This is a genomic window from Teichococcus globiformis, assembly GCF_042646265.1.
Classification (GTDB): domain Bacteria; phylum Pseudomonadota; class Alphaproteobacteria; order Acetobacterales; family Acetobacteraceae; genus Pseudoroseomonas; species Pseudoroseomonas globiformis.
In genome coordinates this window covers 106535-162603 of sequence record NZ_JBHRTN010000026.1, presented here as the reverse complement: position 1 = coordinate 162603, position 56069 = coordinate 106535, and the positions used below count along the sequence as shown (strand labels likewise).

53 protein-coding genes (1 of these 53 cut by a window edge) are annotated in these 56069 nt (G+C 67.5%); 33 read left to right on the top strand and 20 right to left on the bottom strand.

What is annotated here, in order from left to right:
- The 6 genes from ACFOD4_RS20335 to ACFOD4_RS20310 all read left to right on the top strand — a co-directional run.
- A protein-coding gene (locus ACFOD4_RS20335) for an ABC transporter permease (protein WP_379599444.1) crosses the window boundary here: on the top strand, window positions 1-386 show its 3' portion. It extends 619 nt beyond the left edge of the window; 386 of the gene's 1005 nt are visible here — the last part of the coding sequence; its start codon lies off the left edge, out of view; the stop codon is at window positions 384-386.
- Window positions 387-388: 2 nt separating this feature from the next.
- A complete protein-coding gene (locus tag ACFOD4_RS20330) occupies window positions 389-1252 on the top strand; it encodes an ABC transporter permease (RefSeq protein WP_379599442.1) in 864 nt (287 codons plus the stop codon).
- Window positions 1252-2292: an ABC transporter ATP-binding protein gene (locus tag ACFOD4_RS20325; RefSeq protein WP_379599440.1), complete on the top strand. Its 1041-nt coding sequence runs from the start codon at window positions 1252-1254 to the stop codon at window positions 2290-2292. Before ACFOD4_RS20330 ends, ACFOD4_RS20325 begins: the two co-directional genes overlap by 1 nt.
- Window positions 2289-3119 carry an ABC transporter ATP-binding protein gene (locus ACFOD4_RS20320; protein WP_379599439.1) on the top strand — a complete coding sequence of 277 codons (831 nt, stop codon included), beginning with the start codon at window positions 2289-2291 and terminating at the stop codon, window positions 3117-3119. Before ACFOD4_RS20325 ends, ACFOD4_RS20320 begins: the two co-directional genes overlap by 4 nt.
- A gap of 25 nt (window positions 3120-3144) precedes the next feature.
- Window positions 3145-4689 (top strand): arabinosylfuranosidase ArfA, encoded by a 1545-nt coding sequence (arfA, locus tag ACFOD4_RS20315; RefSeq protein ID WP_379599438.1) that lies wholly within the window; start codon window positions 3145-3147, stop codon window positions 4687-4689.
- Between the two features lie 379 nt (window positions 4690-5068).
- Window positions 5069-6202, top strand: coding sequence for a mandelate racemase/muconate lactonizing enzyme family protein (locus ACFOD4_RS20310; protein WP_379599436.1), 1134 nt, complete (start codon window positions 5069-5071; stop codon window positions 6200-6202).
- 5 nt (window positions 6203-6207) lie between these two features.
- Here ACFOD4_RS20310 and ACFOD4_RS20305 read toward each other — a convergent pair whose 3' ends face one another.
- The 4 genes from ACFOD4_RS20305 to araD all read right to left on the bottom strand — a co-directional run bounded on the left by ACFOD4_RS20305 (window position 6208) and on the right by araD (window position 11466).
- The gene (locus tag ACFOD4_RS20305; protein ID WP_379599434.1) at window positions 6208-7845 is read right to left on the bottom strand and encodes an acetolactate synthase large subunit; all 1638 of its coding nucleotides are present in this window, start codon (window positions 7843-7845) and stop codon (window positions 6208-6210) included.
- A gap of 77 nt (window positions 7846-7922) precedes the next feature.
- Complete coding sequence (locus ACFOD4_RS20300; RefSeq protein ID WP_379599432.1) at window positions 7923-8888, bottom strand: Bug family tripartite tricarboxylate transporter substrate binding protein; 966 nt, start codon at window positions 8886-8888, stop codon at window positions 7923-7925.
- A 76-nt stretch (window positions 8889-8964) separates the two neighbouring features.
- Window positions 8965-9687, bottom strand: coding sequence for a ribonuclease activity regulator RraA (locus ACFOD4_RS20295; protein WP_379599430.1), 723 nt, complete (start codon window positions 9685-9687; stop codon window positions 8965-8967).
- 15 nt (window positions 9688-9702) lie between these two features.
- The gene (gene araD / locus ACFOD4_RS20290; RefSeq protein ID WP_379599428.1) at window positions 9703-11466 is read right to left on the bottom strand and encodes an L-arabinonate dehydratase; all 1764 of its coding nucleotides are present in this window, start codon (window positions 11464-11466) and stop codon (window positions 9703-9705) included.
- A gap of 219 nt (window positions 11467-11685) precedes the next feature.
- On the opposite strand from araD, the gene ACFOD4_RS20285 reads away from it, so the two are divergent.
- Window positions 11686-12420, top strand: coding sequence for a GntR family transcriptional regulator (locus ACFOD4_RS20285; protein WP_379599427.1), 735 nt, complete (start codon window positions 11686-11688; stop codon window positions 12418-12420).
- A gap of 1 nt (window position 12421) precedes the next feature.
- Here ACFOD4_RS20285 and ACFOD4_RS20280 read toward each other — a convergent pair whose 3' ends face one another.
- From ACFOD4_RS20280 to ACFOD4_RS20270, 3 genes are read right to left on the bottom strand one after another with little or no spacing between them, the layout of a single operon-like run.
- Entirely contained in the window at window positions 12422-13183 is a 762-nt protein-coding gene (locus ACFOD4_RS20280) for a DeoR/GlpR family DNA-binding transcription regulator (RefSeq protein WP_379599425.1), read from the bottom strand.
- 46 nt (window positions 13184-13229) lie between these two features.
- Window positions 13230-14252 (bottom strand): 4-hydroxythreonine-4-phosphate dehydrogenase PdxA, encoded by a 1023-nt coding sequence (gene pdxA, locus ACFOD4_RS20275; RefSeq protein ID WP_379599424.1) that lies wholly within the window; start codon window positions 14250-14252, stop codon window positions 13230-13232.
- Window positions 14239-15585 carry a four-carbon acid sugar kinase family protein gene (locus ACFOD4_RS20270; protein WP_379599423.1) on the bottom strand — a complete coding sequence of 449 codons (1347 nt, stop codon included), beginning with the start codon at window positions 15583-15585 and terminating at the stop codon, window positions 14239-14241. Before ACFOD4_RS20270 ends, pdxA begins: the two co-directional genes overlap by 14 nt.
- A gap of 234 nt (window positions 15586-15819) precedes the next feature.
- Between ACFOD4_RS20270 and ACFOD4_RS20265 the strand changes: the two genes are divergently transcribed.
- From ACFOD4_RS20265 to ACFOD4_RS20250, 4 genes are all read left to right on the top strand, one after another.
- On the top strand, window positions 15820-16806 hold the full coding sequence (locus tag ACFOD4_RS20265; protein ID WP_379599422.1) for a Bug family tripartite tricarboxylate transporter substrate binding protein: 987 nt from the start codon (window positions 15820-15822) through the stop codon (window positions 16804-16806).
- A 91-nt stretch (window positions 16807-16897) separates the two neighbouring features.
- Window positions 16898-18028 carry an iron-containing alcohol dehydrogenase gene (locus ACFOD4_RS20260; protein WP_379599421.1) on the top strand — a complete coding sequence of 377 codons (1131 nt, stop codon included), beginning with the start codon at window positions 16898-16900 and terminating at the stop codon, window positions 18026-18028.
- A 15-nt stretch (window positions 18029-18043) separates the two neighbouring features.
- Window positions 18044-18934 (top strand): dihydrodipicolinate synthase family protein, encoded by an 891-nt coding sequence (locus ACFOD4_RS20255; protein WP_379599420.1) that lies wholly within the window; start codon window positions 18044-18046, stop codon window positions 18932-18934.
- Between the two features lie 2 nt (window positions 18935-18936).
- Entirely contained in the window at window positions 18937-19902 is a 966-nt protein-coding gene (locus ACFOD4_RS20250) for a hydroxyacid dehydrogenase (RefSeq protein ID WP_379599419.1), read from the top strand.
- Window positions 19903-20044: 142 nt separating this feature from the next.
- Here ACFOD4_RS20250 and ACFOD4_RS20245 read toward each other — a convergent pair whose 3' ends face one another.
- From ACFOD4_RS20245 to ACFOD4_RS20235, 3 genes are all read right to left on the bottom strand, one after another.
- Window positions 20045-20347: a CcdB family protein gene (locus tag ACFOD4_RS20245; RefSeq protein WP_379599418.1), complete on the bottom strand. Its 303-nt coding sequence runs from the start codon at window positions 20345-20347 to the stop codon at window positions 20045-20047.
- Entirely contained in the window at window positions 20347-20598 is a 252-nt protein-coding gene (locus ACFOD4_RS20240) for a type II toxin-antitoxin system CcdA family antitoxin (RefSeq protein ID WP_379599416.1), read from the bottom strand. Before ACFOD4_RS20240 ends, ACFOD4_RS20245 begins: the two co-directional genes overlap by 1 nt.
- A 77-nt stretch (window positions 20599-20675) precedes the next feature.
- A complete protein-coding gene (locus tag ACFOD4_RS20235; RefSeq protein WP_379599415.1) occupies window positions 20676-21512 on the bottom strand; it encodes a creatininase family protein in 837 nt (278 codons plus the stop codon).
- 191 nt (window positions 21513-21703) lie between these two features.
- Here ACFOD4_RS20235 and ACFOD4_RS20230 point away from each other — a divergent pair, with 191 nt between their 5' ends.
- Both ACFOD4_RS20230 and ACFOD4_RS20225 read left to right on the top strand, forming a co-directional pair.
- Window positions 21704-22681, top strand: coding sequence for an MDR/zinc-dependent alcohol dehydrogenase-like family protein (locus tag ACFOD4_RS20230; protein WP_379599414.1), 978 nt, complete (start codon window positions 21704-21706; stop codon window positions 22679-22681).
- On the top strand, window positions 22678-23664 hold the full coding sequence (locus tag ACFOD4_RS20225; protein ID WP_379599413.1) for a Gfo/Idh/MocA family protein: 987 nt from the start codon (window positions 22678-22680) through the stop codon (window positions 23662-23664). Before ACFOD4_RS20230 ends, ACFOD4_RS20225 begins: the two co-directional genes overlap by 4 nt.
- 100 nt (window positions 23665-23764) lie before the next feature.
- Here the strand turns inward: ACFOD4_RS20225 and ACFOD4_RS20220 are convergent, their stop codons facing one another.
- From ACFOD4_RS20220 to ACFOD4_RS20205, 4 genes are read right to left on the bottom strand one after another with little or no spacing between them, the layout of a single operon-like run.
- Window positions 23765-24652 carry a beta-xylosidase gene (locus tag ACFOD4_RS20220; RefSeq protein WP_379599412.1) on the bottom strand — a complete coding sequence of 296 codons (888 nt, stop codon included), beginning with the start codon at window positions 24650-24652 and terminating at the stop codon, window positions 23765-23767.
- On the bottom strand, window positions 24652-25401 hold the full coding sequence (locus tag ACFOD4_RS20215) for a TIGR04290 family methyltransferase (protein WP_379599410.1): 750 nt from the start codon (window positions 25399-25401) through the stop codon (window positions 24652-24654). The genes ACFOD4_RS20220 and ACFOD4_RS20215 overlap by 1 nt, the downstream gene beginning before the upstream one ends.
- Window positions 25398-26012, bottom strand: coding sequence for a histidine phosphatase family protein (locus ACFOD4_RS20210; RefSeq protein ID WP_379599409.1), 615 nt, complete (start codon window positions 26010-26012; stop codon window positions 25398-25400). The genes ACFOD4_RS20215 and ACFOD4_RS20210 overlap by 4 nt, the downstream gene beginning before the upstream one ends.
- 9 nt (window positions 26013-26021) lie before the next feature.
- Complete coding sequence (locus ACFOD4_RS20205; RefSeq protein ID WP_379599407.1) at window positions 26022-27104, bottom strand: inositol-3-phosphate synthase; 1083 nt, start codon at window positions 27102-27104, stop codon at window positions 26022-26024.
- A gap of 282 nt (window positions 27105-27386) precedes the next feature.
- Here ACFOD4_RS20205 and ACFOD4_RS20200 point away from each other — a divergent pair, with 282 nt between their 5' ends.
- The 7 genes from ACFOD4_RS20200 to ACFOD4_RS20170 are packed head-to-tail and all read left to right on the top strand — an operon-like array spanning window position 27387 to window position 34994.
- Window positions 27387-28502 carry an NAD-dependent epimerase/dehydratase family protein gene (locus ACFOD4_RS20200; protein ID WP_379599405.1) on the top strand — a complete coding sequence of 372 codons (1116 nt, stop codon included), beginning with the start codon at window positions 27387-27389 and terminating at the stop codon, window positions 28500-28502.
- 2 nt (window positions 28503-28504) lie between these two features.
- Window positions 28505-29596 carry an SDR family NAD(P)-dependent oxidoreductase gene (locus ACFOD4_RS20195; protein WP_379599403.1) on the top strand — a complete coding sequence of 364 codons (1092 nt, stop codon included), beginning with the start codon at window positions 28505-28507 and terminating at the stop codon, window positions 29594-29596.
- Entirely contained in the window at window positions 29527-30711 is a 1185-nt protein-coding gene (locus ACFOD4_RS20190; protein ID WP_379599402.1) for a glycosyltransferase family 4 protein, read from the top strand. Before ACFOD4_RS20195 ends, ACFOD4_RS20190 begins: the two co-directional genes overlap by 70 nt.
- Entirely contained in the window at window positions 30708-31823 is a 1116-nt protein-coding gene (locus ACFOD4_RS20185; protein ID WP_379599401.1) for a CgeB family protein, read from the top strand. Before ACFOD4_RS20190 ends, ACFOD4_RS20185 begins: the two co-directional genes overlap by 4 nt.
- A complete protein-coding gene (locus ACFOD4_RS20180; RefSeq protein ID WP_379599400.1) occupies window positions 31820-32905 on the top strand; it encodes a CgeB family protein in 1086 nt (361 codons plus the stop codon). Before ACFOD4_RS20185 ends, ACFOD4_RS20180 begins: the two co-directional genes overlap by 4 nt.
- Entirely contained in the window at window positions 32902-33999 is a 1098-nt protein-coding gene (locus ACFOD4_RS20175; RefSeq protein WP_379599398.1) for a CgeB family protein, read from the top strand. Before ACFOD4_RS20180 ends, ACFOD4_RS20175 begins: the two co-directional genes overlap by 4 nt.
- Window positions 33996-34994, top strand: a complete 999-nt coding sequence (locus ACFOD4_RS20170; protein WP_379599396.1) for a UDP-glucuronic acid decarboxylase family protein — start codon at window positions 33996-33998, stop codon at window positions 34992-34994. Before ACFOD4_RS20175 ends, ACFOD4_RS20170 begins: the two co-directional genes overlap by 4 nt.
- On the opposite strand, the gene ACFOD4_RS20165 is transcribed toward ACFOD4_RS20170, so the two are convergent.
- Complete coding sequence (locus ACFOD4_RS20165) at window positions 34991-36022, bottom strand: SDR family oxidoreductase (RefSeq protein WP_379599394.1); 1032 nt, start codon at window positions 36020-36022, stop codon at window positions 34991-34993. The two genes, ACFOD4_RS20170 and ACFOD4_RS20165, sit on opposite strands and share 4 nt — an antisense overlap.
- A gap of 134 nt (window positions 36023-36156) precedes the next feature.
- On the opposite strand from ACFOD4_RS20165, the gene ACFOD4_RS20160 reads away from it, so the two are divergent.
- Genes ACFOD4_RS20160 through ACFOD4_RS20150 form a run of 3 tightly spaced genes read left to right on the top strand, consistent with a single transcriptional unit; the run spans window position 36157 to window position 38263 of the window.
- The gene (locus ACFOD4_RS20160; protein WP_379599393.1) at window positions 36157-36522 is read left to right on the top strand and encodes an SWIB/MDM2 domain-containing protein; all 366 of its coding nucleotides are present in this window, start codon (window positions 36157-36159) and stop codon (window positions 36520-36522) included.
- Between the two features lie 60 nt (window positions 36523-36582).
- Window positions 36583-37455, top strand: coding sequence for a diacylglycerol/lipid kinase family protein (locus tag ACFOD4_RS20155; RefSeq protein WP_379599392.1), 873 nt, complete (start codon window positions 36583-36585; stop codon window positions 37453-37455).
- Complete coding sequence (locus ACFOD4_RS20150; RefSeq protein ID WP_379599391.1) at window positions 37445-38263, top strand: inositol monophosphatase family protein; 819 nt, start codon at window positions 37445-37447, stop codon at window positions 38261-38263. Before ACFOD4_RS20155 ends, ACFOD4_RS20150 begins: the two co-directional genes overlap by 11 nt.
- 62 nt (window positions 38264-38325) lie before the next feature.
- Here ACFOD4_RS20150 and ACFOD4_RS20145 read toward each other — a convergent pair whose 3' ends face one another.
- A complete protein-coding gene (locus ACFOD4_RS20145) occupies window positions 38326-39138 on the bottom strand; it encodes an IclR family transcriptional regulator (RefSeq protein ID WP_379599389.1) in 813 nt (270 codons plus the stop codon).
- Between the two features lie 128 nt (window positions 39139-39266).
- Between ACFOD4_RS20145 and ACFOD4_RS20140 the strand changes: the two genes are divergently transcribed.
- From ACFOD4_RS20140 to ACFOD4_RS20105, 8 genes are all read left to right on the top strand, one after another.
- Entirely contained in the window at window positions 39267-40655 is a 1389-nt protein-coding gene (locus tag ACFOD4_RS20140; protein WP_379599388.1) for an amidohydrolase family protein, read from the top strand.
- Between the two features lie 138 nt (window positions 40656-40793).
- Complete coding sequence (locus ACFOD4_RS20135; protein ID WP_379599387.1) at window positions 40794-42377, top strand: ABC transporter substrate-binding protein; 1584 nt, start codon at window positions 40794-40796, stop codon at window positions 42375-42377.
- 16 nt (window positions 42378-42393) lie between these two features.
- Complete coding sequence (locus ACFOD4_RS20130; RefSeq protein WP_379599385.1) at window positions 42394-43992, top strand: M20/M25/M40 family metallo-hydrolase; 1599 nt, start codon at window positions 42394-42396, stop codon at window positions 43990-43992.
- 154 nt (window positions 43993-44146) lie between these two features.
- On the top strand, window positions 44147-45100 hold the full coding sequence (gene coxB / locus ACFOD4_RS20125; RefSeq protein ID WP_379599384.1) for a cytochrome c oxidase subunit II: 954 nt from the start codon (window positions 44147-44149) through the stop codon (window positions 45098-45100).
- Complete coding sequence (ctaD, locus tag ACFOD4_RS20120; protein ID WP_379599383.1) at window positions 45097-47634, top strand: cytochrome c oxidase subunit I; 2538 nt, start codon at window positions 45097-45099, stop codon at window positions 47632-47634. The genes coxB and ctaD overlap by 4 nt, the downstream gene beginning before the upstream one ends.
- Window positions 47635-47645: 11 nt before the next feature.
- Window positions 47646-48053 carry a hypothetical protein gene (locus ACFOD4_RS20115; protein WP_379599381.1) on the top strand — a complete coding sequence of 136 codons (408 nt, stop codon included), beginning with the start codon at window positions 47646-47648 and terminating at the stop codon, window positions 48051-48053.
- The gene (locus tag ACFOD4_RS20110) at window positions 48053-48688 is read left to right on the top strand and encodes a cytochrome c oxidase assembly protein (RefSeq protein WP_379599380.1); all 636 of its coding nucleotides are present in this window, start codon (window positions 48053-48055) and stop codon (window positions 48686-48688) included. The genes ACFOD4_RS20115 and ACFOD4_RS20110 overlap by 1 nt, the downstream gene beginning before the upstream one ends.
- Complete coding sequence (locus ACFOD4_RS20105) at window positions 48685-49782, top strand: c-type cytochrome (protein ID WP_379599379.1); 1098 nt, start codon at window positions 48685-48687, stop codon at window positions 49780-49782. The genes ACFOD4_RS20110 and ACFOD4_RS20105 overlap by 4 nt, the downstream gene beginning before the upstream one ends.
- Window positions 49783-49792: 10 nt before the next feature.
- Here the strand turns inward: ACFOD4_RS20105 and ACFOD4_RS20100 are convergent, their stop codons facing one another.
- The 4 genes from ACFOD4_RS20100 to ACFOD4_RS20085 all read right to left on the bottom strand — a co-directional run bounded on the left by ACFOD4_RS20100 (window position 49793) and on the right by ACFOD4_RS20085 (window position 53196).
- Complete coding sequence (locus ACFOD4_RS20100) at window positions 49793-50680, bottom strand: NAD(P)-dependent oxidoreductase (RefSeq protein WP_379599377.1); 888 nt, start codon at window positions 50678-50680, stop codon at window positions 49793-49795.
- Window positions 50677-51600, bottom strand: a complete 924-nt coding sequence (locus ACFOD4_RS20095) for an amidohydrolase family protein (RefSeq protein ID WP_379599375.1) — start codon at window positions 51598-51600, stop codon at window positions 50677-50679. The genes ACFOD4_RS20100 and ACFOD4_RS20095 overlap by 4 nt, the downstream gene beginning before the upstream one ends.
- Complete coding sequence (locus tag ACFOD4_RS20090; RefSeq protein ID WP_379599373.1) at window positions 51597-52583, bottom strand: tripartite tricarboxylate transporter substrate binding protein; 987 nt, start codon at window positions 52581-52583, stop codon at window positions 51597-51599. The genes ACFOD4_RS20095 and ACFOD4_RS20090 overlap by 4 nt, the downstream gene beginning before the upstream one ends.
- A 118-nt stretch (window positions 52584-52701) precedes the next feature.
- Window positions 52702-53196, bottom strand: coding sequence for an Lrp/AsnC family transcriptional regulator (locus tag ACFOD4_RS20085; RefSeq protein ID WP_379599371.1), 495 nt, complete (start codon window positions 53194-53196; stop codon window positions 52702-52704).
- Window positions 53197-53402: 206 nt separating this feature from the next.
- Between ACFOD4_RS20085 and ACFOD4_RS20080 the strand changes: the two genes are divergently transcribed.
- On the top strand, window positions 53403-53921 hold the full coding sequence (locus ACFOD4_RS20080; RefSeq protein ID WP_379599369.1) for a cysteine dioxygenase family protein: 519 nt from the start codon (window positions 53403-53405) through the stop codon (window positions 53919-53921).
- 152 nt (window positions 53922-54073) lie between these two features.
- Window positions 54074-56069: glycosyl hydrolase (locus ACFOD4_RS20075; RefSeq protein WP_379599367.1), on the top strand; the 1996-nt coding region annotated here is incomplete at its 3' end.

The window sequence follows — 56069 nt, the reverse complement described above, 5'->3', positions numbered from 1 at the left end:
CGCTGGTGCTGGTGGGCATTGGCGGCTGGTTCATGGGCATGCGCTCGCTCGTCTCCAACGTCGTCACCGAGGATTATGCCGTGTATGCGGAGCTGGGCGGGGTGCGCCGCCGCACCATCCTGTCGTCCTATGTGATGCGCAACGCGCTGGCGCCGCAGGTTACCGGCCTCGCCATGTCGCTCGGCGCCATCTTCAACGGTGCCATCATCACCGAGCAGGTTTTCGGATATCCGGGGCTCGGCTCGCTGCTGGTGGCCGCGGTGCATGCGGGAGACTACAGCCTGGTCATCGGCGTCACCACCATCTCGATCCTGGCCGTGTCGTTTGCCGTGCTCCTGGTGGACCTGCTCTACCCGCTGCTCGATCCCCGCGTGCAGGCGCGCTGAGCATGATGCGCATCCTTCGCGACCTGCTCCGCTATAACTGGGAATTCGCCCTGGGCGGCGCGCTGCTGCTCGGCGTCATCCTGGTCGCGGCGATGTCGTTCCTGTCGCCTTATCCACCGCTCGACGTGTATGTGGTTCCGCCGGACATGCCGCCCTCGGCGCAGTTTATTCTGGGCACCACCTCCCGCGGGCAGGACGTGTTCTGGCAGCTCGCCTTCGCCATCCGCAACACGCTGTTGTTCGGCCTGACCGTGGCTGTGATCAGCCGGGTGATCTCGCTCGCCGTCGGGCTGTTCGCGGGCTATGCGGGTGGCCTGGTGGACCGGATCCTGATGTCGATCAACGACAGCTTCATCGTGGTGCCGCTGTTCCCGATCCTGGTGCTGTTCTACTTCGTGATGCGCGACCAGATGAGCTGGGCGCTGCTGGCCTTGGTCGCCGCCTGCCTCGGCTGGGCCTATGATGCGCGGCTGATCCGATCCATCGCCATGTCGCTGCGCACGCGGGAATTCACCGCGCAGGCGGCCTTCTGCGGCATGAGCCCGGCCCGCATCGTCACGCGCGAGCACCTGCCCTATGTGATGCCCGTGGTGTTCACCACCACCATGAACAACATGAACTGGAGCATCGGGCTGGAGGTGACGCTCTCGGTGCTCGGCTTCACCGATGTCAACACGCCCACGGTGGGCGGCATGATCTACTGGGCGAATCAGCACGCGGCGCTGGTGTCCGGGATCTGGTGGTGGATCGCGGCGCCGGTCGCGCTGGTGGTTGCTGTGTTCGTGGCCTTGTTCCTGCTGGCCGTCTCGATGAACGAGTACATCGATCCCCGCTCCCGGCTGGCGCGAATGGGAGGCAGCGGCTGATGCTGGCGGTTTTGCCCCCCAACACCCCTGCGGCACCGGATGTGGCGTCACGACCCGTGCTTTCCGTGCAGGGCTTGAAGGCGTATTACAGAGTGAACGCCTACGGCACCGTGCGCGAGATCCGCGCGGTCGACGACATCAGCCTTGAAATCCGCCGCAACGAGATCTACGGGCTGGCAGGCGAGAGTTCCTCGGGCAAGAGCACGCTGATCAAGACAGTGGCACGCGCCATCCGCCCCCCTTTGCAGGTCGTGGCCGGGCATGTGCGCTTCGATTTCGGCACCGGCCCGCGCGACCTCTATGCCATGCCGGATACAGAGCTCTCAGCCATTCGCTGGCGGAACCTGTCCTATATCATGCAAGGCTCCATGAATGTGCTGAACCCGGTTCGCAAGATCCGGCACGCCTTCATGGACTTTGCGTTCAGGCACATGGGGCTCGGCAAGGCAGACTTCCTGCGGCGTGTGCGCGAGCATCTCGCGCACCTGCATCTCCCGCCCGAGGTGCTGGAGCGCTTTCCGCACGAACTGTCCGGCGGCATGCGGCAACGCGTGACCATTGCCCTGGCCACCGTATGCCGGCCTGATTTCGTGATCGCTGACGAGCCCACCACAGCCCTGGATGTCGTGGTACAGAAGGGCGTACTCGACATGATCCGAAACTTGCAGCGGGAACTCGGCTCCTCGGTCTTGTTTGTCACGCACGATATGGCGGTGCACGCCAATCTCGCGGATCGGCTGGGCATCATGTATGCCGGCCGGCTGGTGGAGGAGGCGCCGACGCGCGCGCTGTTCCGGACGCCGCTGCACCCCTACACCCGTCACCTGATTGCGAGCCTGCCGCGCATCGGCGATGACGCGCCCCGGCACGGGCTGGAAGGGCGTCCGCCAAGTCTCGCGGATCCGCCGCCGGGCTGCCGCTTTCATCCCCGCTGCCCGCTGGCCATGCCGATCTGCCGACAGGAGGTGCCGGCCCTGCTGGCGCATCAGCCGGAGCATCGCGTCGCATGCCACGCCGTGGCGCAGGCGGCAGCGTCATGACGGTGCCACTGCTGGAGCTTCGGGAAGTCAGCAAGGTTTACGGCGCCCGGCTGTTGGGACGGCGCCGTGACCCTGCCGTGAAGAACGTATCCTTTGCGCTGGAGGCCGGACGTCCGGAGGTATTCGCCATCATCGGCGAGTCTGGGAGCGGCAAGTCCAGCTTGGCGCGTATGGTTCTGGGCATGAGTGCCGCGAGTAGCGGGCAGGTGCTGTTCCGCGGCCGGGACCTGGCACGGTTGCGCGGGCGCCGTGCACGGCTCGACTTCATGCAACAGGTGCAGCCGATTTTCCAGAACCCCTTTGAAGCCTTCAACCCGCTGGTGCGGGTGGACCGCTACCTGTTTTCCACGGCACGTCACTTGGCCGGGGCCAACGACGCGGCTGCCGCCGCCACGGCGGCGGACCTTGCCCTGCAGCAGGTCGGGCTGTCGCTGGCTGAAGTGAGGGGCCGCTTCCCGCACGAAATGTCAGGCGGCCAGCTGCAGCGTGCGGCGATCGCTCGCGCCCTCATCCCGGGGCCGGCGCTGCTGGTCGCGGACGAGCCGGTCTCGATGATCGACGCTTCACTGCGCATGACCATCGTCAACCTGTTTCGCGAACTGCGGGACCGACTGAAGGTCTCCATCATCTACATCACGCACGATCTGGCCACGGCCTACACGATCAGCGATCGCATCGTGATCATGCGCCATGGCGAGGTGGTGGAACAGGGGGAGGCGCGTGCGGTGCTGTCCGCGCCGCGCCATCCTTACTCAATCCAGCTGAAGGAAGCCGTCCTCTCCGTCGAGGCGGCCGGGGACGACACCCACCAGCCGGCCTATGGCTGACAAAATCCACGAAGGGAGCAACGTCTTGGAGGCACAGCTGACCATTGATCGCCATGCGGCGATCGGCGACACGCATGACCGGCTGTTCGGAGCCTTCGTCGAGCATCTGGGCCGCTGCGTTTATGGCGGGATCTTCGAACCCGGCCATCCGACTGCCGATGCCAAGGGCTTCCGCCAGGATGTAATGGCGCTGGTCAGGGAACTCGCGCCGACCATTATGCGCTATCCTGGCGGCAACTTCGTGTCTGGCTATAACTGGGAAGACGGTGTCGGACCCGTTGAGCAGCGTCCGCGGCGACTGGACCTTGCGTGGATGTCGACCGAGACCAACGAGTTCGGCACCAACGAGTTCATCGACTGGTGCCGTGCCACCGGAATCGAGCCCATGCTGGCGGTCAATCTCGGCACCCGAGGCGCCGATGCGGCTCGCAACCTCGTCGAGTACTGCAACCATCCGGGCGGCACCGCGTGGTCGGATCTCCGCCGCGCACATGGATGGGAGCAGCCGCATGCCGTGAAGTTCTGGTGCCTGGGTAACGAGGTCGACGGCCCTTGGCAGATGGAGCACAAGACGGCGCAGGAATACGGTCGCGTAGCGACCGAGACCGCCAAGATGATGAAGTGGGTGGACCCGTCGCTGGAACTGGCGGCTTGCGGTTCGGCGGCGCGCAACATGCCGACGTTCGGGGCCTGGGAGCGAGAGGTGCTGCAGCACTGCTTCGAGCATGTGGAATTCATCTCCCTGCACACCTACCTGAACAATTACGCCGAGGACATGCAGAGCTTCCTGGCGAGCGCGGACCTGATGGACAGCTTCATTGAGGAAGTTGTCTCCATCGCCGATGCGGTTGCGGCCGAGCGGCGTTCGTCGAAGCGGCTGATGCTCAGCTTCGACGAATGGAATGTCTGGTATCGGACGCGTGGCAAGCGGGAAGGGCGGACGGTGCCTGGCTGGCCGGTGGCGCCGAAGATCCTGGAGGAGGTGTACACCATGGGGGACGCGCTGGCATTCGGCGGCGCCTGCATCTCCCTGCTGAACCATGCCGACCGCGTGAAGGCCGCGTGCCTGGCGCAGCTTGTCAATGCCATCGCACCGATCATGACTGAAACCGGCGGCAGTGCGTGGCGGCAAACCATCTTCCATCCCTTCGCGCAAATGAGCAATTTGGGCCGGGGGCGCGTGCTGCGCGCGCAGGTCACCTCACCCACCTATTCGGCGAGCTACTACGATCCGCGTGGCACCCAGGACCACCACTTTGCCATGCCAGAAGTCCCGTTTCTCAAAAGCGCCGTTGTTCATAACGCGGAGGAGGGCTTCCTCACCTTGTTCCTGCTGAACCGCAGCCTGGATCAAAGTCTTTCGGTGCGCGCCGATCTTCGAGGCCTCAGCCTCGCAGGGCTAGAGCGCGCGGAACAGCTGCAGGACGCTGATCTTGAGGCAGTGAACTCGGCCAGCTCACCAGACCGCATCGCGCCTACACCGCTGGAGGGGATAGAAATTTCTGCCGGTCGGGTCTGTGCCACGCTCCTTCCGGCCTCCTGGAACGTCATCCGCTTGCGGCTTGATTGAAGCTGATGTCAGCAGCGTGTCGCCTCTGTGCCATCTGTCGAACCTGAAAAGTGATACGGCAGGATGCGGCTTGGTTAGCATGCAGGCATTGGCAGCCGCGTCGCCGCGATTGGATCTTCGGCTGCTGATCTCCGCCAATGACACGCTGCTCGCCGAGGGGATGTCAGCACCCTCCGAGTGGGAGAGGGTACCCAGGCCGTAACAACAGGGCGCTACGCGCGTCGGTGCACATCCATGCGTGTACTTGGCACAACGCCTTTCGGTCCTGTCCCGGCCTGGGATCAAAGCATTGCAGGTTCGCCGGATCTTCGGACCTGCAGACGCCGGCTGGCTCTCAGGCAGCCATTTTGGCGCGGCAGCATCGCACAAGGGAGGAAGCATGAAGATCACCGCGATCCGCACGCATGTGCTGGAAGCAAGGTTGTCCGCGCCCTTTGCCTATTCCCGTGCTTGGTATGACATCCGTACCGCCATGATCGTGGAGGTCGAGACCGACGCGGGCATCACGGGGTGGGGCGAGTGCTACGGGCCGGCGCGAATGACGGAGGCGGTGGTGCGCGGCATTGCGCCCTGGCTGATCGGTGCCGACCCCCTGTCGAGCGAGGCGATCTGGCAGGATGTTTATGCAAGGCTCCGCGACCATGGCCAGAAGGGGCTCGCGATCCAAGGGCTCAGTGGCATTGACATCGCGCTGTGGGACATCAAGGGAAAGCATTTCGGCGTTCCGGCGCACCGGCTCATGGGCGGCCCGCTTCGCACGGAGGTGCGTGCCTATGCCACCGGCCTGTACCGGCGTGCGGAAGGCGATCCATTGCGCTACCTGCCGCATGAAGCCGCTGCCTATGCCGCTGAGGGCTTCCATGCCGTGAAGTTGAAGGTCGGCTTCGGGGTGGCTGAGGATGTGGCTGTCGTTCACGCGGTGCGGGAGGCGATCGGACCCGAGGTCGCGCTGATGGTCGATGCGAACCATGCCTACGACAGCGTCGCCGCCATCAGGCTCGGCCGCCTGATCGAGCCGCTGGACATTTCATGGTTCGAGGAGCCCGTACCGCCCGAGGATCTGGCAGGCTACCGGGCGGTCCGGTCGACGCTGATCATCCCCGTGGCGGGTGGCGAATGCGAGTTCACGCGCTACGGCTTCCGAGAAGTGCTGGCCAGCGGCGCCATGGACATTATCCAGCCTGACACCTGTTCCGCCGGCGGATTGTCGGAATGTCGCAAGATCGCCGACATGGCCGCGGTCCATGGCGTCCGATACAACCCGCATGTCTGGGGAACCGGCATCGGACTGGCGGCCTCCCTGCAATTGATGGCGGTGCTGCCGACGCACACGCCGCATTCGCTGGCGCCCCTGCATCCGGTGTTTGAGTTCGACCGTACGGAACACCCGATCCGACAGGCCATTCTGGCTCATCCCATCGAGCATTCCGGTGGCATCGTGCCAATCCCCGATGGACCCGGATTGGGAATCGAGATTGACCGCGCCGCCCTGCAACGCTTTCGCGCCGTATAGCAGCCTCAGGTGACAGGCAGTCTTTCGCGCAGTTCCTCAACCAGCACGCGCGTATTTTCCGTGTAGTCGACCGGCACGGTGACGAGGTGCACGCCACCAGTGGAGAAGGCATGCTCCAGCGTTGGTGCGAAATCGCCGATCGCCGTGACACGCCAACCTTTGGCGCCGTAGCTTTCGGCATAGCGAACGAAGTCGGGATTGCCAAACGTCATGCCGTAATCGGGAAAATCGTCCACCGCCTGCTTCCAGCGGATCATGCCGTAGGCGCCATCCTCCAGGATCAGCACGACCAGGTTCAGCTTCAGCCGGACGGCCGTTTCCATCTCCTGGCTGTTCATCATGAAGCCGCCGTCGCCGCAGACCGCCATCACGCGGCGGCCGGGATGCAGCATCGCCGCCATCATGGCCGATGGCAATCCCGCGCCCATGGTGGCGAGCGCATTGTCGAGCAGCAGCGTGTTGGCCTGGGTGGTGCGGTAGTTGCGCGCAAACCAGATCTTGTACATGCCGTTGTCGAGCGCGACGATGCCGTCTGCCGGGATCACGCCCCGCACATCGTGAACGATGCGCTGCGGCGTGAAGCGATCCTCCGTCGCACGGTCGGCAATCCGGGCCAGGATGCCTCGGCGCAGCGGCAGCAGAGCGCCGGCTTGCGGAACTCGTCCTTCCACACGGTCGGCCAGCAGCCGAAGGGAAGGGCCGATATCCCCGATGATCTCGGTTTGCGGGAAGTAGACCTGCTCCACCGTCGCAGGCTGGTAGCCGACATGGATCACCTGCGGCCCGCCCGGCCCCATGATGAAGGGCGGCTTCTCGATGGTGTCGTGCCCGATGGTGATGATGAGGTCGGCGCGCTCGATCGCCTCGTGCACGTAGTCGCGTTCGGAAAGGGCCGCCGTCCCCATGTACAGCTCCGTGCCGCCCGGCACGGTGCCCTTGCCCATCTGCGTGGTGAAGAAAGGAATGCCGGTGCGCAAGACGAACTGCGCCAGATCCTGTGCCGCGCGCGGGCGGGATGCGGCGGCGCCCAGCATCAGCAACGGGCGCTCGGCGGCCATGATCATGGCGGCCGCGCGGTCCAGCGCCTCCGCTCCGGCAAGCGGCAGTTCCACCGGGTGCGGCGGAATCATCGGCAGTGCCTCGCATTCCTCCGCCGCGATGTCCTCGGGCAATTCCAGGTGCACCGGCCCCGGGCGTTCCTCCACGGCGATGCGGAAGGCTTCCCGCATCTGCGTCGGGATCATCTGAGGCGAAACGATCTGGCGCGACATCTTGGTCAGCGGCTTCATCGCCGCCACCACATCCACAACCTGAAAGCGCGCCTGCCGCGACGACAGGATGCCCTTCTGCCCGGTGATCATCACCATGGGCATGGCGCCGAGATGCGCGTAGGCCGCACCGGTCGCGAGGTTCAGCGCGCCAGGACCGAGGGTGGAGAGGCAGACGCCCGCGCGACCGGTGAGGCGGCCATGCGTCGCCGCCATGAAGGCCGCGGATTGTTCGTGCCGGGTTAGCACAAGCTCGATGCCAGAGGTGCGAAGCGCCTCCAGCACGTCGAGGTTCTCCTCGCCAGGCACGCCGAAAACGCGGTCGACCCCTTCATTGGCGAGCGCCGCGACCAGCAGATCCGAGCCCTTGACCATGGCAATCCTCCTCGCCGCTTCGGTGCGGGGGATGCTACCGGCATCTGCTGCCATGGCCAAGCGCGCGGCGCGGGGCGTCACTCGATCTGGATCTTGGCCTTGCGCGCGACTTCGCCCCAGCGCTTGGTCTCGCTGGCCACGAAGCCGCCGAAATCCTCGGGGGAGTTGCCGATCGGAGTGATGCCGAGCTCCTTGAAGCGCGCCGCCACGGAAGGCTGCGCCAGCGCCGCGACGGCTTCCTTGTTCAGCCGCTGCACGATTGCGGGCGGCGTGCCAGCCGGGGCAAAAAAGCCATGCCAGGACAGGCTCTCGAAGCCCGGCACGGTTTCCGCGACCGCGGGAATGTTGGGTGCCGCAGGGTTGCGCTCCAGCGAGGTCACGCCGAGGATGCGCATCTTCTCGTCGCGCGCAAAGGGCCAGGCGGAGGAAAAGTTATCGAAGGCCAGCGGCAACTCGCCAGTCAGGATGGCGGTCATGACCTGACCGCTGCCGCGATAGGGCACGTGTTCCATCTGAGTGCCGGTCATCTGAGCAAAGAGCGAGCCGGCCAGATGGATCGAAGTGCCGACGCCGGAACTGCCATAGTTGTAATGGCCGGGCTTGCCCTTCAGCGTCTCGATCAATCCCTTCACGTCCTTGGCGGGGAAGTCATTGGCGACCACCAGCGCGTTGGGCTGCGAGGCGAGCTGGGTGATCGGCGCGAAGTCCTTGACGTTGTCATAGGGGATCTTGGGATAGATCGCCGGGTTGATGGCGTGGCTGGAAATCGTGCCGAGGCAGATGGTGTAGCCATCGGCCGGGGAGCGTGCACAGGCCTCGCTGCCGATGTTGCCGCCGGCGCCGGCTCGGTTCTCGACGACGAGGGGCTGGCCCATCGCCTTGCTCATTTCCTGTCCGACCAGCCGTGCCACGGTGTCGGAGGTGCCGGCCGAGAACGGCACGATCACCCGGATGGGTTGGTTGGGATAGTTGCCTTGCGCCAGCACGGGCGTGGCGGCGAGCGCCAGCATGCAGGCCGCGGCCGCGGTCTTGGTGATGTTCATTGTTGTGTTCCCTGGGTACGTTCCGGGCGGGCGGCGTCCGCCGGGAGGGGACGCCGCCGCGCGATCAAGCCTTGGTTTAGCGCCCGCTGCGCTTACGCCATTCGGCGAAGTCGGTCAGAGTCTGCTCATCCGTCGCCGGGTAGAGGCCCAGGATCGAGCGGCCGCCGCGCACCTCCTCGGTGACGAAATCCTCGAAGGCGGTCATCTCGACGGCTTCGGCGGCGATCTCGTCGGCCAGATGGGCGGGAATGACGATGACGCCATCCGCATCACCGACAATGACGTCGCCGGGAAAGACAGGGGCGTCGCCGCAGCCAATGGGCACGTTGATATCGATCGCCTGGTGCAGCGTCAGGTTGGTCGGCGCCGACGGACGGGTGTGGTAGGCGGGCATGTCGAGCTGGCCGATTTCCGCGCTGTCGCGGAAGCCGCCATCGGTGACCACCCCAGCCACGCCGCGCTGTTGCAACCGGGTGACCAGGATTCCGCCGGCAGAGGCCGCCCGGGCGTCCTTGCGGCTGTCCATCACCAGCACGGCGCCGGGCGGGCAGTCCTCCACCGCCTTGCGCTGCGGGTGGGCACGGTCGCGAAATACGGTCAGCTGGTTCAGGTCCTCGCGCGCCGGCATGTAGCGCAGCGTGAAGGCCTCACCCACCATCGACTCCGGGCGGGCGCGCTGCCCAACGGGCTGCGCCCCCTGGATCATCTGGGTGCGCAGGCCACGTTTGTAGAGCGCGGTGGCCAGGGTGGCGGTGCTGACACCCTTGAGCTTGTCGCGGGTTTCTGGTTTCAGGCTCATCTGTCGCTTCCGGGCTCAGTAGATGACGGGTTCTTCGACCGGGCGGCCGAACTCGGTTTTCAGGAAGTCGAAATCGGCGCCGTCATTCGCCTGCTGGATGTGCTTGGTGAACATCCAGCCGTAGCCGCGGCCGAACCGCTCCGGCGGCGCCTTCCATTCGGCGCGGCGCTTGGCGAGTTCCTCCTCGGAGACCTGCATGTTGATGCTGCGGGCATCGACGTCGAGCTCGACGATGTCGCCGGTCTTCAGCAGCGCCAGCGGGCCGCCAATCCAGCTTTCCGGTGCCACATGCAGCACGCAGGCGCCGTAGGAGGTGCCGCTCATCCGCGCATCGGAAAGCCGGAGCATGTCGCGCAGCCCCATCTTCAGCAGCTTCTTCGGCATGGGCAGCATCCCCCATTCCGGCATGCCGGGCCCACCCTGGGGACCGGCGTTGCGCAGCACCATCACCGTGTCGGGGGTGAAGGGGAAGTTCTCGTCGTCCACGGCCTTCTTCATCGACGGGTAGTCATCGAACACCACAGCCGGGCCGGAATGCTTCAGGAATTTCTGGTCCATGGCCGCGGGCTTGATGACGCAGCCATCGGGCGCCAGGTTACCCTTCAGCACGGCCAGCGAGCCTTCGCCATAAATCGGATTGTCCACCGTGCGGATGACGTCGTCGTTGAAGACGCGCGCATCCTCGATGTTCTCGCCCAGGGTGCGGCCCGTGCAGGTCATGCAGGACAGGTCGAGGTGCTGGGTGATGCGCGACATCAGGCCCTTGATGCCGCCGGCGTAGAAGAAATCCTCCATCAGGTAGGCATTGCCGGACGGGCGCACATTGCCGATCACCGGCACCTTGCGGCTGTAGCGCTCGAAATCCTCGAGCCCGATGTCCTGCCCGGCGCGTCGCGCCATGGCGATCAGGTGGATGATGGCGTTGGTGGAGCAACCCATGGCCATGGCAACGGCGATGGCGTTCTCGAAGGCGGGCCTGGTCTGGATCTTCTGCGGCGTCAGGTCTTCCCAGACCATGTCCACGATGCGGCGCCCGCTTTCCGACGCCAGACGGATGTGCCCGGCATCAGCGGCCAGCATGGAGGAGCCGCCCGGCAGCACCATGCCCACCGCCTCGGCGATGGCCGTCATGGTGGAGGCGGTGCCCATCGTCATGCAGGTGCCGTAGGAGCGGGCGATGCCGCCCTCCACCGCCAGCCAGTCCTGGTCGGTGATCTTGCCGGCGCGCAGCTCGTCCCAGTACTTCCAGCTGTCGGAGCCGGAACCGAGATGCTTGCCCTGCCAGTTGCCGCGCAGCATCGGGCCGGCGGGAAGAAAGATCGCCGGGATGTTCATCGAGGTCGCCCCGAGGAGCAAGCCGGGCGTGGACTTGTCGCAACCGCCCATCAGCACCGCGCCATCCACAGGGTGGGAGCGCAGCAGCTCCTCCGTCTCCATGGCCAGCATGTTGCGGTACATCATCGTCGTCGGCTTGACGAAGCTCTCCGAAACGGAGATCGCCGGCAACTCCACCGGGAAACCGCCGGCCATCAGGATGCCGCGCTTTACATCCTCCACGCGGCTCTTGAAGTGCGCGTGGCACGGCTGGAGGTCGGACCAGGTGTTGATGATCGCGATGACCGGCTTGCCGGTCCATTCTTCCGGCGCGTAGCCCATCTGCATGGCGCGGGAGCGATGGCCAAAGGACCGCAGATCGGCCGGGCCGAACCATCGCCGGCTGCGGAACTCCTCAACGGTCTTGACGTGGGGCAGGGGCGAGTTACGCGGCGATGCGGGCATGATGCAGTTCCCAGGGTTGCGGGGAGAAGAGGAGGCCTGCGTGCTTCACCGGGGGCCGGGCGTCCCGGTGGGACGCGGGGCGGTCAGCGTGCCACCGGGGGCGGGCCGGGCAGGGCGTTGCGGGCGTGTTTTCCTCCTGTCCGGCGCTTCATGGCCGTGACTGTGCAGGATGCTAGGGTTTCCTTGCTTGTATGACAACATCCAATATATTGGATATCGATGTTGTCGCTGGACCCTTTGCCGGATGCGCTGCCGGCCCTGCCGCCGACCCTTCAGCCGATCGGCCCGCGGAAGAGCGCGGCCGATTTCGCTTATGGTGCCCTGCGCCGCGCCATCATCGACCTGGAACTGGCGCCGGGCATGCCGCTGTCCCGTGCCGAACTGGCGCAGCGTCTCGGCCTCAGCCAGACGCCGGTGCGCGAGGCGCTGATCCGGCTGGAAGGAGAAGGGCTGGTGGAGGTCGTGCCCAGCGCCTCGACGCGGGTTTCGCTGATCGATCTGGACACTGCGCGGGAAGCCTTGTTCCTGCGCCGTGCCGTGGAGGCCGAGGTGGTGCGTGAGGTCGCGCGGCAGCCCCGTGAAGCGTTGGGTCGCCAGCTACGGACCAGCCTGGAGCGACAGGCGGGATTGCTGGCGGAACAGGATCACCGCGGGCTGACGGAAGCAGATACGGAGTTCCACGGCCTGTTCCACGAGGCGGCTGGAATGGCAGGGCTCTGGACAATGATCGGGGGGCGCAGCGGTCATCTCGACCGGCTGCGCCGGCTGCACCTGCCCTCGCCGGGCAAGGGAACGGCCATCCTGCGCGAACACGGAGCATTGGCGGCAGCGATTCTGGCCGGCGACGCGGCCGGTGCGGAGGCCACGCTGCGGGCTCATCTGGCGGACACGCTGTCGCGCGTCACGGATATCGTCGCCCTTCACCCGGCCTTCTTTCCGCGAGACCCGGCCTAGGTCAGGCGCCCGGCCCGCAGCAGCGGACAACCAGGCCCTCGGCCTCAAAGGCGGCGCAATCCTCGGGCGGCGCATCGGTGATCAGGGTGGTGCCGCCCGGCAAGGGCGACCAGAAGGGCTGCCCGCCATGGCCGAGCTTGGAACGGTCAGCCAGCACGAACACGGCGGCCGCCCGCCGCATCATCATGGATTTCAGCGACACCTGCTCCAGCGTCGCCTCGCATAGCCCGTGACCCGGCATCAACCCGTCGGCGCTGGTGAACAGCTTGTCGGCGGTGACGTGGCGCAGCGTCTGCTCGGCCAGCGGCCCTGTGGTGCCCATGCTGATCGGCCGCACCGTGCCGCCCAGCACCACCAGCTCGATCTCCGGCTGCTGCGCCAGCACGGGGATCAGGGGCAGGTTGTTGGTCAGGATGCGCAGCCGCCGCCCGCCCAGGCGCCGGCCCAGCGCTTCCACGGTGGAGCCGCCGTCCAGGATCAGCGTCTCGCCATCCTTGATGTGCCGCAGGGCAGTTTCGGCGATGGCCGCCTTGGCCGCCTGGTTCTGCCCGGCCCGCACGCTGAGGCTGCGCTCGCGCGATGCGCCCACCAGCATCGCGCCGCCATAGGTGCGCGCAATGGGTTGCTGCGCCGACAGATCCTGCAGGTCGCGGCGGATGGTGGAGGCGGACACGCCGAAGCGCGCGGCAAGGCTGCCGACGTCGACCTCGCCCGAGGCGATGGCCTGAAGGATCTCGTCGCGCCGTGTCCGCCTTTGTCGCATGGAGGCACCTTAAGCGAGGACGGGGCGGCGCGGGAGGGGCAGGCCCTCAGGCCACGGCGGCGGCGCGCTTCGGCGCCAGATCGACCGCCTGCTTCAGCGCCTCGACCAGGCTGCCATCATCGGCGATGCCCTTGCCGGCGATGTCGAAGGCCGTGCCGTGGTCGACCGAGGTGCGCACCACGGGCAACCCGATGGTGATGTTCACGCCCGCCTCCAGTCCCATCACCTTCACCGGGCCGTGGCCCTGGTCGTGGTACATCGCGACCACCAGGTCGAAATCGCCTCGAGTGGCGCGGAAGAACAGCGTGTCGGCGGGCAGCGGGCCTTCCACCGCCCAGCCCCTGTCCCGGCACTGCCGCACGGCGGGGATGATCTTCTCTTCTTCCTCACCCTGGCCGAACAGCCCGTTCTCGCCGGCATGCGGGTTGATTCCACAGACGCCGATGCGCGGCTCGGCGATGCCGGCCTTCACCAGCGTGGCGCGGCCGCGCTCGATGACGCGGAAGACGAGGCCGGGCTCGATCTTCCGGATGGCGTCCATCAGGCCGATATGGGTGGTGACGTGGATCACGCGCAGCTTCGGCGCCACCAGCATCATCGACACCTCGGGCGTGTTGGTCAGCGTCGCCAGCAGCTCGGTATGGCCGGGGTACTTGTGGCCCGCGGCGTGCAGCGCTTCCTTGGACAGCGGCGCGGTGCAGATGGCGTCGGCCAGTCCGGCCTCGACCAGCCGCGTGGCGCGCTCGATATAGCGGAAGGCCGCCTCGCCCGAGAGCGGCAGCACCTGGCCGAAGGGATGCCCGGCCGGGATCAGGCCGAGATCCACCACATCCACCGTGCCACAGACAAAGCCAGCGGCCGCGGGCGTTTCCACCACACGGATGGTGGCCGCGGCACCGACCAGCGCCGCCACCTCGCGCAGCCTTCCCGCATCGCCTACCACCACGGGGCGGCAGATGGCATAGACTTCCGGCCGCGCCAGCGCCTTCAGGATGATCTCGGGGCCGATGCCGGAAGCGTCGCCCATGGTGATGGCGACGATCGGGCGGTTGTCGTCAACGGTCATCATCTTTCTTCCCTCCAGCGGGCTCATCGAGCAGGGCGCGCAGTTGCTGCCGTGCCTTCGTCATTGTGTCGGGATGGCCGAAGGCGCCTGCCTTGGTCACCACGGGCATGCTCCGGCGACCGAGGGTCAGCCCGAGCGGCACCCCCGGCTCGATTTCGCGCTGCATCTCGATACCCCGGATGCCCAGGGCGGCCAGCAGCGCACAGGCGGTTTCGCCACCTGTGGCGAACAATCCCCCGGCGGCGCTTCCCGCCTTTTGCAGCAGGGCGGCGAGGCCCCGGGCCAGCTCGGCGCCATGGGCCAGGTCCGGATGATCGCCGGTCTCGATCGCCACCAGCGCGTCCTCGCCCCGCAGCAGCGTTGCGGCGATGCCGTCTGCCAGGACGTGCCAGTCCTCGCCGCCGCCTTGCCGCAACACGGCGGGAGGCACCACGAAGCTGCCGACGCCCGGCTGCGCCGCCAGCTCGGCCGCCGCGGCACGCGAGGCCTCGGCAACGCTGCCAACAAGGAACAGCAGCCCGCCGGATCGGGCAAAGCGCCGTTCCGGCAGCGCCGGACCGGCGGAAGCGGGAAGAATGGCGGCCAAAGCGTCAGCCAGGCCGGCAGAGCCGACCCAAACCAGATCAGCGGCCAGCGGCAACGCAGCGCGCGCGACGTGCTGCAGATCGGCGGAGGTGTCGCTGTCGCAAACCAGCGCGTCCAGCCCCTCGGCCAAGGCGGCACGGATGGTGTTGCGCAACGACGCTTCGCCCCCGCGCACTGCGTCCAGTCCCAGCGCACGGACGCGCAACCCCGCCATGGCCAGGATCTCGGGCAGGAAGGCGCTGTTGTAGCTGTGGTCTCGCGCCCAGAGTGGCGTGCTCTCCAGCGACTGCCCTTCCACATGCACCCGTCCGTTCCGCAGTGTTCGGCGGTTGGCAGGAAAGGCGGGCGCCACCAGGGCCAGGCGAGGGGCGCCGCTTTCGCGCAGCATTTCCAGCGTGCCGGCCAGCTCGGCGGCCGGCTGGCCGCGCAGAGTGCTGTCGATCTTCTTGAACAGCGCTGTTGCCGGCCGGTAAGCGTCGCGCAGGATTTGCGCGTGTCGCGCAGAAGCCTGGGCTGCAGGCAGGCGGCGGCTATCGGCATCAATGGCCAGGATCCCGGCGCCGGGTTCCACCGTGCCGCCCCAGGCCACCACGGCGCGCCGGCCGCGCCGCGCGAAAGCCACCGCGCAATCGGCGGCTCCCGTCAGGTCGTCGGCCAGGATCAACCAGTTTGAAGGGGTTGCCGGCAGCGTGCCGCCGCGCTGCAGGGAACAACCTGACCTGTCCAGCGGGTCGCGAACCGGCTGCGGCATGAGCGGGCACCTTGATGGATCGGAGAACACGAAAGCCGGCAGCGAAGCCGTGCGGGTGATCATAACCGCAATTCGGGCCACATCAAGTTTTTGCATCAATCGCGCATAGAGAATTGCGTGTTTTGCGCGTTCCGCTAAAGTCCCGCCCAAGCGCGAGCCGCCCGGCCGGCGGAGAGGAAGTCCATCTTCGCCAGCCGCGCGGGCTCGCCACACTGTCCAAGGAAAGCCGCCTTCATGCTCAACCGCCGCCACATGCTCGCAGCCCTCGGTCTGGCCGCCCCCGCCATCATCGCCGGCCGCGGCGCCTCCGCCCAGGCGGCCTGGCCGACCCGGCCGGTGCGCATGGTGGTGCCCTATCCGCCGGGCGGCGCGACCGACGTGATCGCGCGCCTCTACGCCGAGCGCATCGGGCAGACCCTGGGCCAGCCGGTGGTGATCGAGAACCGCCCAGGCGCGAGCGGCAATATCGGCGTCGATGCCGTGGCCAAGTCGCCGGCCGATGGCTATGTGATCGGCACCGCCACGGTCAGCAACTTTTCCATCAACCAGTTCCTCTACACCAACGTCCCCTACAACACCGAGAAGGACCTGCTGCCGATCGCGCTGGGCTGGGAGTTTCCCAACATCGCCGTGGTGGCGCCGAAGCAATCCAAGGCAACGACGCTGCAGGAATTCATCGAGTGGGCCCGCGCCCGCAAGAACGGCATCACCTTCGGCTCCACCGGCATCGGCACGACCACGCATCTTTCCTCGGCCATGCTGTTCAGCCGCCTGGGCATCGAGACGATCCACGTACCTTATCGCGGCGCCGCGCAGATCGTGCCCGCCCTGCTGAATGGCGAGATCGATTTTGCCATGGACGGCGTCGCTTCCTATCAGGGCCTGCTGGATGGCGGCGAGATCCGCGCCCTGGCCGTGACCACCGGCGAGCGCTGGCCCTCCCTGCCTGATGTCCCGACCATGGCCGAGAGCGGCCTGGAGGATTTCGTGGTCACCGTCTGGGGCGGCTTCATCGCGCCGGCCGGTACCCCGGCGCCGGTCGTGGAGAAGATCAACGCCGCACTGCGCGCGGTGACCGAGGACAAGGCGCAGCAGGAGCGCTTCATGAAGGTGGGCGCTCGTGCCGTCTGGTCCACGCCCGAAGATGCCGCGGCCCGCGCCGCCGCCGAGCGCCCGATGTGGCGCAAGGTGATCCAGGATTCCGGCGCCAGCGCGGATTGACGACGGCACCTTACCGCACCCAGCCTCCGGCCCGCCGGAGGCTGCCCTCTCCCTTCTCCGGCCCCCGCGGCAGCAGTCCAGGAGTCTCGGCATGATGTCCTACGCCACCCCCATCGAGATCCCCCGCCCGCCCGTGCTGATGGTCGGCACCGGACTGGCGCCGCGCCTCGGGCGCTGGGCGCGGGAGCAGGGGATCGCCCGCACCCTTGTTGTCTCGGACGCCTTCAACGCCGCGCGCGTGGCGCAGCTCGACCTGCCGGGCGAGGTCACGGTGTTTGGCGAAGTGAAGCCCGAGCCCGATGTGCCGAACCTGGAGAAGGCACTGGCCCTGGCGGAACAAGCAAAGCCCGAGCTGGTGGTCGGCTTCGGCGGCGGCTCGGCCATGGACCTTGCGAAGCTGGTCGCCGTGCTGCCGGGCAGCGGCCAGATGATCCACGACGTGGTCGGCCCCGACAAGGTGGCCGGGCGGCGCGTGAAGCTGGCGCAGCTGCCGACCACCGCCGGCACCGGCAGTGAGGGCGGCATCCGCGCGCTCGTCACCGACCCCGCGACGCAGAACAAGCTGGCGGTGCAGAGCCTGCACATGCTGGCCGACATCGCCATCATCGACCCTGAGCTGACGATGACGGTGCCGCCGGCGGTGACGGCCGCCACGGGCGTGGACGCCATGGCACATTGCGTAGAGGCCTTCACCAGCAAGAAGGCGCATCCGCTGATCGATCTCTACGCGCTGGAAGGCATCCGCCTCGTCGGGCGCTTCCTGAAGCGCGCCGTGGCGGATGGCCACGACGCCGAGGCGCGGGCCGGCCTGGCCATTGCCTCCCTCTACGGCGGCTACTGCCTGGGCCCGGTGAACACCACGGCGGGTCATGCGGTGGCCTATCCGCTCGGCACCCGCCACCACATCCCGCACGGCCTGGCCTGCGCGCTGATCTTCCCGCACACCCTGGCCTTCAACGCGCCTGCCATGCCGGAGAAGACGGCGCTGGTGCTGGAGGCGCTGGGGCTGCCCCCTTCGGCGGATGTTGCCGCCGTGCGCGATGTCACCCACCGCTTCTGTGCCGATCTGGGCGTCGAGATGAAGCTTTCCGCCCTCGGAGTGCCGGAGGCCGATCTGGAAAGCATGGCGACCGAGGCGCATGCCATCCGCCGGCTGCTGGACAACAATCCGCGCGACATCAGCCGGGACGAGATCCTGGCCATGTACCGCACCGCGTTCTGAGAAAGTTCGAGACACATGCCGCTCGTATCGGGTCCCTTTGTTGCCATCGTCACCCCCTTCGACGCTGAGGAGGAGGTGAATCACGCCGCGCTGCGCCGGCAGGTGGAGCGCCAGGCCAAGGCCGGCAATGGCGTGTTCTGCGCCGGCACCAATGGCGAGTTCTTCGCCCTGTCCTTTGAGGAAAAGGTTTCCGTCGCTCGCACCAGCGTCGAGGCCGCCGCAGGCCGCGTGCCGGTTCTGGCGCATATCGGCGAGATCTCGACCAAGCAGACCATCGCGCTCGGCCGTGCGGTGGAAGGTCTGGGCCTGAAGGCGGTGTCGGTGGTGACGCCTTCCTTCATTCCCTGCTCGCAGGAGGAGCTGATCGGCTACTTCACCGCCGTGGCCGATGCGGTGTCGCTGCCGGTCTATCTGTACAACATTCCCGCCCGCACCGGGAACACCATCGCGCCGGAAACGGCCGCCAGGCTTGCCGAGCACAAGAACATCATCGGCATCAAGGACAGTGCCGGCTCGCAGGAGAGCATCGACGCCTACCTCGCCGTGGCTCGCGGGCGCGACGACTTCGACGTGCTGGTCGGACCCGATTCGCTGATCCACCATGGCGCGGCGAATGGCGCGGCGGGCTGCATTTCCGGTCTCGCCAACCTGATCCCGGAAACCGTGAACGCCATCCATACGGCCGCCATGGGCGGCGACATGGAAGCCTCCGCGCGGCATCAGGCGCATTGCGGCGAGTTGCGCAAGACGCTTTACGCGCTGGGCTTCGCGCCGCCGATGGTGAAGCGCGCCCTGTTCCACGCCATGCCCGATGTCGGCCAAAGCCGTGCGCCGGTCATCATCCCCGCCGATGTGGACGCCAGGATCAAGGAGATCTCCGCGCGCTTCGTCGAGGCGGCGAACTGACGATGGGTTTCACCGTTGTCAGCCTGGGCGGCCCCGTCGCTCCGGAAGGCGAGGCCATGCTTCGCGAGGCCGGCGTCACCTCGCATGCCACGGCGCCCTATCCACCAAAGGGCGAGGCCGTCGCCCTGCTTCGGGAAACCCAGGCCGATGCGGTGATCGTGCGCAATGTCGACCGCATCGATGCCGAGATCATGCAGGCCTCGCCGAAGCTGAAGGCCGTGGCCAAGCACGGCGCCGGCACCAACGACATCGATGTGGCGGCGGCGAAGCAGCTCGGCATTCCGGTGCTGGCCGCCGTCGGCGCCAACGCGCATTCGGTGGCGGAACATGCCTTGGCGCTGATGCTCGGCCTGGCCAAGGACCTGCGCAACCAGGACAGCTTCGTGCGCGGCGGGGGCTGGGCAGGGAAAAGCTATCGCGGGCGGGAGCTGCGCGGCCAGGTGCTGGGCCTGGTGGGCCTTGGCATGATCGGCCGCGCCCTGGCCGGCATGGCCACGGCGCTCGGCATGCGGGTCACCGCTTACGACCCCTTCGCCACGCCGGATTCGTTCGGCCCCACCCTGTCGCGCGCAGAGAGCGTCGATGCGCTGCTGGCAGAGGCCGATGTGGTCAGCCTGCACGCGCCACTGACGCCCGAGACCAACGGCCTGATCGGCACCCGCGCGTTGGGATTGATGAAGCCGGGCGCGCTGCTGATCAACACGTCGCGCGGCGAGCTGGTGGACGAGGCCGCGCTGCTGGAGGCACTGCAGAGCGGCCGTCTCGGCGGTGCCGGGCTCGACACCTTTGCCCCCGAGCCGCCGGCGCCCGACAACACGCTTTGGTCGGCGCCCAACCTGCTCCTCAGCCCGCATATCGGCGGCGTCACGGAAGAGGCACGGCGCGAAGTGTCGCTGATGACGGTGCGCCATGTGCTGGACCTGCTGGCAGGGCGCGAGGTCGATCGGCGCTTTTTCGCGAAGGGATAGGAGTGCGGGGCGGTTGAACCATCCTTGATCCTCACAGCACCGCCCTTGACGAGCTGCCGCGCCGGATGTCCGTGACCTCCGGCAACTGCTCGTTCTGCCTTTGCCGAGAGCCCGGGGAGCGTGGCGGTTCCCCTGGGTACGCTCAGAACCCGATCAGCAGGGTGTCCAGCGCCCGCGTCACCGCGTCATGCCGCTCGGCCAGCGAGCCTGCGGGCCGCTTCAACTCGCGCAGCGGAATGGCGGCCAGCGCCTGGGTCAGCATGACGTGGCGCTCGCCGCCGATCTCGAACACCGGGTTCAGCTCGCTGATCGGTGCCGGGGCGGATTGCGCCGGCAGCAGTGGCACCACGACGCGCGTTGCGAGATGATCCAGCAGTTCGGCCTGCACATCGAGCACATAGCCCGCCCCGCCGCCCGGCATGGGGTGGAAGTCCAGCCGTGCCATCAGAACTGCCGATAGGCGGCAAGCGGCAGCCCCTGCTCCTCGACATGGCTGTTCCAGGCGTCCATGGCGCCTCGGTTGCGGGCCAGCCACTGCTCACGCCGGCGCTCGGCCACGGCCGCTGCCAGCCCGCGCTCGCAGGCCTGGGACAGGTTGATGTCCATGGCGCGGGCTTCCCGCAGCAATGCGTCGGGCAGGGTCACGTTGGTGGCGCGGCGGCCGGTGGCCGGGGCAAGAAGGTCAGGGCGCGGCATTTCGGGCATTCCTGAGGAAGGCATGGCTTATGATATGCGCATGATCTATGCCCATGCAAGGCGCCATGCCTCGCGGCTCAGGTGGAACCGTCATCCGCGTGCCCTGCGGTGTTGCCCAGGCCCCGGCCCGCGGTCCAGACGGGATCGGGCTTCCGCCACATGGCCGTGTCCCGCATGGCGGCGGCAAGCGCCTCGGCTTGCATGTCCAGGAAGCGCTCGCCCTTTTCCGGCGTGGCGGGACGGGGATCGCCGCGGACCCCCGTCACCGGCGCGCGCTCGGAGAAGCTCCAGAACCGGCTGAACCCGTCATAGCGCGGCACCGGCTCCGGCCGCTGCCGCACCGCTTCGTCGAACTTGTCGCGCCGTACCAGCTCCGGGGCGATGGCCAGCATGACGGAGGTCTCACCCTCGCAGGCATGCGCGGGCGTTTCGGCTGTTTCCGCCACATCCGGCACGCGTGCGCGGGTCAGGTACCATGGGGTGCAGGCGACCACCGGCATGCCGAACTCATGCGCAAGGCTGCGTGCCGCAACCGCCAGCGGCTCCACATTGCCCCCGTGGCCGTTGACGATCAGCAGCCGCGCGAAGCCGATCGCGCGCAGCGAGCGGGTGATGCCGCGCAGCACGCCGCGCAGTTCGTCGAATTCCAGGCTGATGGTGCCGCCGAAGGGCAGGTGGTGCTCGCTCATGCCGGTCCAGAGGCCGGGGAGCACCAGCGCCGGCATCTCGCCCGCGACGAGCCGCGCCGCGCGGACGCAGGCGGCGCTGGCGCTCGCCGTGTCGGTGATCACCGGAAGATGCGGCCCGTGCTGCTCCAGCGAGCCAATCGGCAGCAGCGCCAGCGCGCCTTGTCGCGCCGCCGCGGCCCGGATCTCGGGCGCGGTCAGCCGGGCCCATTCCACCTCTTGCAACATGCCGTGCCATCCTCTCCTGATGTGCGGCAGCCATGGAGCCACAGCCGCGGCGCCCGGTCCATGCTGCCGGGCATGAAACCGTGAGCGTGGGCGGCCCTTAAACACCTCGTGCGCCACAAGGGATTCCGCATGCATATCGACGATCCGACGCGGCCGGCCAGAGCCTCCCATTCCGGCCAGCGAGGCATGGCGTGAGCGCCGCGCCGGCCAGCATGCGCGCCGCCATCCTGGAGGGACCGGGGCGTCTGGCCATCCACGAGGTCCCGCTGCCGCAGCCCGGACCGGGGCAGGTCCGGTTGCGGCTGGAAGGCTGCGGTGTCTGCGCCTCCAACCTCACGCCCTGGGCCGGGCCGGATTGGATGCGCTTTCCCACCGAACCAGGTGCGCTGGGGCATGAGGCCTGGGGCCATGTCGATGCGCTGGGGGAGGGGGTCGAAGGGTTGGCCGTGGGGCAGCGCGCAGCCGCCCTGTCCTACAAGGGCTACGCGGAGTACGACCTGGCCGAGGCCGCCAATGTGCTGCCCCTTCCGGCGGCGCTGAGCGGGCAGGCCTTTCCGGGCGAGCCGCTGGGTTGCGCCATGAACATCTTCGCCCGCGCCGGCATCGAGCACGGGCAGGATGTGGCCATCATCGGCATCGGCTTTCTGGGGGCCATGCTGACGCGGTTGGCGAGCCAGGCGGGAGCGCGGGTCATCGCCATCTCCCGCCGGCCCTTCTCGCTGGATCTGGCGCGCCGCATGGGTGCTGCCGAGGTCATCCCGCTGGAGGACCACCACGCCATCATCGAGCAGGTCAAGGCGCTCACGAAAGGGCAATTCTGTTCCCGCGTGGTCGAGGCGGTGGGTCAACCATGGCCGCTGGACCTCGCGGCGGAGCTATGCGCAGAGCGAGGCCGTCTGGTGATCGCCGGCTACCACCAGGACGGGCCGCGGCAGGTGAACATGCAGTTGTGGAACTGGCGAGGCCTTGACGTCATCAACGCCCATGAGCGCGACAGCGCGATCTACATGCAGGGCATGCGCGCGGCGCTTGACGCGGTGGCTGCCGGGCGGCTGGACCCCCGCCCGCTGCTGACGCACAGCTTTCCGCTGGAGCGGCTGGCCGAGGCCCTGGACGCCACCCGCGATCGGCCGGACGGGTTCCTCAAGGCCGTGGTGACCCTGCGATGATCCGCCCCCGCATCGGCTTCCTGGGCGTCGGCTGGATCGGGCGGCACCGCATGGAGGCCGTCGCCCAGACCGGTCTTGCCGAGATCGCCGCCATTGCCGACGCCAACCCGGCCATGCTGGAGGAAGCCGCGCGCATCGCACCCGGAGCACGGCGGGTGAAGGGCCTGGAAGCGTTGCTGGAGCTGCCGCTGGATGGGCTCGTCATCGCCACACCCAGTGCACTGCATGCGGCGCAATCCATCGCAGGTCTGCGGCGGGGCCTAGCCGTGTTCTGCCAGAAGCCGCTGGGCCGGGACGCGGCGGAGGTGCGGGCGGTGATCGATGCGGCGCGCGCCGCCGACCGCCTGCTGGACGTCGATCTTTCCTACCGCTTCACCGAAGGGATGCAGCGGATCCGCGCGCTGGTGCGGGAAGGTGCGCTGGGCCGCGTCCATGCCGTGGACCTGGTGTTCCACAACGCCTATGGCCCGGACAAGGCATGGTTCTATGACGCCGCGCAATCGGGCGGCGGCTGCGTCATGGATCTGGGCGTGCACCTGGTGGATCTGGCGCTGTGGACGCTGGATTTCCCCGCCGTGGACAGCGTATCCGGCACGCTGTTCGCCGGCGGCGAACGGCTCCGCGCGGGCGACGGGCGGGTCGAGGATTATGCCACCGCCAGCATCGACCTGTGCAATGGGGCGGCACTGCGGCTGGCCTGTTCCTGGCGCTTGCAGGCGGGGCAGGATGCGGTGATCTCGGCCGCCTTCTACGGCACCGAGGGCGGCGCGGCACTGCGCAACATCGACGGCTCGTTCTACGATTTCTCGGCAGAGCGGTATCGCGGCACATCGCGCGAAACACTCGCCTCCGCGCCCGACGCGTGGGGGGGGCGGGCTGCCGCCGACTGGGCGCGGCGTCTGGCGGCCGGTGGCCGCTTCGATGCGGAGATCGAGCGAGTGGCCGATGTGGTGGGGGTGCTGGACCGCATCTATGGGCGCTGAGCCGGCGCGCAGGCTGCACCGGCCGGGAGGAAAAAGCCCCTCCCGACCGAGGAAGCATGCGGACCCGGGCTAGCCAGGCCTCTCCCGGCCAGACGGGGCGTCAGCCTGCGTAACGCCGCACCATGCTGGCGCAGAACTCGGCGAACTCCTCCTTTACCTGCGGCGGGCTGGTGTGGTGCGGTGCGATGCCGCGATGCTCGGGTGTGAAGCAGAAGGTCGCCGTGACCTGGAAGTCGCGCAGCGCCTCCATCTGACGATCGAACCACTGCAAGGCATCGGGCCGGAAGCTGTCCGCCCAGGACAGGCCGGTGCGAAGATGGGTGACGCCGAGCCGCTTCAGCCAAATCACCGCGTCATCCAGCCGGTGATCCTCGAAATGGAACCATTGGCAGATGCCGAGATGCGGCGTGTGCTTCTCGAACTCCTCCATGGCGAGCTTCGGCGTGCCGTCCTCGCGCAGCAGACCCATGTGGAAGTGCCTGTAGTAGGAGGAACCCTCGGCCTCGCGATGGCGCGTCGTCGCTTCCCAGTGCGTCGGCAGGTCATAGAGACTGTACCAGTGAATGCGCGGGGCCTGTCCGATCAGCAGCTCCGCCGTGCGCCGCAGCCCCCAGAGCTGTACTTCCTCGGCCCCGAAGGTGGAAACACCGACCTCGGACACCCAGACCGGGAGGTGCGTGACGGCCTGAATCTCCTTCAACTTCGCCGGCCACTCATGGATCAGCCAATTGTTCCAGTCGAGCGGGAAGCCATGCACCGCGACCGCTTCCATCTGGTCCAACACGCCGCGCTGCTGCATCTTCATGATGAAGACGGGGTCGATCGGCGACATGCCGCCGAGCACGCGCGGCAGGGAAGAATGCTCCGCGCGGATCGCCTGCCCCGCGAGCCGCGCCGTTTCGGCGAACATCACCCAATCCGGATCGATCTCCGGGTCCCAGTGCGACTTGTTGTTGGGTTCGTTCCAGACCATCACGGCTTCAAGCATCAGCGCGGACCTTTCGCGGGGTAGACGGCCGCCGAGCCGTAGGGCAACGCGGTCGGGCGGCAGAGATATACTTCACGATCCGGCTGCTGCAGGATCTCGAACCCGGCATTGCGCAGCAGCGCCTCGACACCGGCGCGGTTGGGGATCCAGTAATTGGTCGGATCGCCGGCATAGCGGTGCTCGATGAAGTTCAACCGCGGCCAGCCCTGCTCGGAGAACGGGTCCTCTGCATCGAACGGATAATCTTCCCGGGCGGGGTGGATCTCCCGCGAGCCTCGCTGCATGCTTTGAAACACCAGAAGCTCTTGCACAACATGTTCCCGCAGCAGGTCGAGTGCCAGCAACGGATGGCGCAGGTGGTACAGCACCCCCATGAACAGGACGATGTCGAACCGCTCGCCTAGCGAGCCGACATCATAGACGGACATTTCCCGGTACTCGACGTCGAGGTCCAGAACCCCGGCCGCGAACCGGGCCTGCGCAAGATAGCGCGGATCCGCATCGATGCCGAGCACGCGCGAGGCGCCGCGGCGCTTCATCTCAATGGAGAAGAAGCCGGCATTGCAGCCGATGTCGAGCACCGAACGTCCCGTCAGATCCTCCGGCAAGGCGTGGGCGAAGTACTGCCAGACGCAGGCCGGATAGTCGCCGAGGGCATGGTCCGGCGCGGTCGGCACACCATGCAGCGACAGGTTGTGGAACCATGGGCCGAGGCTCCGGGCCTGATCGCGGAGGGTGGCTGGGTTCATGCTGCGGGGATCCTCTGCCTGGGACGCTCATTGAGGCTGAGCACCTTGCCACCGCCTGGCCAGATCACCGCCGTGCTCAGAGAGCCGGGGGCAATCTCGAAACGTTCATAACCCTGCATTGGAAGGCCGAGCAGATGGCACATCGCCGCCCTGATGACGTCGCAATGGCTCACCAGCAGCAGTCGGCCCTCGGGGTAAAGGGCGGCGAGCTCGGCCATCCGGCCGGCGACCCGGTCGCGCACCGCCGCCATGGTTTCTCCGCCGGGAGCGGCGGCATCGTCGCGCCGGGCGTTCCACCGGGTCCAGCGAGAGTCGTTCTGCAACGCCGCGAAGCGCGCACCGGTCCATTCGCCGAAGTCGATTTCCACCAGCGCCTCATCCGAGATGGGCTTCAGTCCCAGGACCCGGGCAAGCGGAGCGGCAGTTTCCTGGCACCGTTGCAAGGGGCTGGTGTAGAGGGCATTGACTTGTTCGTCCTGCAGCCACTGCGCGATCTGCTCGGCCTGAGCCTGTCCGGGCGGGCTCAACGCCACTCCGGGCATGCGGCCGCACAGCGTGTCGGCAACGCGGGAGTGCGCCGCGTGGCGCACCAGGAACAGCGTAGTGGCCATGCCCGGATGTCATTCCAGCCCCTGGATGAAGCGCAGCGTCCGCTCGCGTGCTTCATGATCCGTGTATTGCCGCGGGGGCGACTTCATGAAGTAGCTGGATGGCGCGGACAATGCGCCCGCGAGCCCCCGATCCAGGGCAAGTCGTGCGCAGCGTACGGCATCAATGACGATCCCGGCGGAATTGGGGGAATCCCAGACTTCGAGCTTCAGCTCCAGATTCAGCGGGCTGCCGCCAAAAGCGGTGCCTTCGAGCCGGATATGGGCCCATTTGCGATCTTCCAGCCATGGAACGTAGTCGCTGGGGCCGACATGCACATCGTCGGCGGGCAGGGGCGTGTCGAGCTGGCTGGTGACCGCCTGGGTCTTGGAAATCTTCTTCGACTCCAGCCTTTCGCGCTCCAGCATGTTGCGGAAGTCCGAATTGCCGCCGAAGTTCAGCTGATAGGTCCGGTCGAGCCGGACGCCGCGCTCGCGGAACAAATTGGCCAGCACCCGATGCACGATGGTGGCGCCGACCTGGCTCTTGATGTCATCCCCGATGATCGGCAGGCCGCGATCCTCGAAGCGCTTCCGCCATTCGGGATTGGAGGCGATGAAGACGGGAATGCAGTTGACAAAGGCGCATCCCGCTTCCAGCGCCTGCTCGGCATACCATTCACTGGCCTGCTGGGATCCCACCGGAAGGTAGGATACGAGCACCTGGGTTCCGGTGCGACGCAAGGTTTCCCGGATGTCGGCAGGGCTGGCGGCGGACTCCTCGAACGTGCCCTGCACGTAGCGGCCAAGCCCGTCCAGGGTCGGACCGCGTTCCACGGTGATGCCCGTGGGCGCCACGTCGCTGAAGCTCCGGGTGTTATTGGGCGCGGCCTTGATGGCCTCCGAAAGATCCCGGCCGACCTTCGCCGCATTGACGTCGAAGGCGCAGGCAACCTCGATATCCTTCACCCGGTAGCCGCCGATATCGGCGCTCATCAGCCCAGGCGGCACCTCGTTGGCATCGGCGTCACGATAATAGGACAGGCCTTGCACAAAGGAGGACGCACAATTCCCGACACCGATGATCCCGACGCGCAGCGGAGTGGATGGGGACACGGATCCTCCTTGATAGGTGCAGCCGGGCGCAGACGGCGGAGATGCAAGGGCCTTCGGCTCAGGGCTCAACTCCCCGTGCGCTTCTTTGTTCCTCCGCGAGCTTCACATGTCTGTGAGGCGACGTTCGAAGCGATGAGTTGCTGCAACCTGAACTTGTTGCACCATCATCTCGATCCGCCTCCGGTGCAACTCGTGAAGCGAAAGCGTCGTTCAGCATCAGCATCTTCTTCAGCTCACCGGCCACGCAGGGCGCGCCCGGTTCAATCGGACATACGGGGCAGCATGGGCGAACGCATATTGATTACGGGCGGCGGCGGCTTCATCGGATGCCATCTGACCCGCCGCTTGTTGCGCGCCGGACACCAGGTCCGCGTGCTCGACAGCATGATCGAGCAGGTGCACGGGGAGCGCAGCCGGCCAGAACTGCTGGAAAAGGAAGCGGAGTTCGTGCGCGGCGATGTGCGGGACGGAGAAGCCGTCCGCCGGGCCTTGCAGAATGTCGACAGCGTTGTGCATCTGGCTGCCGAGGTCGGTGTCGGGCAGAGCATGTACGCGGTGGAGCGCTATGTCTCGGTCAACGATCTGGGCACGGCGGTGCTGTTCCAGCAGTTGATCGAGAGACCGGTGCGTCGGGTTGTCGTCGCCTCTTCCATGAGCATCTACGGCGAGGGACTGTACCAGGACGAGGATGGCGGGCTGCACGAGGATGTCCGTCGCATGCCGCGCCGTGGTCCCGATGCACCGTGGGACCCGCTGGATGCCCAAGGCCGCCCGTTGCGCCCCGTGCCGACACCGGAAACCAAGCGCCCTGCGCTGGCATCCGTTTACGCCATCACCAAGCACGCGCAGGAATGTCTGACGCTGACGGTGGCACCAGCCTATGGCATGGAGGGCGTGGCGCTGCGCCTGTGGAACGCCTACGGGCCGGGACAGGCGCTCTCGAACCCTTATACGGGCGTGCTGGCCATCTTCGCGTCCCGGCTGCATCATGGGCAGCCTCCCATGATTTTCGAGGACGGTCTGCAACGCCGCGACTTCGTGCATGTGGAAGATGTGGCCCGGGCCTTTCACCTCGCGCTGGAGCGACCGGAGGCGGCAGGACAGGTGTTCAACGTGGCCAGTGGCCATGACCGCACCGTGGCGGAGGTCGCGCAGGCGCTGGCCGTGGCGATGGGTCGGCCAGGCCTCGAGCCCGAGATTGCGGGCAAGACGCGCAGTGGCGATATCCGCCATAACATCGCCGATATCGGCAAGATCCAACGCGAGCTGGATTTCACGGTTCGGCGCGACTTTGTGGCGGATCTGGCCGAACTCGCCGAGTGGGTCGCCCAGCAGCAGGCCGAGGACAAGGTGCAGCAGGCACGCAGCGAGCTGGAGCGGCGAGGGCTGGTCGCGTGAGCATGGCCGCGCCGCTTCCAATGCCGCAGGGACGGCCCGTTCTGGTCACAGGTGGCGCCGGCTTCATCGGCTGCAATCTGGCCGACCGTTTGCTGCGCATGGGCCATGAGGTGATCGTCCTGGACGCGTTGCGCCGGCCCGGCGTGGAGGCCAATCTGGCATGGCTGCAGCAGGAGCATGGCTCTCGCCTGCGATCCATGGTCGCGGATCTGCGCGATGATGCCGCGTTGGAAGAGGCCGCGCGTGACGCCGGCGCGGTGTTCCACCTGGCTGCCCAGGTAGCCGTGACCACCAGCTTGCATGACCCGCGCGAGGATTTCGACGTCAATATCCGCGGCACCTTCATGCTCCTGGAGGCGCTGCGTCGCAGTGGGCGGGATGTGCCGCTCGTCTTCGCGAGCACCAACAAGGTGTATGGCAACCTGCCTGACATCCCGCTGGCACGCGAGGGCGATTGCTATGTGCCGGAGGACCCTGCGATCCGCGCCGCCGGCATCAGCGAGGCACGGCCGCTCGATTTCCACACGCCCTATGGATGCTCGAAGGGGGCCGCCGATCAGTATGTGCTGGACTATGCGCGCTCCTTCGGCATACCCACGGCGGTGCTGCGCATGAGCTGCATCTATGGCGAGCGGCAGATGGGCACCGAGGATCAGGGATGGGTCGCGCATTTCCTGATCCGGGCGCTGCGCGGCGAACCGATCACCATCTTCGGCGATGGTTGCCAGGTGCGGGACCTGCTGCATGTGCAGGATGCGGTTGATGCCTATCTCGCCTGCTGGCACCGAATCAGCGACGTCGCCGGGCAGGCCTTCAACCTCGGCGGCGGTGTGGAGAACGCCGCCAGCCTGCGGCAGGTGATCGCGGTGATCGAGGCGGAGACCGGTCGGCCGGTGCGGGCCGATTACAGCGACTGGCGCGCCGGCGACCAGCGCTACTACGTCTCGGATACACGGTTGGCGCGGGAAAGGCTGCACCTGGACGCGCCGCTACCCTGGCGCCGAGGCGTGGCCAGGCTGGGCCGTTGGCTGGCGGAGCAAAGGGCGACGAGGCCATCCGCATCCGTATCCGCTTTGGCCGGCGCCACACGGTGACGGCCGCGGTGCGGGCACCGCATGTTCTGATGACGACGGATGCCGTGGGGGGCGTGTGGTCCTATGCCACGGGGTTGAGCCGGGGCCTGATCCGGCGCGGTGTGCGGGTGACGCTTGCCGTGCTGGGACCACGCATGTCGGCGCCCCAGCGGCTGGAGATCGCCGCCATTCCCGGCCTGGACGTGGAGGAATGCGATCTGCCGCTGGACTGGATGGCGGAAGGCCGGGACGAGCTTCAGCGGAGCGGAGCAGCGCTTGCTGACATGGCGGCAAGCTCCGGCGCCGATCTGCTGCACCTGAACAGCCCTGCCCTGGTGGCGGAGCATGCGTTCCGGTTGCCGGTGCTGGCTTTCTGCCATTCCTGCCTAGCGAGTTGGTGGGATGCCGTTCGCGGCGACGCCCTGCCCGGCGAGTTCGCATGGCACCGCGAAACGCTGCGTCGGGCCTATGACAGGGCGGACCTCCTGGCGGCGCCGAGCATCGCCTTCGCCGCCGCGACCCAGAGGCTCTATGGGCTGCCCCGGATGCCTCGCCATGTGCCCAACGGGCTCGATGCGCCGATAGCCGCCGCCCCGCGGCGTGCCCCGGCCCACGGCTTCACCGCGGGCCGCCTTTGGGACGAGGGAAAGGGCATCGCGACGCTGGATCAGGCAGCCGCCCTGCTGCCGTTCCCCGTGCATGCCGCCGGCCCGGTGAGGGCGCCGGATGGCCATCACATCGCGGCACCGCATTTGCGGCTCGATGGGCAGCTCGACCGCGCCGCCCTTCAGGGCAAGCTTGCGGAACGGCCGATCTTTCTATCTGCGGCACGGTATGAGCCATTTGGCCTCGCAGTGCTGGAAGCGGCGCAGGCCGGTTGCCCGCTCGTGCTGGGCGACATCCCGACCTTTCGGGAGATCTGGGGAGGCGCCGCCGATTACGTCCGTCCAGGGGATGCGGCAGGGTTCGCGGAGGCCGCGCTCCGGCTCGCCTCCGATCCGCGCCTGCTGCGGGCACGCGGCAAGGCGGCCCGGCACCGCGCCCGACGTTTTTCGGAGAACCGCATGGTGGAGGGAACCCTGATGCTCTACCGCGACATATGCGCCGCCTTCAGAAGAACGGAGGTTCCGGCTTGAAGATCGCCTATCTGACGCATTCCCTGCTGTCGTGCTGGAACCATGGCAACGCCCATTTCCTGCGTGGCGTGCTGCGCGAGTTGTCGCTGCACGGTCACGAGGTCTCGGTGTTCGAGCCTGCGGGGAACTGGAGCCTGAGCAACCTCCTCGCCGATGCGGGGGAGGCGGGGCTGCACCCGTTCCACGAAGCTTATCCCGCGCTGCGGTCCACAAGCTATGCCGATGCGGCCGAGATCGAGGACTCTCTCGCGGATGCCGATCTGGTTGTTGTGCACGAATGGAACGATGCGGCAACCGTTTCCCGGGTGGGCCGCTTACGGGCGCGGGGCGGCCGCTTCAGGCTGTTGTTCCACGACACGCATCACCGGGCGGTTAGCGACCCGGAGGCGATCCGTACCTTTGACCTTTCCGGTTATGACGGCGTGCTCGCCTTCGGCAAGACCCTGGCCGAGGTTTACCGGCGCTGGGGTTGGGGCGACCGCGTATGGGTCTGGCACGAGGCGGCGGATCTTCGCCACTTCCATCCGCCGGCCGAGGAAATGGAGCGGCAGGGGCTGGTCTGGATCGGCAACTGGGGCGATGGCGAGCGCAGCGCAGAGATCGAGCGCTTCCTGTTGAGCCCGGCTCGGCAGGCTGGCCTGCCCCTCGACATCCATGGCGTGCGCTATCCTGCGGAGGCTCTGGAAGCGCTGGATCGCTTTGGCGCCCGATACCGGGGCTGGCTGGCGAATGTCCGCGCACCGGAGGTTTTCGCGCGGCATCTGGCGACGGTGCATGTGCCGCGCCGCTTCTATTCGCAAATCCTGCCGGGCATTCCCACCATCCGCGTGTTCGAGGCGCTGGCCTGCGGCATTCCGCTGCTCAGCGCGCCCTGGGAGGATGCCGAGGGGCTTTTCCGGCCAGGCACGGACTACCTCGTGGCACGCGACGGGGAGGAGATGCGTCGGCACATGGTCGCCGTGGCGGAGGATGCGTCGCTGCGGGAATCTCTCGTGAGGCACGGGCTGCAGACGGTGCGGGCGCGCCATGGCTGCGAGCATCGCATGCACGAGTTGCTGGCCATCGCCGACAAGCTGAAAGCCGCACCGGCCAGAATGGGAAGTGCCGCATGAAGATCGCCTTCTATGGCTCCAGCCTGCTGTCATCCTACTGGAACGGCGCAGCCACCTATTACCGCGGCCTGTTGCACGATTTGTCGCGCCGGGGCCACGACATCACCTTCTACGAGCCCGACGCCTTCGACCGTCAGCAGCATCGGGACATGGAGCCGCCGGATTGGGCGCGATCGGTCGTGTATCCGGCTACGGTGGACGCCTTGCGTGCCGTTGTGGCCGAAGCGGCGGAAGCCGATGTGGTGGTTAAGGCGAGCGGCGTCGGCGTGTTTGATGACGACTTGATCGAGGGCGTCATGGCCGCGGCGCGTCCGGACGCTATCCGGATCTTCTGGGACGTGGACGCTCCGGCCACGCTGGCCGAGATCACGCCGCAGCCGGAGCATCCGCTTCGGCGCACCCTGCCGTTGCTGGATTTCGTGCTCACTTATGGCGGCGGCCCCCCGGTCAAGCTCGCCTACACATCGCTCGGTGCGCGGCGCTGCGTGCCGATCTACAACGCCGTTGATCCCGCCACGCATCATCCGGTGCCGGCCGAGCCGCGCTTCCGGGCCGACTTGTCCTTTCTGGGCAACCGGCTGCCCGACCGGGAGGCACGGGTCGAGGAGTTCTTTCTGCGGCCTGCGGCGCTGTTGCCGGAGCGGAACTTCCTGATCGGCGGCAATGGCTGGCACGACAAGGCCATGGGTGCAAATGTGCGTCACCTGGGCCATGTCTACACGCGCGAGCATAACGCCTTCAACACATCGCCGCTCGCTGTGCTCAACATCGCCCGCGACAGCATGGCGCAGACCGGGTGGTCGCCGGCGACCCGCGTGTTCGAGGCCACAGGTGCCGGCGCCTGCTTGATCACCGATGACTGGGTCGGGCTCGACATGTTCCTGACAGAGGGCGAGGAGGTCCTGGTGGCGCGCGATGGCCGTGACGTCGCCGAGCACCTCGCTGCCCTCACACCGGAGCGCAGCCAGGCCATCGGCGAGGCGGCGCGGCGCCGCGTGCTGCAGTCGCACACCTACCAGCGCCGCGGCGAGGAAGTGGACGCCTTGCTGCGCGCCGCCGCAACGCGGAGGGCCGCCGCATGAAGCTGGTTGTGCTGGGGCTCACCCTGTCATCCTCATGGGGCAACGGCCATGCGACCACCTACAGGGCGCTGCTCCGTTCCTTCGCCCGGCGCGGCCACGAGGTGCTGTTCCTGGAATGCGACAAGCCCTGGTATGCGGCGCATCGCGACCTGGCGGAGCCGGATTTCTGTCGCCTTGCGCTGTATCGCGATCTGGCGGAGCTGAAGAACTGGCAGGCGGAGATCCGGTCCGCCGATGCGGTAATGGTGGGCTCCTACGTGCCTGATGGCGTGGCGGCCGGGCGCATGGCGCAGTCCACGGCACGCGGCCCCGTCGCCTTCTACGACATCGACACGCCCGTCACCCTGGCCAAGCTGGAGAAGGGCGACGAGGAGTATATCTCGGCCGAGATCATCCCCGGCTATGATCTTTACGGCTCCTTCACCGGCGGCCCGACGCTGGAAGTGTTGATGCGGCGCTACGGGTCGCCTATGGCGCGGGCCTTGTACTGCTCGGTCGACGTGGCGGCGTACCAGGCGGTTGAGGTGCCGCGGCGCTGGGACCTCAGCTATCTCGGCACCTACAGCGCGGACCGTCAGCCGGTGCTGGAGCGGCTGCTGCTGGAGCCCGCGCGGCGCGCGCCGCATTTGCGCTTCGCGGTTGCCGGGCCCCAGTATCCGGCCGACATCGCATGGCCGGAAAATGTGGAACGGCTGGAGCATGTGCCACCGGCCGGGCATGCCGCCTTCTACAGCGCCAGCCGTTACACGCTGAACGTCACGCGGGCCGACATGGTACGCGCAGGATACAGCCCGAGCGTGAGGCTGTTCGAGGCCGGTGCCTGTGGCAGTCCGGTAATCTCCGACCGCTGGAACGGCATCGGCGATCTGCTCGAGCCGGAAAAGGAAATCCTGCTTGCGGACAGCCCCGAGGACGTGCTGCGGGCACTGGGGCGTGACGAAGCGGCGCGCGACCAGCAGGCTGACGCGGCGCGGCGGAGGATCCTGCAGGCGCACAGCTCGGAGCATCGCGCCGTCGAGCTGGAAGCGATGCTGATCGAGGCGGGCGGCATGAAGACAGCCCGGCAAGAGGCCGGTGAGAGGAAGAGCGCATGAGCACGTCCCTGGCTCGCAACGTCCTGGTAGCCGGGGGGGCCGGGTTCCTGGGGTCCCATCTCTGCGACGCGCTGATCGCCTCCGGCGCCCATGTGGTGGCCGTGGACAACCTGCAGACCAGCACGGGCGACAATCTGCGCCATCTGCAGCGGTCGCCGCGCTTCACCTTTGTCCGCGCCGACATCATTGAGGAGCTGCCGGCCTCGGCACTGCCCGAGCGCCTCGACCGCGTGTTCAACCTGGCCTGTGCCGCCTCGCCGCCGCTGTACCAGGCGGATCCCGAGCACACGATGATGACCAACGTGGTGGGCACGCGGAACCTGTTGCGCCTTGCGGAGCGGCATGGCGCGCGTTTCCTGCAGGCCTCCACCAGCGAAGTGTATGGCGACCCCGAAGTGCATCCGCAAGCCGAGGATTACCGCGGGCATGTCAACTGCACCGGCCCCCGGGCCTGCTACGACGAAGGCAAGCGCGCGGCGGAGGCTCTCTGCTTCGACTTCGACCGGCAGAAGCGGGTGGAGCTCCGCCTCGTGCGCATCTTCAACACCTACGGTCCGCGTATGCACAAGGATGACGGACGCATCGTGTCCAATGTTGTCAGCCAGGCGCTGAGCAATGCCGCGCTCACCGTGTATGGCGACGGCACCCAGACGCGCTCCTTCTGCTTTGTCGCCGATCTGGTGGAGGGACTGATGCGCGCCATGGAGCATGAAGGCGTGCAGCCGGGACCGATCAACCTCGGCAATCCCTTTGAATGCACGGTTCTGGAGCTGGTGCAGCGGGTGCTGGCCCTGACCGGCTCGCAGTCGCGCGTGGTCTTCCACCCGCTGCCGCAGGACGATCCGCGCCGGCGCCGCCCGGACATCGTCCGGGCGCGGGAGATCCTGGGATGGGCGCCCCGCACGGAGCTGGCGGATGGCCTGAAGAAGACCATTGCCTGGTTCCGCGAGCAGGAACAGGAAGCCGAGGAGGGCTACCGCCTGTCGGCCGACTAGCGCCGGTCGCGCGCCAACCCCAGCGCCTTTCCGGCCAGGACCGGCGCCGCCATCAGCGTGAGCGCGCCCAGCAGGCCGAGCGCCGCAACGCCGATTGCCAGACTGTCGCGAAGGCGGCTGGTGACGGCTTCATGCCGCACTGCCTTCACGCGGTCTCCGAACGGTCCGTCAATGCCGGGATCGTTGTTGATCGGCTGGAACAGATTGCCCTCGGGTTCGGCGGGGGCGCGGTTCTGGTCGAGCTGTCCCTCCCACATGCTGGCGGCGATGCGGTCGCCCACTGCCGGCGCGAGAGCTTGTCCAACCGCCATTTGCATGGTCGACCGCCCGACCCAGACGTCGCGCACCGGGCGGTTGATCGCGGACAGGATCGCCCGGGCGCAGAGCCGGGGATCGAAGACAGGGTCGGGGGCGATCTGCGCCTTGCCCGTGTGGTTGCGCGTGCGCAGGAATTGCGGCGTATTCACTGCCGGAAGGTACACCGTTACCAGCTTCACAGCCGATCCGGTATGGATCAGCTCACTGCGAAGACTGTCGGTGAAGCCGTGCAGCGCCGCCTTGGCGCCGCAGTAGGCCGCCTGCAACGGCGCTGCCCGGATGGCGAGGGTGGAGGAGACCTGGATGATCACGCCCCGGTTGCGCGGCCCCATGCGGCGCAGCGCCGCCTGGGTGCCGAAGACCTGGCCCAGATAGGTGACCTCCGTCACCCGGCGATATTCGTCCGGCGTCACCTCCATGGCGGGACTGATCACCGTCGCCATGGCATTGTTGACCCAAGCGCCAATCGGACCGAGCTCCGTCTCGACACGCGCCGCCGCGGCTTCCAGTGCATCGGCATCCGCAACGTCGGCCTCGATGGCCAGGGCAGCCACGCCGGCGGCCTTCAGCTCCGCCTCGGTTGAGCTCAGGGCCTTCTCCCCACGCGCCAGAACGGCCACGGCCCAGCCCTCCTGAGCCAAGGCCAGGGCGGTGGCCCGGCCGATGCCCATCGACCCCCCTGTGACCACGGCGACCTTTGATTGCTTCATGCATTCCTCCTGCCTGTGCCTAAGGAACGGCGCAGACGGCCGCGGGTGTCATGGCTTGGGCGGTTGTTCCGCATCCCTGCGGCGGCGAGCGCGTTTCAACCCTGCCCCAAGCGAGGCAATGAAGGAGCAGATCCATGGCCACGAAGACCAAAGCCCCCGAGAAGAAGGCTGCCGACGCGAAGGGCGCCGAGGCAAAGGACACCCAGGTGAAGGGCACCGAGGCAAAGGGCACCGCGACCAAAGCCGCCCCCGGCAAGAAGCCCAACGCCCTACAGCAGCCGCTTCAGCCCTCGGCCGAACTGGCCAGCGTGGTCGGCGACAAGCCCCTGCCGCGTGGCGAGGTGGTGAGTAAGGTGTGGAGCTACATCAAGGAGCACAATCTGCAGGACAGCGAGGACCGTCGGTCCATCAACGCCGACGAGAAGCTCAAGAAAGTCTTCGGCAAGAACAAGGTAACCATGTTCGAGATGAACAAGCACCTTTCGCAGCACCTGAAGTAGTCGCCGCAGCCGGCCGGCGCGTCGTTTGCAACGGCGCTGTCCGACGAATGTTCATCGCCCATGCGAACGGTCCTTGTTTTCAATCCTTCGGCCGGCGAGGGCGAACAGCCCGTGCAGGCCTTGACGCACGAATTGGCGGCCGGCGGCCTGACGGTCGCCGCCTTCCCCTCCAAGGAAATCGTGCAGGCGCTGGGCGAGCCCGCCGACCTGGTGATCGTGGCCGGCGGCGACGGCACGGTGACGGAAACCGCCCTGGCCATGTCCGGCAGCAGCGTACCCCTGGCGATCCTGCCTTGCGGCACCGCCAACAATCTCGCCCGCGCACTGGGCGGTTGGTCGGATGCGGCGGCGCTGGCTGCAGGCTGGAGGGACGCCGCGTCACGGCCGCTATCCATCGCAGACATGCGCTGCGGGACGGAGCATCGCAGCTTCATCGAGGCGGTGGGCTTCGGTGCCTTTGCCAAGGCGGTGCGCATCGCTGACCGGACCGGGCTGAAGGGTGTGGAGGCTGGCCGGGCCGCCTTTGCCGCTGCGCTGCGCGAGGCAGCGCCCCTGGATCTGCGGCTGATCCTGGATGGTACGGAGCACCGCACCAGCACCTTGTTGCTGGAGATCATGGCGGTGCCTCAATTCGGCCCTCGGCTGACCCTTGCGGCGGATCTGCGGGCCGGTGAGGGCCAGGTGGCGGTGGTGTCGCTGGCGCCCGCACGCAGGGCCGAAATGGAGGTCTGGCTGGAACGGCCGGACGCAGCTCCCGCGCCCGTCGAATGTCGGCTCGCCAGCCATGTTCAGGTGGATTGGGATGGCGGCGCGTTGCGGGTGGACGATGCCCACATGACGATCGGGGCACCCTGCAGGCTGGAGGTTTCGCTGCAGGAAAAGACATTGCGGCTGATGACGCCGCGCGAGACGGAGATGCGCTGTGACCGATGAAGCGGAACTGTTGGAGATCGGCCGCATGGCGCGCGAAATGGCGGCGTTGGCAGGGGCGGAAATGGCCGCTGGGCTGCGCCGGCAACCGGCGGTGCGCTACAAGGCAGCGCCCTCGGGCGGGGAAAGCCTGCGGGACCCGGTCTCCGAGGTGGACGAGACGGTCGAAGTGATGATCCGCGAACGGCTGGCGGCCCGCTTCCCGCATCACGACGTGCTGGGAGAGGAATTGGCGGGGCGTCCCGCGCCGGAAAGCCGCTTTCTCTGGGCCATCGATCCGGTGGATGGCACGGCGAACTACATCAACGGCTTTCCGCTTTTCGCCGGCTCGGTCGGGGTGCTGCATGACGGCGTGCCGATTGCCGGCGCCGTCTGGTGTGCCGCGAGCCACGCCCTGGGCCCCGGCGTTTATCATGCCGTGCGGGGCGGCGGGCTGATGTTCGAGGGTGAAGCCCTTCAGCCACGCGTCAACCCGGATGTGCGGCGGCGGCTCGCCGGCTTCGTGGACGCCTCTCCACGATCGGCCAGTGGGTGGGAGCCGCGACGCACCGGCTCCGCCGCGATCGAATGCGCCTTCGTGGCCGCCGGCCTGTTGGAGGTCGCACGGTTCGAACGGCCGAATCTATGGGACGTGGCGGGCGGCTTCGCCCTGGTCGAGGCCGCGGGGGGAGCCGTGCTCCAGCAGACCGACGATGGCTGGCAGCCCTTCCGCACTTTCCTGGAGGAGGGACGCGATCCCGGATCGTGGCGCCGGCCCGTGCTGATCGGGACGCGGGAAGCTGTGGAACGCCTGGCCTCCAGTGGGGCCTAGGCAGGTTGGAGCGGAGTTTCAGTAGTCCGCCCTCCTCCATGCATCAGGTCCGATAAGAATCATTATGTCAATTCGACACGGGGTGCCCGCAGCGTGGGGCGCCGGCTTGGCAAGTCCCAGGCGGCGCGCAGCTTGTCGGCCGCCTCGCACAAGGCTCCGCCAATCTGGGCCTCCCGCCCCTGCATGATGGCTACAGGACCGGTGCATTGCAGGATCATCACCGCCGCTCCGCGGTGAAGCGCAGTGGTCATGCTCTGAATGCCGTCCAGGTACTCGCCGCGTCCCAGGGCGTAGCCGCGTGCGCGAGCCTCCGCGACCAGGCTTAACACCCGAGCCTTGTCGGTCACGGTTGCGGCCGTGTGGGCTTGCAGCCGAACATCGTCCAAGGCGCGCGCGGCTTCGGCCTCCGGCAAGGCGGCCAGTCGGGCACGAAGCTGCGCGGGAGCGTCGGCCGGGAACCGGTGGCCGATTGGCGCGCTGACCATCAGCTCAGCGTTGGGTTCGGCCTTGCCGATGCAGGAGAAACTGCCATCCCGGTTCGCCCGGGTCAGAATGCAAGGCAGGCCAAGCGCCCGGGTCAGGCGATCCAGCACCGCCTGCACAACCGTTTCGCGCTGGCTCCGCCGCAAGGTGACAGCGAGGTCCAGCATCAATCCCGCCGCAAGGGCATAGCGCTGGCGCTCGGGATCGTGGATGGCCCAACCCTGAGCAACCAGGGTCCGCAGGATCTGCAGCCCATGGCTCTTGGTCAATCCGAGTTGCGCCGCCACGGAGGCAAGGCTGATCCCCGCATCCCCGGCCATGTCCAGCAGCCGGATGATGGCGAGGCATTTCTCCACCGCCGGAACACCGGGAGAGGCTGGATTGGGGTGCAAGCGACGGCTCCGGCCGGGTGTGGTCCGATTGACAGCAGGGCGGCAACGCCCGCAAGATCGAACTTAAGAACAGCGTTCTGTATAGAGAACGCCGTCCAAACAGGCAACCAACACAGTTGGAGATGGCCGTGCGCAGGCTGATCAAGGGCGGAACGGTGCTGCCCATGGAGGATGGTTCCGCCATCCTCCCGGGCGGCGAGGTGCTGATCGAGCATGACCGGATCCTCGCCATCGGCCACGCCCTCGACGCGGCGGGGGCCGAGGTGATCGACGCCCAGGGCGGACTGGTCATGCCGGGTCTGGTGAATGCGCATCTGCACAGCTGGCAGACCGCCATGCGCGGCATTGGCGGCGACTGGGCCGGCACCGATTACTTCCGCATCGCCCACGGCGCCATCGCCCCGCGCTACCGGCCGGAAGACCTGCGCATCGGCACGCTGGTGGGCGCCCTGGCGCAGCTGGAGGCCGGCGTCACGACCCTGTTCGACTGGTGCCATGGCAATGCCACCCCCGAGCACACCGACGCCGCGCTGGACGGGCTGATGCAGAGCGGCCTGCGCGCCGTCTTCGGGCATGGCACGGTGAAGCCGAAGCCGAAGCCTGGCGAAACGCATTTCTCGCAGGTGCCGCATCCCGCCGCGGAGATTCGTCGCCTGCGCAGAGGACCGCTTGCCAGCGACGATGCGCTGGTGACGCTGGCCGCCTGCATCCTGGGCCCGGATTATTCGACGCTGGAAGTATGCCGGGCCGATTTCGCCCTGGCGCGGGAATACGGGCTGCTCTCCTCCGCCCATGTCTGGGGCAACAGCAATAGGCTGGTCCAGGGCGGCTACCGCACCATCGCCGCCGAGGGCCTCCTGGGCCCGGACCACAACCTGGTGCACGGCACCTATATCGACGATGACGAGTTGCGGATCATCGTGGATAGCGGCGCGTCCGTGACCTCCACCGCCGCCGCCGAACTGAAGAGCGACGTGCGTGAGCCGCTGAGCTGCCGCGTCGCGCGCATGGGCGGACGGCCCTCCATCGCACCGGACAGCGAGGTGCTGAATGGCGGCAGCATGTTGGATTGCATGCGCTTCGCACTGCAGGCACACCGCATTTTCAACAACAACCACGAAGTGGCCCGCAGCAGCGCGGCACCGCGTCCGCTGGAAGTTGCGACGCCAGGTTCGCCGATCCAGACCATTACGCTGCGGCATGAGACGGTGCTGCACTGGGCAACCCTGAACAACGCCCGGGCGCTGCGGATGGACCATCGCATCGGCTCCCTGGTACCGGGCAAGCTGGCCGACATCATCGTCATCGGGCGCGACAGCCTGGGCATGATCGGCGCGCGCGACCCGGCGCAGGCGGTGATCCAGTTCGCTAGCCCCGCCGATGTGCGGATGGTGATGGTCGGCGGCCGCATCCTGAAGCAGGATGGTCAATTGCTGCATCCGGGGCTTGCGGCGCTGAAGGCCCGGCTGCTCGAATCGGCGGGCTACCTGCTGAAGGGCATCGAAGGCGTCGCCTGATGCAGAAGGCCCGGGCCGGGCTTCCTGGCTGGGGACGCCACGCGGGAGCAACCCGCGGGCTGGAGGAAACACGGCGGCGGTGGTGGCGGCGGAGGCTCTCTTCCGGCGCCTTGCTGCATTCGAGGAAGGATCTGCACCATGCAAAGGCGTTCACTTCTGCAAGGGCTCGGCGCCGGCACCGCCGCGCTGGCCCTGCCAGCGCGGCTGCGCGCCGCCTCGGCCACCACGCTGCGCTTCACCCCGCAGCAGGATCTGATCACTCTCGATCCGGTGCTGAGCACCGGCTACATCACCCGCAACTACGCGTACATGGTCTATGACACACTCTACGGGATGGACGCGCAGTACCGCGCGACGCCGCAGATGGTGGCGGGCCACCGCGTCGAGGATGACGGGCTCCGTTGGGAGCTGACGCTGCGCGACGGACTGCTTTGGCACGATGGCGAACGGGTGCTGGCGCGCGATTGCGTGGCCAGCCTGCAGCGCTGGGGCAGGCGCGATGTTTTTGGCGGCACGCTGATGGCAAGCACCGACGAGCTTTCGGCGCCGGATGACCGCACCATCCGCTTCCGCCTGAAGAAACCCTTTCCCATGCTGCCGATCGCGCTGGGCAAGGCCGCCGTGCCGGTCTGCGCCATGATGCCCGAGCGGCTCGCGCAAACCGATCCGTTCAAGCCGGTGCCGGAGATCGTCGGCAGCGGACCATTCCGCTTCAAGGCGGATGAGCGCGTGCCGGGCTCCATGAACGTCTACACCAAGTTCGAGAAGTACGTGCCGCGTCCGGATGGCACGCTTGGCTGGACCTCGGGCCCCAAGGTGGTGCACTACGACCGCGTGGAGTGGCGGACCATCCCCGACAGCGGCACCGCCACGGCCGCGCTGCTGTCCGGTGAGCAGGACTGGCAGGAATACGCCTATCACGACCAGATGGCGCTGCTGCAAGCCTCGCGCAACATCAGCGTGCGCACGCTGGATCCGACCGGCTTCGTGGCCATGCTGCGGCTGAACCACCTGCACGCGCCCTTCAACAATCCCGCCATCCGCCAGGCCCTCTGGGGCGCACTGAGCCAGAGCGACTGCATGCACGCCGTGGTGGGGGTGGACGACCCCGCGCTGTTCCATGTTCCGCTGGGCTTCTTCTGCCCGAACACGCCGATGGCCTCGGGTGCCGGGCTGGAGCCGCTGCAGGGTCCGCGCAACCTGGACCGCGCCCGCGAAGCGATCCGCGCCGCCGGCTACAAGGGCGAGAAGGTGGTGATCATGGCAGGCAACAACACCGCCGCCGGGATGGCGCTGGGCTATGTCACCGTGGACCTGTTGACGCGGCTCGGCATGAATGTCGAGATCTACGCGGTGGAGTTCAACGCCATGCTGCAACGGCGCAACCGGCGCGGCCCGGTGGCCGAGGATGGCTGGAGCGGCTTCGTCACCACCTGGTCGGGCATGGAGTGGCTGAACCCCGCTGGACACATGGCGCTGCGGGGTGACGGCAGCTATCCCGGCTGGTCGCAGGATGCGCGCATCGAGGAACTGCGCACCGCCTGGTTCGACGCGCCCGACGAGGCCGCGCAAGCCGCCATCTGCCGTGAAATCCAGATCCAGGCGATGCAGAGCGTGCCCTACCTGCCGCTCGGCCAGTACATGCAGCCGACCGCGCATCGCAACAGCATCACCGGCGTCAATGACGGCTTCGCGACGTTCTGGAATGTGCGGCCGGCCTGAGGGAGGACAACACGCCATGCAGCAACTGGAAGCGATCCGGCAATCGGCGCTGGACTGGATCACGGCGAACGAGGCGCGGCTTTCCGCCTTCAACAAGCGCATCTGGGACCATGCCGAGCCGGCCTGGCGCGAATACAAATCGGTGCGCGACTACGTGGAGATCTTGCGGGCCGAGGGCTTCACCGTCGAGGAAGGCTCGGGCCAGATGCCCACCGCCTTCGCCGCGAGCTGGGGCGAAGGCGGGCCGGTGCTCGCCAGCTTCTCGGAATATGACGCGGTGCCGGGCAATTCGCAGCAGGTGGTGCCGCACAAGGCCCCGCGCGAGGGTCTTCATCCCTATGCCGCGGGCCATACCGATCCGCATTCGGTGCTCGGCACCGCAGCGCTGACGGCGATCCTGGCGGCAAAGGCCGCGATGCAGCAGCACGGCGTGGCGGGACGGCTGAAGCTGTTCGGCGAACCCGCCGAGAAGGTCTGCGGCTCCAAGCCGATCCATGCGGCCAAGGGATATTTCAACGATCTCGACGCTGCGGTGGTGTGGCACCCCTGGCCCAGCAACACCGTAACGGGCGAGACGCATTTCGGCGCCTATTGGAGCGCGGTGATCAGCTTCGAGGCCGAGGCACCGGAGAAATGGGTCGATCCATCGCTGATGCCGATCGACGCCTCGCACGCCATTGCGCGCTGCCCCGGCTCCACCGACGCGCTGTGCCTGATGTACACCACCACCAAGTACACCAAGGAGGCGATGTTTCCACACACCGGCTCCTGGACGCTGAACGAGTTCATTCTGGGCGATGCCGGCGCGACTTCGGATAACCTGACCCCCCGCTTCAGCCAGATCCAGTATTCCTGGCGAGCTTCCTCGCTGGCCATCCAGGAGCAGATCTGGCGCGTGCTGGCCAACAATGCGCGGCAGGTGGCGGCGGCGACCGGCTGTCGCGCCTTCGTCCGCTGGGTGACCAAGACCCGTGTCGGCCTGCCCAATACGGCGATGACGGACCTCACCTGGGCCAACCTTCAGGCCGTGGGCGCGCCGCGCTATTCCGAGGAAGCGCTGGAATTCGGCCGCGCCATCCAGCGAAACCTGGGCCTCGATCCCATGCCCGACCCGTTCATTGAGGCTGTCAGCCGCCTGACGTCGCCGGAAGACAACGAGGCCAAGCTGCGTGCCGGACTGCCTCCCTGGCAGAAGCACCTCTCTGCGGATGATTACGTGGAGTATTCCTGGCACTGCCCGACGGTCCGGCTGCTGGCAGCGCGCCCGCGGCTGCGCCCGCCAGGCGCCGGCTATGCGTATCCGGCCTGGACCTACAACGCGCTAGGCGGGCTGCCGGCGGCGGTGGACCCGGGCATGTTCGTGGCCGGCCGGACCATGGCGCTGACGTTGCTCGACCTCGCAGCCAAGCCGGGCGCGCTGGTGGCCGCGCAGGAAGAGTTCCGCGAGCGCACCGGCGGCGGCGTCGGCGGATCGAAATGGGTTGGCCCCTTGCTGCCCGCCGATTTCGATCCGCCAGTGGACCTTCGTTGGCCGGAGTACGTCTCCACTCCACGCGGCGAGGAATGGTGCATGCCCACACCCCATGCGGGCACCGGCGCCGGCGAGCCGCTCTGATCCCCCCGCCCGGCCCGCCTGCTGAGGCGTGCGCCGGGCGGAAAATGCTCCGCTCACGAAACCCCTTTTGTTTCGTAACGTTGCGGGGCGGACGGGGAACAGCATGATTTTTTCGATGTGGAAGGGCGCGTCGGCTCCCGCGCGGATAGCGGCGGTGGCAACGGCCGTGGCGCTGGGAGGGTGCTCCGGGCGGCAATCGGCACTGGACCCGGCCGGCTTCGAAGCCAGAATGGTCGCCGAACTGTTCTGGTGGATGCTGGCGGCCGCCGCCCTGATCTGGATCGCCGTAATGGCGCTCGCCTGGTATGCGGCGCGGCGGCGTGGTCCTGCCTGGAGCGGGCGTGCCGCCGCCCGCCTGATCCTGGTTTGCGGCGCCATCCTACCCACGCTGGTGCTGGCGTTGTTGCTGGTGTTTGGCCTGCGCATGATGCCGCCGCTGCGGGCACCGGGCGAAGGGTTGCGGATCGCGGTGCAGGGCGAGCAATTCTGGTGGCGCGTCACCTATGAGCTGCCCGATGGCACGCGCATCCAGAGCGCCAACGAGATCCGCATGCCGCGCGGCCAGCGCACCGAGTTGATGCTGACGGCGCAGGACGTCATCCATTCCTTCTGGATTCCGCCGCTCGGCGGCAAGATGGACATGATCCCCGGCATGCGGAACCGGCTGGTATTGCAGCCGGAGCGGAGCGGCCGCTTTCGCGGCGCATGCGCGGAGTTCTGCGGCGCTTCCCACGCCCTGATGGCGCTGGATGCGCAGGTGATGGAACCGGAAGCTTTTGAAGCCTGGTTGGAAGCACGGCGCGAGCCGCCGCCACCCACGCCCGATCATCCCGGCGCGACGCTGTTCCTCGCACGGGGCTGCGGCGCCTGCCACACCGTTGCCGGAACACCGGCGCGAGGCCGGGTGGGTCCCGATCTTTCCGCCCTGTCCGAGCGGCCCAGCATAGCCGCCGGCATTCTGCCTAACGACGTGGCATCGCTCGACCGTTTCATCCGCTATCCGCGCGAGATCAAGCCGGGCGCACGCATGCCGGGCTTCGACACCCTGCCCGAAGGCGAAACCGCATTGATCGCCGCCTGGCTTTCCGAAGGGAGCATCCGGCGATGAGCGGCAGCGACGACCCTCGCCCCCATGCACAGGAAAGCACGGCGCAGGAAGACCGTCTGAACCGCGTCTGGGCCAGCGCGCCGGGCTGGCGCTACTGGTCGGCGGTGAACAACACGGAGGTCGGAGTGTGGTACACCGGCACCTCCTTCGTGTTCTTTCTGTTTGCCGGGGTGCTGGCCCTGCTGGTGCGCACTCAGCTGGCCCTGCCGGAGAACGACTTCCTGTCGGCCGGACTCTACAACCAGGCCTATACTCTGCATGGCACGGTGATGATGTTTCTGTTCGCCGTACCCATCTTCGAGGCCGTGGCGATCCTGCTGCTGCCTACCATGCTTGGCGCGCGCGACCTGCCCTTTCCGCGTCTCTCGGCGTTTGGATACTGGTGCTTCCTGATCGGCGGCGTATTTGTCTGCGGCTCTATCCTGTTCAACGCTGCGCCCGAGGCCGGGTGGTTCATGTACCCGCCGCTGACCACTGACGTGAAGCTGACCGGGATCGGTGCCGATATCTGGCTGCTCGGCCTGTCCTTTATCGAGGTCGCCTCCATCGCGGCGGCCGTGGAGCTGATCGTCGGTGTGCTGAAATGCCGGCCGCCCGGCATGCGCATCAACACCATGCCGCTTTACTGCTGGTACGTGCTGATCGTCGGCGGCATGATCCTGTTCGCCTTTCCGCCGCTGATCGCCGGCGACATCCTGTTCGAGCTGGAGCGGCTGGCAGACTGGCCCTTCTTCGACCCCGCCCGCGGCGGCGATCCGCTGCTGTGGCAGCACCTGTTCTGGATCTTCGGCCACCCGGAGGTCTACATCGTCTTCCTGCCCTCCATTGCGCTGATGGCGATGATCGTGCCGACCTTCTCCCGGCGGCCGGTGGTCGGCTATTCGTGGATCGTGCTGGCGGCGGTGGGCACCGGCTTCCTCAGCTTCGGGCTGTGGGTGCACCACATGTTCACCACCGGCCTGCCGATCATTTCGCTCGGCTTCTTCTCCGCCGCCTCCGAAGCCGTGGCGATCCCGACCGGTGTGCAGATCTTCGTCTTCATCGCCACCATGCTGGCCGGGCGCGTGATCTTCTCCACGCCAATGCTGTTCGCCGCGGGCTCGCTTGCCATCTTTGTGATCGGCGGGCTGACAGGGGTGATGGTGGCGATCGCGCCCTTCGACTGGCAGGCGCATGACAGTTACTTCATCGTGGCGCATCTGCATTACGTGCTGATCGGCGGCATGTTCCTGCCGCTGATCGCCGGCGCCTACTATTACATGCCGCTGGTGGTGGGAAAGAAGCTGTCTGACCGGCTGGGACGCTGGGTGTTCTGGCTGATGTTCTCCGGCTTCAACATCGCCTTCCTGCCAATGCACTTCACCGGCCTTCGTGGCATGCCGCGCCGCGTCTTCACCTATCCGGCCGGCATCGGCTGGGACTGGCTGAACCTTGTTTCCACCGCGGGCGCCTTCATCTTCGCCGCCGGCGTGCTGCTCTTCACCTGGGATGTGGTCTTCGGCCTGCGCCGCCGGGCGGCCTCGCCGCGTAACCCGTGGGAAGCGGGCACCATGGAATGGATTTCGCCGCATCCGGCACCGGATTACGGCATCCGATCCGTGCCGGAGGTGGCCTCGCGCTATCCGCTCTGGGACCAGCCGGAGCTGGCGCAGGAGGTGGAGCAAGGGCGCTGGTACCTCCCGGATGCCGAGGAAGGCCAGCGGGAAACCCTGGTGACCTCGGTCCTGGACGCGCGTCCGCTGCAATGCCTGCGCGTGCCGGGCAACAGCTTCATGCCGATGTTCTGCGCGGTGTTCATCGGGGCCAGCTTTATCGGCACCGCCTTTCACCTCTACTGGACGTCGCTCGCCCTCGGCCTTGTCGGCGTGGCAGGCATCATGGTCTGGCTGTGGCGGGGCACGGCCCTGATCCCCGAGAAGGACACCAAGCATGTCGGCCGGGGGCTGGAACTGACGCTTTATGTTTCGGGCCATCGCTCCGTCGGCTGGTGGGCCATGTTCATCACCATGTTCGGCGACATGACGGCGTTCGCCAGCCTGATCTTCGGCTACTTCTACTTCTGGACCATCCACCAGCAATTCCCGCCTCTGCACATGGACGGCACGCCGCGTGGCCCGGGCCTGTTCTGGCCCATGACGGCGCTGCTGCTGCTCGGCCTCGCCTGGGGCGCCATGCTGTGGGCGCGGGCGCGCAACACGGCCGGCAGCGCAGCGGGACTGCGCTTCGGCCTCGTGCTGGCGGCGCTGGCGGCGCTGGGCAGCGGCGGCGCCATGCTGCTGGCGCCGTGGACCGAAGGGCTGCAGCCCACCGCCCATGCCTACGATGCCAAGGTGTGGGTGCTGATGATCTGGACAGCGCTGCACCTTGCCCTCGGCGTTCTCATGCAGGGCTACTGCCTGGCGCGGAGCTTCGCAGGCAAGCTCACCACGCGCTGGGACATCGACATCCACAACGTGGTGCTGTTCTGGCATTTCGTGGCACTGAAGGGCTTGGTGACGCTGGCGGTCACCACGCTCGTGCCGCTGCTGGCCTGAAGGGGACGGCAATGGTTCTGCGCCTGCGCAAGCGCGCCGATCTCTGGACGCTGCTGATGCCGCCCACGATCTGGGCGGTGCATTTCCTGTTCTGCTACGTCGCCGCGGCGGTGAACTGCGCCCGGCTCGGCGGCATTCGCCTGACGCAGCCGGGACCGAGCCAGAGCTTCGCAAGCCTGTGGATGGCCCAGATCGCCATCGCCGCCGCCACCGTTGTGGCCCTGGCGCTGATCACCCTTTTTGCCCGGCAAGCCTGGCGGCAATGGGGCTTCGGTGTTGATGACCCGCCGCACGATGCAGCGACGCCCGAGGACAGGCAGCGCTTCCTCGGCTATGCCACCCTGCTGCTGGCCGCGCTCAGCTTTGTCAGCGTGCTGTTCATCGCCCTGCCCGCCTTCCTGATCAGGGATTGCCGCTGATGCGCCGCGTCGCGTTGCCGGCTGGCGGTGCCGTGCTGGTGCTGGCCTGGGGCGGCCCTTTCTCGCTGCTGTTCGGCACGGGTTTTACCGGCGGCATGGCGGTGCACATGGCGGTGGTGGCCATCGCCGCGCCGCTGCTAGCCGTGGGCCTCGCAGGCGGACGCCTGGATCCGCTCGCCCGCCATTGCTGGATCGGGCCGATCGGTGCCTCGCTGGTCGAGTTTGCGGTGGTATGGGGCTGGCACCTGCCCACCCCGCACGATGCCGCGCGCGGCGGCGGATTGCCTCTGGTGCTGGAACAGGCAAGCTTCCTGCTCAGTGGCCTGCTGCTCTGGCTCGCCGCGCTGCGCCCCGGGCAGGGGCCCGCAGGCATCGTGGCGCTGCTGCTCACCTCCATGCACATGACGCTGCTGGGCGTGTTGCTGACCCTGGCGCCGCGCCCGCTCTATGACCATGCGGGACACGCTGCGCCGCACGGTTTGTCTGCAATGGAGGATCAGGCGCTGGGCGGTGTGGTCATGCTGCTGGTGGGCGGCGCCGCCTATCTGGCCGGCGGGCTGGCACTGGCGGCGAGGCTCCTCGGCCCCGACCCGGACTCCGCCGGACAGCCAGCGCAAGGAAAGGACGCCGCATGAACATCCGCCTCACGTGGCGCCGCGCGGCGCTGGCACTCGGCGGCGTCCTGGCAGCCGGGTTCCTCTTTGCTTGGTCGGGGCTGTTCCATGTCGGTGCCACCGGCGGGCACTGGGCCGTGACCAACTGGTTCCTGCACTGGGTGATGCGCAACTCGGTGCGCACCGCCGCGCTGACCGTTGAGGCGCCGCCGGATCTGGACGATCGCGCGCTGGTAGCGCGCGCCGCGGGCCACTACGCGACCGGCTGCGCCCCTTGCCACGGCGCCCCGGGCGAGAAGCAGAACCCGGTGATTGCGCAGAGCCTGCCGGCACCGCCGGATTTCTCCCATGCGCTGGATCCGTGGAGCCCTCAGGAGTTGTTCGTGATCGTGCAGCAGGGCGTGCGCTATTCCGGCATGCCGGCTTGGATCGAGCCCATGCGACGCGACGAGATCTGGAGCGTGGTGGCGTTTCTGCAGCGCATGCCTGCGATGTCTTCGCAGGACTACCAGGCATTGTCGGTTGGCGATGGACGTCCGCCCGGCGCCGGGCTGCACGCCCTTTCCGCCCCGGCGCCGGAGGCCGTCGCCGACTGCGCGCGCTGCCATGGCCGCGACGGCGTCGGCCGCGACGGCGACGCCTTCCCCATCATCGCTGGCCAATCCGAAGCCTATCTTCTGGAAACGCTGCGCGCCTTTGCCGGAGGCACCCGCCGCAGCGGCATGATGCAGCCCGCCGCGGCCCGCGCCACGGACGAGGATCTGCAGGGGCTTGCCGCGCACTACGCCGCGCAGCCCCGCGTCGCCGCGCCCGCCCCTTCCGTGCAGGACGCGGTTCTGGAAGAGGGCGGCCTGATCGCGCGAGAAGGCATTCCGCTGGCCCAGGTTCCCGCCTGCCTGTCCTGCCACGGCGCCGCCGCCCTGGCGCGCAACCCGGCGTGGCCGCGCCTGGACGGGCAGCACGCGGACTACCTGGAGGGGCAGCTGGCCGCGTGGCGGGACGGGGCGCGTGGCGGCGGCACACAGCGCGAGGTGATGGCCACCGTGGCCGAGAGGCTGACGCCCGGTCAGGCCCGCGCCGTGGCTGCCTGGTTCGCCAGCCAGCCGGTGCGATGAGCCGGCCTTCTCACCTGTCCGGCTTGTCGCCGTAGAGCTGGCTGATCGTGACGCCGTCCCGCAGGGCGTTGCCGGCCGCGACATGCGTGCGAAACTGCCGCGCCGCTGCCTCAACCATCGCCAAGCGTAGTCCGTGCGCACCGGCAAAGGCCTCCACGGCGTCGAGGTCCTTGAGCAACTGGCGGGCATATCCGGTGGGCGGCTCGAATGCGCGTGCCTGCATGCGTGGATAGATCCGCCGCAGCAGATTGCTGTCGGCATGCCCCCCGGCCAGGCAGGCCGGCAGGGCAGCGGCATCGAGCCCCGCCGCCTCGGCCAGGGCAAGCGCCTCGGCCATCACCACATAGCCGGCGCCGACAATGGCCTGGTTCAGCACCTTGGCCACCTGCCCTGCCCCGACCTCGCCCATGCGGGTTACCTGGGCACCCAGCGCCTGCATTACTGGCAGGGCGCGTGCCACATCCGCCTCCGCCCCGCCGGCCATGATCGTCAGCGATCCGTCCAGCGCGGCCTCCGGGCCGCCCGAAACGGGCGCATCCACCCAGGCGCCGTTGCGCTCCCCCCGGAGCCTTGCCGCCATTTCGCGCGTCCGCGCCGGGTCGGCGGTGGAATGGTCGATCAGCAGCGTGCCGGGCGCGGCGCCGGCAGCCAGTCCGTCCGGGCCGAATACCACCTCCTGCACCGCATCCGTGTGCAGCACGCAGGCGAGCAGGATGTCGCAGCCCGCAGCGAGTGCGGCCGGCGTTTCCGCCGCCACGGCGCCGTGCGGCAACACGGTGTCCAGCCGCTCCGGCTCGCGGTTCCACACCGTGACGGCGAAGCCCTGTTGCAGGAGGCGCCGTACCATGGCCTCGCCCATGAGGCCGATGCCGACAAAGCCAAGGCGCGGGAGGCTCATGGCGTGGTTCCTGTGCGGTAGGTCTCGCGGGCCGTGTCACGGAACAGCAAGGCCTGTTGATCCGGCGGCATGTCGGCGGTGATGCGCTTGAAGCCAGCGAAGATGGTGTCCAGCGAGGCGCAAAGGCTGTCCACGGGAAAGTTGCTGGCGAACATGCAGCGGGCGGCGCCAAAGATGGCGATCGTCTCGCGCACCACGCCGCGCTGATCCTCCACACGCCAGGCTCGGCCCGGCAGGCCGAGGCCGGAAATCTTGACCCGCGTGTTCGGACATCCGGCTAGGTGCGCCATGGCATCCCGCCAGCCGCGCAATCCTTCCTCGCTACGGTCGGCAGGCAGGCCAGCGTGGTTCAGCACGATCAGCGTGTCGGGGAAATCGCGCGCCAGCGCCACGGCCTCAGGCAAGTTCCACCAGGGTGTTTGCAGGTCGAAATGCAGGCCGTGGCGCGAAAGGGCGGCGTAGCCGCGCCGCCACGCCCTATCCGACATCAGGCTGCACTGCGTGCCAACATCCCGCGGGTCCTGCGGCCCGCCCGGCTTGTGCCGCACGGAGCGCACCAGGGGAAAAGCTGCCTGCGCGGCCAGCATTTCCGCAGCCTCCGGGCGATCGAGCCAGGCCTGCGCGACAATGGCATTCGGCCAGCCATGCCGCTCGGCCAGTGCCGTGGCGTAGCGTGTTTCGCCGAGCCCGTCTCCGGGATCCCATTCGGTCTCCACATATACCGTTTCGACAACCTCATGGCCGTCCGCGTCGCCGCGGTAGTCTTCCGGCAGGTAGGAGCGCTTGATGGCCTCGTAGTCGCCGTAGCGGAAGGGGATGCGGGCGGCGGGCAGCAGCCACGGATTGCGGCCGCGCCGCGGCTCCCAAAAATGCTGGTGCGCATCCACCATCGGGCCGTTCCAGCCGCCCTCCCCGCTCATGCCTTGGCGATGCCCAGCGCGCGCAGGAGGTCGGACGCCGTGGTGGCGTATTCGCGCGCGAAGCGCCCGGCCTCTTCCGGTGTTTCCCAGACCGGCACAATGCCGCGCTGCGCCAGCAGGTTGCGGACCTCCGGCCTAGCCTGGGCCCGGGCTGAAACCTCCAGCACACGCCGGAGCACATCGTCTGGCAAACCGCGAGGCGCGACCAGCGCAAACCAGTTCTCGAAGAACCATTCAATGCTGCCCTCGGCCAGGGTCGGCACGTTCGGCAGCACTTCCAGCCGTTTGCGGCCCATCACCGCCAGGCTGCGCGCCTGCCCGGCATCAATCAGCCCCTTGCCTTCGATGGGCGAGCAGGTGGCCATGCTGATGCCGCCCGCCACCACGTCCTGCATGGCTGGCGCACCGCCTTGCGACGGCACCCAGCGTACGGTGTCGGCCGCCATCCCGCCGGCGCGGAGAAGCCCGGCCAGGGCGATGTGCCAGGATCCGCCCAGGCCCGAGCCGGATGCGGTGTACTGTCCCTTTCGCCCTGCCTTGATGGCGTCGAGCATGTCCCTGACACTGCGCCACGGACTGGCGACGGCCACGGTAACGCCGGCGGGGATCGTGGCCAGGCGGGACAGGATGTCGAAGCTGTCCGGCGAGATCTCGGCCAGGGCCAGGGCGCGGAAGGTCGAGATCTCGGAAGAGGCGACACCCAGCGTGTAGCCATCCGGCCGCGCCATGCTGATGGCGGTATGGCCTACCACGCCGGAGCCGCCGGTGCGGTTCACCACGTTCACCGGTTGGCCGATCTCCTGCTCCAGCCCGGACACAAAGACGCGGGTCACGCTGTCCGCGCCGCCGCCCGCGGCCCAGGGCACGATCATGGTGACCGGCCGGACCGGCCAGGCCTGCGCCCGGACCAGCCTGGGCATGGCCAGTGTGGGCGCGGCCAGCAGGCCGCCGGCAAGCCATGGCAGTTGCCGCCTGTGCATCATGGAGTCCTTCCCTGCGGAGCGGCGCCGGCCCTCTCCAGCGGGGCCTGTGCGAACCGTCACTTGCCGGATTTGTCGGCGCCGCAGCGATGTCCGTCAATGGGCATCGGGCGACGTCGGGTCAGGCGTTTCGCGTGTAGTCCACGGGAATCTCAGTGGTGGACTTCATCTCCTCCATGGCGAACATGGAATTGACGTCGGACAGGTCAACCCGGTCGATCAGGCGCTGGTAGAGCGCGTCATAAGCCTGGATGCTGGGCACCACCGCCCGCAGCAGGTAGTCGATCTCGCCGCTCATCCGGTAGATGTCGAGGATCTCCGGAATGTCGGACACCGAGTTGCGGAAGCGCTCCAGCCAAGCCGCGTTGTGCTGGTTGGTGCGGATGGCAATGAAGACTGTAATACCGACATTCATGCGCTGCCGGTCTAGCAACGCGACCCGGCCGCGGATCACGCCCGCCTGCTCCAGCTTTTGGATGCGGCGCCAGCAAGGCGTCGCGGAAAGCCCCACGGCCTCGGCCAGCCGCGCGATCGGAATGGCGGCGTCGCGCTGCAGGAGCCGCAGGATCCTTCGGTCAAACTCATCAAGCTGTAGCTTGTCAGGGATCTGGATCATGCTCTCCTTCATACGGCAAAGATGAGATCACAGCCACCAAACGGAGCCTGTCCGGGCAATAGACTTCTAAGATCGGGTCGTTCGGTGGAATGGCATTCCAGAAATGCCAGCCTCGCGGCCGACAAGGCAAAAACATCCCCTCCCGCCCTGCCTAGACTTTGCGCCGATCCCGCTCGGCCAGAGCGGTCAGGCCGGAGGGAACCAACATGCTGATGATCCGATCGCCGTTCCAGGCGCTGGTGGATGCGGCCACGCTGGCGTGGCACGCCGGGGCGGAAGGGCGGGCGGCCCGTGTGGCGGAAGGGCTGGTGCCTTTTCTACGCCATCCCAAATTGCTGGAAGGTTTCGACTGCTCCTGTCAGCCACAACGGTACGTACGCCACAGGCTGCATTCCGATCCCGCGGGGCGCTTCGCCATTGCCGCCCTGGTTTGGCGGCCGGGACAGATGAGCCCGATCCACGCCCACCACACCTGGTGTGCCCTGGGCATCCATCGCGGCACCATGACGGAAACTTTCTATACGTCGCGGATCAAGGGCGGCGCGGGTCCCGAGATCCTCGGCGCTGAGCTGCGACGTCCGGGCGATTGCAGCCATGGGGACGCCGGCCCGGATTCGATTCACCGCCTAGCCAATCTGGGCTGCGACACGGCCGTGACCATTCATGTCTATGGCGTGGCGTACGACCGGTTCGCCAGCGATGTGAACCTTGTCTACGCCGCATAGGCGGTCGGCTCGAGTCAATGCCAAGCCACAGCTGGATCAAGGTAATCACGAAAAAGTGAAAATTCTTGCGGATCTTTACTCCTCTTTAACCGAGTTCGTTCACATTCCCGTGAGCGGCCCCTGCGGGTCGATAGACCTTCAGGAGCCCTCCCATGACTGCTCTCGGCGTTTATGTCGGCAACAACGTCAACGACCTGCACCGCTTCTCCTCCTGGCTCGGCGATAAGCCCGACTACGTTCACGGTGTGGTCGGCTACGCGAACTGGAAGGATTACGTCTCGTCGGCGGCGTGGCAGGCGAGCATCTGGAAGCCCACCGGCATCGATGTGCAGTGGTCGGTTCCCATCATCTCCAAGGAAGGCAACCTCGGCACCGCCGCCAGTGGCGCCTACAACCAGTATTACCGCCAGGTGGCCGAGGCCTTGCTGAAGAATACGCCAGGTGACGGGCCGATCATGGTCCGCACTGGATGGGAAGCGAATGGCGACTGGTTCTTCTGGAACGCGATCGGCAAGGAAGAAGCCTTCAAGGGCGCCTTCCGCCAGATGTCCAGCACCTTCAAGCAGGTGTCCGACCGCTTCAAGTTCGAGTGGAACATCAACCACGCCAATGGCGGCATCAATCCCGAGAGCATCTATCCGGGTGACGCCTATGTCGATGTGATGGGGATGGATTTCTACTACAAGCCCGAATTCCAGGGCAGCAACCCGGTGGCCGCCTTCGACCGCATCGTCAACGAGAAGTACGGCCTGAAGTGGTTCGAGGAGTTCGCCAAGGCGCACAACAAGCCCACCGCCTACTCGGAGTGGGGCGTGAAGGGCGACAATGCCGGCCCCTTCGTGCAAGCGGCCAAGGCGTGGTTCGACCAGCACAAGCCAATCCTGCAGAGCTACTGGGACTCCAACGCCGCCTATCCCGGCATGCTGTCCGACAATTCCGATCCGAAGACCGGTGCGGCCTTCAAGGCGGCGTTCCGGAACTGGGGCAGCGGCGAGATGGAGTGGGCGGATTTCGGTGGCAAGCAGGCCGCGCCGCCGCCGGTCGCCCCCACTGTTCCGAACAAGCCGACGCAGAATGGCGGCGACGCCACGGCCGGCAAGCCGCCGGGCAGCGACGATCCGGTCGACACGGCGCCGAAGCCCGCCCCCACCAAGCCGGATGCGCCGACAACCAATCCCGGCACCACCCCGGCCCCGCAGCCGGCCGAGGGCGCGGCCGCGAAGGCCAGCGCCGCCTGGACCCAGCAATCCTGGGGCGGATCGAACTGGACCGGCACGGACGGCAATGACTGGCACCAGTCGGGCGGCAAGACCGGCGAAACCATGCGCGGCGGCAAGGGCGACGACACCTATGTCGTGACCCACGCCAACGACAAGGTGGTGGAAACGGCCGGCGGCGGCATCGACACGGTGACAACCTGGCTCAGCTACACCCTGCCCGACCATGTCGAAAACCTGACCCTGTTCGGTAATGGCTGGACCAGCGGCACCGGCAACAGCCTGAACAACATCATCATCGGCAATGACGGCAACAACGTCCTGAACGGCAAGGGTGGCCACAACATCCTGACCGGCGGCAAGGGCAACGACACCTTTGTCATCGAGAAGGGCCTCGGCACCAACATCATCACCGATTTCCGCAGTGGCGAGGACAAGCTGCATTTCGACGGCTTCACCGGCATCAACAGCTTCAACGCGCTGAAGTCGACCGGCATCCAGTCCGGGCTGGACACGGTGTTCAAGCTCGCCGGCCATTCGGTGACGCTGCAGAACGTCAAGCTAGCCAACCTGTCGGCCGCGGACTTCACCTTCAAAGCGGGGGCGGCGCCGGCGCAGCCCAGCGCGCCGGTCGCCACCCCGGCCCCGCAGCCGGCCGAGGGCGCGGCCGCGAAGGCCAGCGCCGCCTGGACCCAGCAATCCTGGGGCGGATCGAACTGGACCGGCACGGACGGCAATGACTGGCACCAGTCGGGCGGCAAGACCGGCGAAACCATGCGCGGCGGCAAGGGCGACGACACCTATGTCGTGACCCACGCCAACGACAAGGTGGTGGAAACGGCCGGCGGCGGCATCGACACGGTGACAACCTGGCTCAGCTACACCCTGCCCGACCATGTCGAAAACCTGACCCTGTTCGGTAATGGCTGGG

Bases quoted from the DNA above. Each gene is read 5' to 3' on its own strand.
- ACFOD4_RS20105 (WP_379599379.1), top strand. From the start codon at position 48,685: ATGAACATCCGCCTCACGTGGCGCCGCGCGGCGCTGGCACTCGGCGGC.
- ACFOD4_RS20180 (WP_379599400.1), top strand. From the start codon at position 31,820: ATGAAGATCGCCTTCTATGGCTCCAGCCTGCTGTCATCCTACTGGAAC.
- ACFOD4_RS20300 (WP_379599432.1), bottom strand. From the start codon at position 8,888: ATGAACATCACCAAGACCGCGGCCGCGGCCTGCATGCTGGCGCTCGCC.
- pdxA (WP_379599424.1), bottom strand. From the start codon at position 14,252: ATGATGACCGTTGACGACAACCGCCCGATCGTCGCCATCACCATGGGC.
- ACFOD4_RS20165 (WP_379599394.1), bottom strand. From the start codon at position 36,022: ATGAAGCAATCAAAGGTCGCCGTGGTCACAGGGGGGTCGATGGGCATC.
- ctaD (WP_379599383.1), top strand. From the start codon at position 45,097: ATGAGCGGCAGCGACGACCCTCGCCCCCATGCACAGGAAAGCACGGCG.
- ACFOD4_RS20215 (WP_379599410.1), bottom strand. From the start codon at position 25,401: ATGAACCCAGCCACCCTCCGCGATCAGGCCCGGAGCCTCGGCCCATGG.
- ACFOD4_RS20265 (WP_379599422.1), top strand. From the start codon at position 15,820: ATGCTCAACCGCCGCCACATGCTCGCAGCCCTCGGTCTGGCCGCCCCC.
- ACFOD4_RS20200 (WP_379599405.1), top strand. From the start codon at position 27,387: ATGGGCGAACGCATATTGATTACGGGCGGCGGCGGCTTCATCGGATGC.
- ACFOD4_RS20095 (WP_379599375.1), bottom strand. From the start codon at position 51,600: ATGAGCGGGGAGGGCGGCTGGAACGGCCCGATGGTGGATGCGCACCAG.
- ACFOD4_RS20330 (WP_379599442.1), top strand. From the start codon at position 389: ATGATGCGCATCCTTCGCGACCTGCTCCGCTATAACTGGGAATTCGCC.
- ACFOD4_RS20280 (WP_379599425.1), bottom strand. From the start codon at position 13,183: ATGCGACAAAGGCGGACACGGCGCGACGAGATCCTTCAGGCCATCGCC.
- ACFOD4_RS20195 (WP_379599403.1), top strand. From the start codon at position 28,505: ATGGCCGCGCCGCTTCCAATGCCGCAGGGACGGCCCGTTCTGGTCACA.
- ACFOD4_RS20085 (WP_379599371.1), bottom strand. From the start codon at position 53,196: ATGATCCAGATCCCTGACAAGCTACAGCTTGATGAGTTTGACCGAAGG.
- ACFOD4_RS20090 (WP_379599373.1), bottom strand. From the start codon at position 52,583: ATGATGCACAGGCGGCAACTGCCATGGCTTGCCGGCGGCCTGCTGGCC.
- ACFOD4_RS20210 (WP_379599409.1), bottom strand. From the start codon at position 26,012: ATGGCCACTACGCTGTTCCTGGTGCGCCACGCGGCGCACTCCCGCGTT.
- ACFOD4_RS20220 (WP_379599412.1), bottom strand. From the start codon at position 24,652: ATGCTTGAAGCCGTGATGGTCTGGAACGAACCCAACAACAAGTCGCAC.
- ACFOD4_RS20170 (WP_379599396.1), top strand. From the start codon at position 33,996: ATGAGCACGTCCCTGGCTCGCAACGTCCTGGTAGCCGGGGGGGCCGGG.
- ACFOD4_RS20305 (WP_379599434.1), bottom strand. From the start codon at position 7,845: ATGGTCAAGGGCTCGGATCTGCTGGTCGCGGCGCTCGCCAATGAAGGG.
- ACFOD4_RS20270 (WP_379599423.1), bottom strand. From the start codon at position 15,585: ATGCCGCAGCCGGTTCGCGACCCGCTGGACAGGTCAGGTTGTTCCCTG.
- ACFOD4_RS20135 (WP_379599387.1), top strand. From the start codon at position 40,794: ATGCAAAGGCGTTCACTTCTGCAAGGGCTCGGCGCCGGCACCGCCGCG.
- ACFOD4_RS20255 (WP_379599420.1), top strand. From the start codon at position 18,044: ATGCCGCTCGTATCGGGTCCCTTTGTTGCCATCGTCACCCCCTTCGAC.
- ACFOD4_RS20320 (WP_379599439.1), top strand. From the start codon at position 2,289: ATGACGGTGCCACTGCTGGAGCTTCGGGAAGTCAGCAAGGTTTACGGC.
- ACFOD4_RS20285 (WP_379599427.1), top strand. From the start codon at position 11,686: ATGTTGTCGCTGGACCCTTTGCCGGATGCGCTGCCGGCCCTGCCGCCG.
- ACFOD4_RS20155 (WP_379599392.1), top strand. From the start codon at position 36,583: ATGCGAACGGTCCTTGTTTTCAATCCTTCGGCCGGCGAGGGCGAACAG.
- ACFOD4_RS20250 (WP_379599419.1), top strand. From the start codon at position 18,937: ATGGGTTTCACCGTTGTCAGCCTGGGCGGCCCCGTCGCTCCGGAAGGC.
- ACFOD4_RS20245 (WP_379599418.1), bottom strand. From the start codon at position 20,347: ATGGCACGGCTGGACTTCCACCCCATGCCGGGCGGCGGGGCGGGCTAT.
- ACFOD4_RS20175 (WP_379599398.1), top strand. From the start codon at position 32,902: ATGAAGCTGGTTGTGCTGGGGCTCACCCTGTCATCCTCATGGGGCAAC.
- ACFOD4_RS20160 (WP_379599393.1), top strand. From the start codon at position 36,157: ATGGCCACGAAGACCAAAGCCCCCGAGAAGAAGGCTGCCGACGCGAAG.
- ACFOD4_RS20295 (WP_379599430.1), bottom strand. From the start codon at position 9,687: ATGAGCCTGAAACCAGAAACCCGCGACAAGCTCAAGGGTGTCAGCACC.
- araD (WP_379599428.1), bottom strand. From the start codon at position 11,466: ATGCCCGCATCGCCGCGTAACTCGCCCCTGCCCCACGTCAAGACCGTT.
- ACFOD4_RS20110 (WP_379599380.1), top strand. From the start codon at position 48,053: ATGCGCCGCGTCGCGTTGCCGGCTGGCGGTGCCGTGCTGGTGCTGGCC.
- ACFOD4_RS20080 (WP_379599369.1), top strand. From the start codon at position 53,403: ATGCTGATGATCCGATCGCCGTTCCAGGCGCTGGTGGATGCGGCCACG.
- ACFOD4_RS20260 (WP_379599421.1), top strand. From the start codon at position 16,898: ATGATGTCCTACGCCACCCCCATCGAGATCCCCCGCCCGCCCGTGCTG.
- ACFOD4_RS20225 (WP_379599413.1), top strand. From the start codon at position 22,678: ATGATCCGCCCCCGCATCGGCTTCCTGGGCGTCGGCTGGATCGGGCGG.
- ACFOD4_RS20100 (WP_379599377.1), bottom strand. From the start codon at position 50,680: ATGAGCCTCCCGCGCCTTGGCTTTGTCGGCATCGGCCTCATGGGCGAG.
- ACFOD4_RS20325 (WP_379599440.1), top strand. From the start codon at position 1,252: ATGCTGGCGGTTTTGCCCCCCAACACCCCTGCGGCACCGGATGTGGCG.
- ACFOD4_RS20240 (WP_379599416.1), bottom strand. From the start codon at position 20,598: ATGCCGCGCCCTGACCTTCTTGCCCCGGCCACCGGCCGCCGCGCCACC.
- ACFOD4_RS20130 (WP_379599385.1), top strand. From the start codon at position 42,394: ATGCAGCAACTGGAAGCGATCCGGCAATCGGCGCTGGACTGGATCACG.
- ACFOD4_RS20310 (WP_379599436.1), top strand. From the start codon at position 5,069: ATGAAGATCACCGCGATCCGCACGCATGTGCTGGAAGCAAGGTTGTCC.
- ACFOD4_RS20115 (WP_379599381.1), top strand. From the start codon at position 47,646: ATGGTTCTGCGCCTGCGCAAGCGCGCCGATCTCTGGACGCTGCTGATG.
- ACFOD4_RS20235 (WP_379599415.1), bottom strand. From the start codon at position 21,512: ATGTTGCAAGAGGTGGAATGGGCCCGGCTGACCGCGCCCGAGATCCGG.